The following is a 57,671-nucleotide window of genomic DNA, read 5'->3' as shown; positions in this document are numbered from 1 at the left end:
GAAAATCCTCCTGTAACTCCTGTAAAATTGCATTTGTTCCGCAATATGCACCCAAATCATTCCAGTGGTTTGCGTCATACTTTTGATTAAAAACAACCTCTCCCTCTTCTGTTTTTTCTCTAAGGGTTACGGTGTTGTCTAAGTATCTTATGCCACGCTCATCCAAAGCATCAAAAAATTCATCCAGCCATGAGCGGTCGTAATTTATTCCGCTTGGAATGTATTCTGTCAGTACGGCAGGTTTAGCAGGATTTAAAACAAAAAGGAAAGGTATATCTCTCGCTTCGCAATACTCCTGAAGATCCTCTATCATATCGGCAAAAGCCTCATGGTAAAGATAATATCCGTCCTCTACAGTGGAAAGACCCTGTCCGAATACATAACCGTCCTTGCCGTAGGTGTAATTAGGATGCACCATCTTTCCGAATAACTTATCGTTTAACACCGTATAAGCAAGTATCATTTCGTCACGAAGTCCGATTCTATCATTTACATAGCTTTCCACAGCCGCTGTAAATTCATCACTGTCTTCATAGGGACCCTGTGAAAAAGGATTTTCCGCCAACATTCTATTGTCAATAACAGAAGCCGTATTTGGTGTAAAATTAAAAGTAACGGCAGGAACAAGTATAATAAGAGAAAAAATAATTGCTGTTAAAATCTTTATTAACTTCATCGGCGTCTCCTTTACAATCAGTACTGAAAATAAATAAACGGACTATATGTGGAATTCACCATAAATAAAATCGCAACAACAAAAACAGCAAGCAATGCCATCTCCTGAATCAAATATCCGGTTTTTGTAGAAACTGCTTTATTATACCATGCAATTATTTTTGGAGAGCCCAGCAAGGTTGAGCCTAAAATTCCTATTACAGCAAAGGAAATAATCTGGGTATCGAAGTAGTACATCCAGTTATAGGAAAGGGTATCCGCCGGAACATTTCCAAACAATGCGTTAAATACCATTCCGATATCTGCAAAATCCTGGAATTTAAACAACTGCCAAAACATCAGTACAACTATCATAGTTATTATATATTTAATAGCCTTAGGCGTTTTGATATAGAATTTCTTTTTCTGAATCACTCGTTCTGTTACGGCAAATGCAGCGTTTATTCCTCCCCAAAGTATATAGTTCCAGCCTGCGCCATGCCAAATGCCGGTAAGAGCAAAAACAACTGCTAAATTGCGCAGTGTTCTCCACTGTCCTCTGCGGCTTCCTCCCATTGGAATATACACGTATTCTCTAAACCATGTACCCAAGGAAATATGCCAGCGTCTCCAAAATTCTGAAATTGAAGTGGAACGATAAGGGAAGTTAAAGTTTTCTTTAAACTCAAAACCAAAGATTTTAGCAATACCTATTGCAATATCGGAGTATCCGGAAAAATCGTAATAAATTTGAAGCATATATAAAATCAAAGTACCGAAAGCGGTAATTTGATCCATTTTATCTATAGGAATTTCGTTTAAACATGCCCCGAAAGAATCAGCTAAAATAACCTTTTTAGCAAATCCTATCATAATTCTATTTAACCCGTCTGTGCTTAAATTTAAGGACATAGCTCTGGTTTTAATTTGTCCCTGAAAATCTTTCCACAAAACAATAGGGCCGGAAATAACCTTAGGGAAAAAGGATATATACAGCAAGCAGTCAATAAGACTTCCTGATGTCGCATGTCCTCGATAAATATCGGTAAAATATGAAATCGCCGAAAATGTGATAAACGATATGCCGATAGGAGCAACCAAAGAGTTTACAAGCACATAGCTTCCGGACATCATATTCCAGCAATCCACAAGGAAAGTCATATAGTTAAAATAAACCAAATTGAATATTACAAATAAAACTGCAATTACCAAAGGAATTATACCTAAGGAAATACTTTTTCTAAGATTTACTTTTTTCGTTTTTATTGCTTGAATCAGGAATCCAAATAAATAAACAATTAAAATATACAACAGCAATCTAAACAGGTCATTAAAGGATGACCACATATAAAATCCTAAACTAAAAACAATAATAATTATATCCTTTACACGCAACTTTTCAAATATCCAACTAATACTTTTTATAGCAGAAATTCTGTCTATAATAATATAGGGCAATAAACATATCGGAAAAAATACAAATAAAAATATTTGCGTAGTAAACCCCATAATTTTGCTCCTCATCTAATAATTCCTGTAATTTTACGGTGATTACCAGTTTATCACAGAAAAATCACTTTGTAAATAACAATTGTCATAACTATTGTTTTATTTGTGTTTTAGATTTTAAGCTTAAAAAGCAATATAACATAACTATAAAATATAAATATATTCAAAAAATCAAACTTAATATTTCAAATTTTATTATCGATACTTTTAATTAGCCACTAAGAATTTTACAATATATAATTTTTTCATACATAAAATTCATCAATTCTCTGTAAAACGCTTATTTAACTGTACTTTAAATTTAATCTTTAATTTTTATATCATATTTTATTTTACTTATCTTTTATTATAATTATTCCAAATAAAAAGGATGCTATTAACATCACAGTTAATAACATCCTTTTACCTTTAAATATTAACTTTTATTTAATATTATTCCCATTCAATAGTAGCTGTTGGCTTCGGTGAGAGGTCGTAGCATACTCTGTTTACGTTCTTTACTTCCTTCAAAATTCTGTCTGTAATCTTGTGGAGAATAGGCCAGTCCAGCTCTTCTATTGTTGCGCTCATTGCGTCAACTGTGTTTACGGCTCTGATGATAACCGGATAGTCAAAGCATCTTGCGTTATCTCTTACACCTACTGACTTAAAGTCAGGAACAATTGTAAAATACTGCCATACCTTCTTGTCAAGGCCAGCCTTTTCAAATTCTTCTCTCAAAATTGCGTCTGACTCTCTAACAGCCTCAAGACGTTCTCTTGTGATAGCTCCAAGGCATCTTACGCCAAGTCCCGGGCCTGGGAATGGCTGACGATAAACCATATTGTGTGGAAGTCCAAGCTCAACGCCGCAGGCACGAACCTCGTCCTTAAAGAGCTGCTTCAATGGCTCTACAAGCTCAAACTTCAAATCCTCCGGCAAACCTCCAACATTGTGGTGGGATTTAACAGCCTTAACTGTCTTAGTTCCGCTTTCGATGATATCAGGATAGATTGTACCCTGTCCCAAGAAGTCGATATCGGAAAGCTTTCTTGCCTCTTCCTCAAAAACTCTGATGAACTCTGCACCGATAATCTTTCTCTTCTGCTCAGGGTCAGCAACGTTTTCAAGCTTTGTTAAAAATCTTTCAGTTGCATCAACATAGATGAGGTTTGCTTTCATCTGGTCTTTAAATACTGAAACAACGCTTTCAGACTCGTTCTTTCTCATAAGTCCGTGGTTTACATGAACGCAAACCAGATTATTGCCTATAGCCTTTATAAGCAAAGCGGCAACAACAGAGCTGTCAACGCCGCCGGAAAGTGCAAGCAATACCTTTTTATCGCCAACCTGACGTCTGATAAGCTCAACCTGGTCGTCGATAAAGTTTTTCATATTCCAATTCTTAGCTGCTCCGCAGATATCGAATACAAAATCCTTAAGAATTTTCTGATACTCTGCTTCGTCCTCAGGCCACTTATCAAGCTTTGAACAGTCTGCTTTGATGTGGTCAACTGCCAGGAAAGGTACATCTACTGAATAAATCTCTTTGTTTACATCAATAGCTACGCCGTCAACTACATTGTTTACACCGCCGTTGATGATAACGCCTTTAACATTTGGAAGGGCTTTAAGCTCTGCCGCTGTGATATCGTGCGGATAAATCTCGCTGTAAACACCGAGAGCACGGATATCACGTGCAAGGTTTGTGTTTTTTGTGCTGCCCAAATCCAAAATAACAATCATGTCCTGCTTCATTTTTTCCTCCTGCTGATTTTAAAATTTAAAATTTCAGCTATTTTTAGCTTCCTGCTTCTTTTTCAGCTCTCTTTCTGCCTGAGGTAATCTCAGATAAACAGGCATAAGCTCCTTTGAGCTTATTGTTTTACCCTCAAGTGCCTGAATTTCTGCGGCAAAAGCAACAGCCGAAGCATTTTGAAATCTTACATTAAATGGAGCAAGCTGTGCGCACACCGGCGTCTGCGCCATGGCCTTATTGCAAAGTTCCGCTCCGTCGCCTACAAGTATAATATTTTCATGGACGTTTTCCAGTTCCTTTATAAGGTCGTCAATGGAAATCGCCCTGTCCGGACAAAGTCTTATAACCTTGCCGTTTTCCACACGAAACAAACCATTATAAACCTGATTGCACCTTGCATCCATAACAGAGCATACAATGCCGTTGTGATAAAGGTGGCAATATGCCATAGCCTCAAGGGTTGAAACAGGCACGCATTTTTTCTCTGCGCCGTAAGCCATTCCCTTAATTGCCGCAATTCCGATTCTTATTCCTGTAAATGAGCCGGGGCCTGCGGAAACCGCCAAAACATCAACATCCTCAAGCTTGGTTTCACAGCAGTTTAAAAGTGACTCAACCATAGGCATAATGGTCTGACTGTGGGTAAGTTTTGTGTTTATAAAAAATTCGCCTATAATTTTTTGGTTTTCAACCAGCGCCGCAGATGCAGGCGACGCCGATGTATCAATTGCAAGAACTTTCAAGAAAGTCCTCCCCTTCTATGGTAAAAATTCTTGAGTTTTCCGTGCTTCCCTCTTGGATTTTTATTCTAATGCAATCCTCAGGAAGAACGGCTTCAATATTTTCGCTCCATTCAATAATAAGCACACCGTTTTCAAGATAGTCAAAAAATCCGATAGAATACAGGTCATCCCAGCCATCAATACGGTACATATCAAAGTGATAAATTTTAAATCTGCCTCTGTATTCGTTTACAATGGCGAATGTAGGGCTTGAAACACAGTCCCCGCATCCGGCGCCCTTGGCAATTCCTCTTGTCAAAGCGGTTTTTCCCATTCCCAAACCGCCGTAAAGAGCAATTACCTCAGTGCCTTTAAGCTTTTTTCCTATCTCTTCTCCGATTCGTTCAGTTTCGCATATATTTTTAGATGTGAATTTTGTCATATCAGAATAATCCTGTTATTGTACCGTCGTCGTTTAAATCTATTTTCTCTGCGGCAGGAACCTTAGGAAGTCCGGGCATAGTCATAATATCCCCTGTAAATACAACCACAAAGCCTGCGCCGTTTGAAAGTCTTACGTCTCTTACAGTGATTGTAAAGTCCTTAGGAGCGCCCAAAAGTGCAGGGTTATCTGAAAGGCTGTACTGTGTCTTTGCTACGCATATAGGAAGCTCAGAACCTCCGAGACTTTCAACCTCTTTTATCGCCTTTTCTGCGGCAGTTGTGTAAACAACCTCCTTAGCTCCGTAAATCTTCTGTGCAACAGTCAGGATTTTCTCCTTTAAGGAAATGTCAAGAGGATAGATAACAGAGAAATCTGATGGCTTCTCAACAGCTTCGCAAACCTTCTTTGCAAGCTCTACGCCGCCTTCTCCGCCTTTTTCAAATACCTCTGAAAGTGCAAAGTCTGCGCCCTTGGAAATGCAGTATTCCTCAATAAATTTAAGCTCTTCCTCACTGTCGGTGCCGAACTTGTTAATTGCAACTACAACAGGAACGCCGTATTTTCTCATGTTGTCAATATGTACGCCAAGGTTTACAATACCGGCTTTCAAAGCCTCCATGTTTTCCTCGCCTACCATTGCCTTTGGCACGCCGCCGTTGTACTTGAGAGCACGGCATGTGGCAACAACAACTATTGCAGATGGCTTAAGGCCTGCATATCTGCACTTAATATCCAGGAATTTCTCTGCGCCCAAGTCAGAACCGAAGCCTGCCTCTGTGATGCAGTAATCACCAAGCTTCATTGCAAGCTTTGTAGCTCTTACAGAGTTGCATCCGTGGGCAATATTTGCAAATGGGCCGCCGTGCATGATAGCCGGAGTTCCCTCAAGAGTCTGAACAAGGTTAGGCTTAATAGCGTCCTTCAAAAGCACGGTCATAGCTCCGTCAGCTTTCAAATCCTTTGCATAAACCGGAGTTCCGTCATATTTATAGGCAACTAAAATATTACCAAGACGCTTTTTAAGGTCTTTAATATCGTTGGCAAGACAAAGAATTGCCATAACCTCGGAAGCAACGGTAATGATAAATCCGTCCTCACGTGGGATACCGTTTACTTTTCCGCCAAGACCTACAACCACATTTCTCAAAGCACGGTCGTTCATGTCAAGGCATCTCTTTATGAGAATTCTTCTCTGGTCAATGCCCAAAGCGTTGCCCTGCTGCATGTGGTTGTCAAGCATTGCACAAAGCAGGTTGTTAGCCGCTGTGATTGCGTGCATATCGCCTGTAAAGTGCAGGTTAATGTCCTCCATAGGAAGTACCTGAGCATAACCGCCGCCGGCAGCTCCGCCCTTAATTCCGAACACAGGGCCAAGTGACGGCTCTCTCAAAGCGATAACGGCATTTTTTCCTATTTTAGCCATAGCCTGTCCAAGACCTGCTGTGGTTGTGGTTTTTCCCTCGCCAGCCGGTGTTGGATTGATAGCTGTAACAAGGATAAGTTTACCGTCCGGCTTATCCTTCAATCTCTCAAAAAGTTCATCATTGAGTTTTGCCTTAAAACGACCGTAAGGCTCAAGTTCTTCTTCTGTAATACCCAGATTTTTTGCGATTTCCGCAATCGGAACAAGTTTTGCTCTGGTTGCAATTTCAATATCTGTAAGCATCTACAATACACCTCCGAAAAAATTATACTACTTGGTATTATTTTATCATATAAGCACTGTTTTAACAAGAGTCATTTCATGCATATTCCACATTACAAATGGAAAGATTTGATAAAATCATGTATTTTTTAGAACAAATCCTTTTTTATAATTCCCAAGCTGTCGCCTAATCTGCCTCTGGAAAGCAAATATGACTTTGCGTTTCTCTGCAAAGATGTGTTTTCTGTATATTCGCATGCATTGTCCTTTATGTTTCCGAAAATTCGTTTCTCGCTCTCTCTGCTTTCGTAATTTGTTTCAATTATGCTGAAAAGGCTTTGAAATTTAAGAATATTTGAATTTTCATCCAAAACATTTTTAAGGTCGGGACATAAAAGCCATGAACAGCACAAATACGGAATATCCTTTCCGAAAACCTCTAACGCCCATTTCAAAGATTTTTCACAAGCTTCAAAACTTAGCTTTTCACCCTGTGGTATATGGACGTTTATAACCCTATCGCCTTTTTTGATATTTTCCGTTTCAATGACTTTTGGAGATTCTGCCTTTTCAAACTGAAGCCTGCCAAGGCGAAACAGAGTTAAGTCTATGTGTCGGTAAAGCCAGCGGTATTCCTGCAATCCGTACTCACCAAACTGATTAAAGCAGTTCATGCACCAGATTGAAATATCAGAAAAAGTATCCCAGTAAACCTGCTCCGGTATATTTTTCTCAATATATTTTTCAAAATCCTCCGCCGCCAGCCTGCAATAGCAGTACAAAAACAGCAGGCGGAAATTTTCTTTGCCCTCTAAAACAGAGAAAAACTTTTCCCTGGCCTCAAAATAAAGCTTTTTATAAAGGGAATATTCTTCCTCTGTAACAGACAGCTTTCTAAGCTCTTCAAAGGCGGCTTTTTCAAGGCTTATTCCCCTGCAAAAATTTTCCAAAGTCATATTTTCACTTCCCTATGATTTTTCTTTAATTATAACATCAAAGCACATAATAAGAAAAGGCGGCAAATAACAATTCTGCCGCCTTTACAAATATTAAATTAAAACAGACTGCTTTTTATTCGGTTCACAGCGCCCTTTTCAATCCTGCTGACCTGAGCCTGAGAAATTCCGATTTCCTTTGCCACCTCTGTCTGTGTTTTTCCTTTAAAGAACCGCAAACCTAAAATTCTCTTTTCCCTTTCGGAAAGATTTTTCATGGCTTCTTTCATTGATATTTCGTCAAGCCATGATGTATCGTCGTTTTTGTCACCTATTTGGTCCATAACATAAACCGTGTCCGCTCCGTCGTTAAACACCGGCTCGTAAAGGGAAACAGGCTCTACAATGGCTTCCAAAGCCAAAACCACATTTTCCTTGGGAATATTCAGTTCCTTTGCGATCTCCTCCACTGTAGGCTCCCTGTTGTTTTTAAGTGTAAGCTTTTCTTTAACCTGCATAGCGTGGTAAGCCGTGTCACGGACAGAGCGTGAAACCCTTATACAGTTGTAATCCCTGAGATGTCTTCTAAGCTCGCCTATAATCATTGGAACACCGTATGTTGAAAACCTTACGTCCAAAGTGGGGTCAAAATTATCAATAGCCTTTATAAGCCCTATAACGCCAACCTGAAATAAATCGTCGGCATTTTCCCCACGGTTTGCAAATCTCTGTATAACCGACAAAACAAGACGCAGATTTCCGTTTATCAGCTTTTCCCTTGCCGCCTTGGCCTCTTTTTTCGAGCCTGTTTTCATAATTTTCAAAAGCTCGAGCTTTTCACTTTCCTTTAAAACTTTAAGAGAAGAGGTGTTAACCCCGCAAATTTCAACCTTGTTGTACTGCAAAATTACAGCCCCTTTGCATCAATACTTTAATCTTAGTATTGACACAACGGGGCTTTTCATTCTGATTTTTTATTAAATTAAACCGACATATGCGTATCGTAAAGTTGTTAACAATCCATTGAAAAATTCGCCAGGCAAAAAGAAACACAAATATCTCCGTCGAAAAATATATAAAAATCTCCCAGCTTGTGTTCTATATGCTCCATATCTTCCCTTTTAAGATAAAATGATTTTTCAGCTTTACAGATTGAAGCTGTTATCTCCGGCAAAGCTTCAAAGGAAATATTTTTCATACCGAAGGACAATCCCTTTCCCAATGCTTTTACATAGCTTTCTTTCAGCGTCCACAGCATCCACCGGGCGGCTTTTTGTTCCTCTTCAGGCAATGAGGAAAGATACTTTATTTCCTCATCGGTGCAGATTCTTTTAATCACTCTTTTGGGAAAATCTCTTATCTCCTCAACATCCGCTCCGCATATTTTATCACTTATCATAACTGCGCAGTGTTCACCGCTGTGAGAAATATTAAAGTTATACTCCGGCTTATCAGAAAAAAATGGTTTTCCTGTTTCGGTTTTCTCAATTAAAAACTTCTCAGGCTCAGGTTCTGCATAAAACTCCCTCAAGCCCTTATAAAGCAGTTCCATACCTTTAGAATGTTGTGTTTTTCTCTTTTCACCATCAGCAATGCTGAATTTACCTATTAAAAAACAATCCACCAAATCACCCCGGCAATTTCTTTCCCTTTACTCTTTCCCAGTACTGCTTATATGCCTGCTCATTTTTGTTGTCGCCGAACTTATAGTAGACTCTATTTTTCAGCACATCGGGCAGATACTGCTGTTCCACATAGTGGTTTTCAAAGTCATGGGCGTATTTATAAAACTGTCCCTTGTTCTGATTATCCTCACCGTCGTAATGCATATTTTGAAGCTGACGTGGTATAGGCCCTATATTTCCCGCCCTTATATCCGCTATTGCTCCGTTTATTCCCATGTAAGCGGAATTTGATTTAGGCGCAGTGCTCACAAGCACAACGGCGTCAGCAAGGGGTATTCTCGCCTCCGGCAAACCCAGCTTCATAGCCATATCGGTGCAGGCATTTACAATAGGAATAATCTGAGGATAGGCAAGTCCCACATCCTCGGCGGCGCACACCATAAGTCTGCGGCAGGCACTTATAAGGTCGCCGGCCTCCAAAAGTCTTGCAAGATAATGCAAAGCGGCGTCGGGGTCGGAACCTCTCATACTCTTCTGATAAGCGGAAACTATGTCGTAATGTTCATCACCGTCACGGTCGTACTTCATTGCACTTTTCTGGGAAAGCTCTGCGGCGTCCTCGGGTTTTATATGCAGAACTCCCTCCGCAAGCTCTGCGGAAGCAAAGCAAAGCTCCACACTGTTCATGGCTTTTCGCACATCACCGCCGCAGGACCTTGAAATTATCTCCGCCGCCTCATCGGGAAAATCCACGGGATATTCGGACTCCTCCGATAAAATTTTAGCCGCACGCAAAACAGCCTTTTTTATTTCATCTTTTTCCACCGACTTAAATTCAAAAACCGTACAGCGGCTTAAAATAGCGTTATAAACATAAAAATACGGATTTTCAGTGGTAGAGGCGATAAGTGTTATACGTCCGTTTTCTATGTATTCCAGCAATGTCTGCTGTTGCTTTTTATTAAAATACTGAATTTCGTCAAGATACAGCAAAATTCCCTTTACTCCTGAGAAAGTGTCAAGCTGAGCAAAAATCTCCTTTATATCGGCTGTTGACGCAGTTGTACCGTTTAATTTTTTCAAGGTTCTGTCGGTCTTTTTGGCGATATAGGTGGCAAGGGTTGTTTTTCCCACACCTGACGGGCCGTAAAAAATCAGGTTTGGAATTTTGCCGCTTTCGATTATTTTTCTCAAAGGCTTACCAGGAGCTAAAAGATGTTTTTGTCCCACAATATCATCAAGGCTCTGAGGGCGAAGCCTGTCGGCAAGCGGAGTTGACATTTTTATCACCTCTAATTATGGATTTAATACCACAGAAAGGTATCCCGCAAAGCGAAATACCTTTCCATTTAACTTTATTAAGTTATTTCTATATTATTCGTAAAGTGGATACTTTTTGCAGATTTCCTCTACGCCTGCTCTGATCTTGTCTGCGCTGTTCTCGAAATCGTTCATTGCAAGAGCAACATACTCTGCAATCTTGTCCATATCCTCTTCCTGAAGTCCTCTTGTGGTTACTGCGGCAGTACCCATACGAACACCGCTTGTAACAAATGGGCTTCTTGGCTCGTTAGGAACTGTGTTCTTGTTTGCTGTGATGTAAACCTCATCAAGACGATGCTCAAGCTCTTTACCTGTGATATCGCTGTCGATAAGGTTAAGCAAAAGCACATGGTTGTCTGTGCCGCCGCTTACAAGCTTGCAGCCTCTCTTCAAAAGTCCGTCTGCCAAAGCCTTACAGTTGGAAACAACCTTTTTGCCGTACTCCTTAAACTCAGGCTTCAAAGCCTCGCCCAGGCATACTGCCTTTGCAGCGATAATGTGCATAAGAGGGCCGCCCTGTGTTCCAGGGAAAATAGCCTTGTCTATAGCCTTTGCATACTCCTCACGGCAGAGAATAAGGCCGCCTCTTGGGCCTCTCAATGTCTTATGAGTTGTTGTTGTAACAAAGTCAGCATATGGAACTGGGTTTGGATGAACGCCTGCTGCAACAAGACCTGCAATGTGAGCCATATCAACCATAAGATATGCGCCAACCTCGTCTGCAATCTCTCTGAACTTTGCAAAGTCAATAATTCTTGGATATGCGCTTGCGCCGCATACGATCATTTTAGGCTTGCATTCCTGTGCAATCTTTCTTACGTTGTCAAAATCTATAATATGTGTTACAGGGTCAACACCGTATGGTACAAAGTGGAAATAAGAACCTGACATATTTACAGGTGAACCGTGTGTAAGATGTCCGCCCTCTGCAAGGTTCATTCCCATTACAGTATCGCCCGGCTTAAGCATTGCGAAATATACAGCCATGTTAGCCTGTGCGCCTGAGTGTGGCTGAACATTTGCGTGTTCTGCGCCGAAGAGCTCACAAGCTCTCTTTCTTGCAATATCCTCAACAATGTCAACATACTGGCATCCGCCGTAGTAACGCTTGCCCGGATAACCTTCAGCATACTTGTTTGTAAGCAAACTTCCCATAGCTGCCATAACAGCAGGAGAAACGATGTTCTCACTGGCTATAAGCTCCAAGTTTCTCTTCTGTCTTTTTTGTTCCAAAAGCATAGCTTCGCCCACTTCAGGGTCGTACTTGTTTACAAAATCTATGCTGTGCAGAATGTCAATTGCCATGATAATTCCTCTTTTCCTTTTCACTTTTTTCATTCCCTAAAATGAAACAGCTTTTTTTAGTATTATATCACCCAAACGCCATTTATGCAACAAAAATACTGTGGTTTTTTACCTGTTGAGATAGCTGTCATACAAATCACTTAAATCAACATCCCCGTTTTTGTTTACATCTACAGACATTTGCTGCCACTGATGTATGCTTCCGCCCTTTAAAAGCAGATACGCCATTGCGTCGATATCGTCGTTATTAAACTTTCCGTCGCAGTTAAAGTCACGGTTTACAACAATCCTGTATGTATTCGTATCATTTTCTGATATAAAGCTTATAACGTCACCGTTTGATATGTATTCGTTTGTATTGTTGCTGCGCTGTAAATCATATTCAATATTTTTAATGGAAAAGTTTCCTATGAACTCTTCCTCCTTTGTGGATGGCAAAACACCGAGAACATATTTCCTTTCTTCGTCCATAGTGTATACTGATGACATCACAAAGCTTTCCGTGTCTGTGCTTTCGATTTCTGTTTCTTCCGTGTCCTCCTGGGTGGCTTCCGTAGACCTTGTTATTTCCTCTGTTACAACCTGAGTTGTGGGAGCGGTGGTTTCCTCCTGTATTTTATAGAAATCATTGACAGTGTAAACATCAAATACCCCTCCTCCGTTAAAGGTAATAATCGTATCACCTATGGCAAAAACCTTGCTGACTCCATCAACACAGTCCGCCTGCTCATATGCCTTTCCCGAAGAGTCCACACGCTGGAGCGACCCAGAATTATGTACAACATAGCCGCTCGAAGCACAGGCAGACATTCCACCGCCTCCGTAAACAATATTTAAAGAGCTGTTGTAAACACCGCCTGAGTTATCGGAAAAATATCCGTTGCCGCTTGGAAAAACATCGCTTCCTCCGCCCACATAGGAACATCCTCCGGAACTGTTTATAAGATAATTTCCGTTTGTGCAGACCGCAAGCACATTTCCGTTTCCTGCTGTTGTAAGCCTTAAAACAGAACCTCCCAGAGATATTTCAGCGCAGGGACGTCCGCTCATGGCAAAGCATTTCACCAAGCTGCCGTTATTGGAGTTGACAAAATAGATATTCCCGTAGCTGTCAGCCGCAACCATATCATTAGAGCTTACAGAGATATCAGCAACAGCAAAAGTGTCTGTAAGTCCGCTGTTAGAATCGTAAACAACTATATTGCAGTCTGTGATTTCATTTGAAACCTGAGTAAAATAGTAAAACCTGCCGCCTGCGGCACATGCGGCAAAAATCTTATAATCACAGGAAATAGTAAAGGAAGAACCGTAAGGAAACACAACGCCGCCGTAACCCGTGGTACCCGAAAAAGCGCAGGAATAAATTGCCGAATCCACAGAAATTTTTGCGTTTCCGCAATTCCAGAATCCGGAATAATCATATATTTCCGCCGCTGTAACAAAGTCAGGTCTTATGTCTATTCCTATAAATATAATGATAATAAAAATTACCGACAATGCTATTTGAAATTTTCTTTTCATTTTAGTACGCCACTTTTTATAAATAATACTAATTAACTTCTTATAATTATACATTATTTCTGTAAAAATACATATAAATGTGGATATTTTTCACCATCGGTAAAGATTTACGTATTTTATAAATAAAAATCGTCCTAAAGCAACAATCCCCCGAAGAAATTGCGTCAATAATCACAATTCTTTGGGGGATTTGCTGTTCTTTTAAGCGAACCAACAGAACAACTATTTTAGTAAGGAAAGGTTAACAAATAGGTATAATTAGAGGTATATTTAATGAAAGGTATTGTTGAATGAAAACTGCGAAAACTCAATCTATATAAACGGTTCGCAAAAGAAAAATCTATATAAATTTACTTGCTTGCTTTTTTAGATGAGGGAAGTTTGCCAAGTGAAATTGACTTTTTATTATTGCTCTTCTTTTTTGCAGCTTTCTTTTTTACTGTTTTTTTCTTTGCGTCTGTATTCTCTTTTTTAACTTCTGTTGTGCTTTCTGTTTTACCGTCTTTTGCTTCAGAACTCATATTTTCTGTTGGAGCAGCTGTTTCCACAGGAGTTTTATCGTCCTTTTTATTCTCTTTTTGAGTCTGTGTCACTGAGGTTGTCTGATTCTTTTTCAATGCGCCGCAGCCTGTAAGCGCAGTCATTGACATTACGAGAGCCAAAACAATTACAGCGGCTCCTTTAGCTGTTTTTTTACCGTTAAAAATCATATATCAATCATCCTTTTTAAGATTTTCGGAGTTTTGTTCCCTCCGATGTACATATAATACATGCCTTTTATTAAACTCCGCTTCAGACAATCTTAAGATTTATTAAGGTTTCTTTTTTATTTTATAAAGAAAAGGAGAAAAGCCTCAGCCCTTCTCCTTTTGGTTAAGTTCTATTGTAAATAAAGTTTTTATGCCTTTGGGAGGTTTCTCATGAAGAGTTATATTTCCCCCGTGAAGCTCCGTTATCTTTTTGGCTATTGACAGACCAAGACCTGTGCCGCCTCCGCCTGTTCGTGCACTGTTCTCGGTTACATAAGGACGGAAAATCTTGTCACGTAAATTTTCCGGAATACCCTTTCCGTTGTCGCCAACCTCAATTAGAACTTTATTTTCGGATTTTTTTACACTGAAATAAATGCAGGTTCCCGGTGGATTGTATCTTAAAATGTTGTTTACCAAGTTGTCGTAAACCCTTGCAAAAAGCAGTTCGTCAATTCTGCAAACAATTTTTTCTTCCGGTATATCCGGTTCCAGTTCAAATTCCTTATTGAGTATTTCCTCATATCTTTCAGCAAGATATCCCCTTGTATACTCGCATATATCCACATCCGAAAGTGATACAGAATACTGAGGATGCTCCATTCTGATATATTCAAAAAGTGATTCCATAAGCTTTACAGCGTCATTTGATTTTCTGTAAATCATTTCAGCATATTTTTCTCTTTCCTCATCGGGAATTTTTCCGTTTAGAAAAGCCTGGGCATATCCCTGTATTACTGTAATAGGAGTTTTAATGTCGTGGGAAATATCTGTCATCAGCCTTCTGATTTCTCCGTAAGCCTCTTCCTTTTCCTCTTTTTCCTGTTCCAGATTTTTATGCATTTCAAGAAATTTTGAAGCTGTATTTTTAAATTCCGACGGTATATCCTCCAAATTCAAATCCGGGTCTTTCTGTTCCCCATAAGCTGTTATGGCTTTTTCTATCGGCATAATCGAACGCATAATATCACGTCTAAACAGAAAAACCTGAATTGCAATACAAATTCCAAGCACAGGAAAAGCCGCAATCCATATCAGATTTGCCTGTGACACAGCTTCTCCATATGCCTGCTCAGTAAAAAGATTTGAAACAAATACCAAGGTTCTGTAATCACTTTGAGAGTTATAATAATCGTACTTTACAACCTCTTTTTTCTCGTTGTAATTTCCGTTTATAAACTCAAATTCTTTATATGTAAGCTTTTCGCTGTTTTCAAAAAGGTCACCGTAAATTATATTGTAATTCCCATCCAACAGAGAAAAACCCAGCAATTCCTCAGTTCCATCAGACTTATCACGAAAATTTAAGGTTACAAAATAGCCCATACTTCCATCATTCAGCTCTACCTGAGAAATCTGATAATGAGTTCCGGAATCATAGCTGTTGATAAGCCAGATATCATCACCTGTAACACTTTCTGAAAGGTCTTCATCGGTGGTAAAAAGCAGATTTCCGTCAATATCAAAAACCAAAAAACCGCAGTTTTCATATTCATTCTTCGGAATTGATGAAAAGTTATCAATTTCAAGCTCAGCCCTATATTCCAGAATATTATTTATTGAGGGAAAAGTTCGGTTAAGCTTTTGAATAACCAAGGAATTTAAGACAAGAAACAAAAGCAGTACGATAACGGAATAAAATACAAAGTTAAAAATACAAAACCTGACAATGCTTCTTTTCTTACCTTTAAACATTCTTTTCAAATTTATAACCCAACCCCCTTATCGTCTTAATATATGCCGGCTTTACCGGGTCGTCCTCAATTTTACAGCGGAGATTTGAAATATGCACCATCATTGTGTTGTCGTCACTTTCGTAGTAATCACCGTTAATCTGCTGGTAAAGCTGATTTTTCGTGTAAATTCTCTGGGGATGCTTCATCAAAATCATAAGTATTTTAAGCTCTGTGGATGTAAGATTTACAATCTCTCCATCCTTTGTCAAAATAAGCTTTTCCGTATCCAGTGACAGCCTGCCGCAGTTTATAACAGCACCGCTTTCTTTCTCTTCGCCTTTATAGGTTTGCCTTCTCAAGCTTGCTTTTACATAAGCCACAACCTCCAGCGGGTCAAAAGGCTTTGTAATATAAACATCCGCCCCAATATTTAATCCCAGTATTTTATCGTTTCCCAAATTTTTTGCCGATAAAACTATAATGGGAATCTGGCTTGTTTTTCTTATCTCACGTATCAGGTCGTATCCGTTTTTCTTTGGCATCATAATATCTGCAATAAGCAAGTCAGGACTTTCTCTGTTAAAAAGCTCATAAGCCTCTTGCCCGTCTCCGGCTGAAATAACGGAAAATCCTTCGCTTTCCAGATACAGTGACAAAAGACCTATAATCTCCTTTTCGTCCTCAGCAATCAGAATTTTTTTCAAACAATCACCTCTTTTATTGTATTTTTTATTTTAGAAACATAAACCTCATATTACAAAAAACACATGAAAGCCTTATATTGACTTTCATGTGTTTGATTATACTATACTATATCTCGTCAAAAATTACAACACAAATTATTCAAGGAGCGCTTTCCATTCTTCCACAGCCTGAATGCTTCCTTCTCCAATAACCTTTGGAAGCAGTTCATTTATGAGCTTTAAGGCATCATCCTTGGTTTCAGCAGGAGTGACAATAAGTCTATCGATTTCGTCGTTTTCGTCATAGCTGCATATGATGAGAAATTCAAGATCGGCACCTACGCAAATTTTATAGTATGATTTATTTTTGTTGATATCTTCAACGGAACCAGTAGAATAGTTAAAAATTTGAAACTCACTTCCATCTCTGGAAAGTCCCAGAGATTCTATATCTGATTTTTCTCCGTCAATAAATATTCCGCCCTTGTCCGGGTCCGTCTGATATCCAGCAAGCCATATGTTGAACTCTTTGGCATCTCCGTTTATATAGGTTTTGCCCACAAGTTTAATTTCGCAAGGCTTGCCCTCTGTCAAGGTGTCTTTATCAAAGGAAAGACCTTTGAGGTTTATCTCAACATTTTCCTCATGCATTGACGGTTCACTGGTTATCCATATACCAAAGGCAACAATGGCAATAACCACTACAATAACAACTAAAATACCGCCTTTTTTCTTCATAAATATCACCTCCAAAATACAACTTATTATTAATTGACAAATTATCCATTGTACCTCAAAAAATTACAACATAAATTATTCAAGCAGAGCTTTCCATTCCTCTACTGTCTGAATATTTAACTCTCCTATAACCTTTGGAAGCAATTCATTTATGAGCTTTAAGGCGTCATCCTTGGTTTCAGCAGGAGTGACAATAAGTCTATCGATTTCGTCGTTTTCGTCATAGCTGCATATGATGAGAAATTCAAGATCTGCGTCCGCCGCAAATTTCAGCTTACTTTCCGTTTCTTCGGCGTCATCAGTTAAAGTTGACCCGGAAACTGTAAATTCCTCGCCGTTGTTGGAAATAACCAGTGTCATTAAATCCGTTTTCTCTCCGTCAATGTACAGTCCTCCTTTGTCCGGGTTTTCCTGATATCCCGCAAGGCGAACGTCAAAATACTTTGAATTTGTGGAGTCAATGTAGGTTTTACCAATGAGCTTTACCTCACAAGGCTTTCCCTGTGAACTATCTTCAAAAGAAAGTCCATTAAGGGTTATATCTACATTTTCCTCATGCATTGACGGTTCACTGGTTATCCATATACCAAACACAACAACAGCTATTATAACAACTATAAGAACTAAAATTCCGCCTTTTTTCTTCATAAATATCACCTCTGTTTCTTTAAAAATAACTTTTTATATATTAAACGATATTATTTCTTTAATTCTATTTTAGCAAACATCTATAAAAATATCAACAGTTTTTTTAAATTCTGTGTTTTTACTAAAATACATAAATATTTATGTTTATTTCACCCAAAAATAAAAACCGCAGACCAAAATAAGCCTGCGGTTGACATTCATTATAGTTATTTCCGTGGAAATTAGGAAATTATTTTACCATGCTTGCAACTTCTGCTGCGAAGTCGTCCTGACGCTTCTCGATGCCGTCGCCCTTCTCGTAACGGATGAAGCCTGTTACCTTGATAGAGCCGCCGAGAGCCTTAGCTGTAGCGTTTGTATACTGCTGGATGTTCTGCTTGTTGTCCTTAACGAACTCCTGATCGAGGAGGCAGTTCTCTTTGTAGTACTTGCCGATTTTACCCATAACGATCTTCTCAGCGATGTTAGCTGGCTTACCCTCGTTGATAACCTGCTCTGTCATGATCTTCTTCTCATGCTCCAAAACCTCAGCTGGAACATCCTCTTTGCAGAGGTAAGCTGTGTTAAGAGCAGCAATCTGCATAGCGAGGTCTTTACCGTAAGCAACGAACTCTGGCTTTGAAGCCAAGTCTGTCTCAAATGTTACGATAACGCCGATCTTGCCGCCTGCGTGAACGTAAGCAACGCAAGGACCTTCAACTCTCTGGAATCTTCTAACTTTGATGTTTTCGCCGATAACGAGAACCTTCTCCTGGAGAAGCTCGCCGATTGTTTTATCAGAACCAACTGCTGTCTCAGCAAGAAGAGCCTCAACATCAGCAGGATTTTTCTCCATAACTGTAGCTGCACAAGTCTTAACGAATGCCTGGAACTCCTCGTTCTTAGCAACGAAGTCTGTCTCAGCATTTACTTCGATAACAACACCGATGTCGTTTGTATCGTTTGTTGCAGCATAAGCCATACCCTCAGCAGCAATTCTGCTTGCCTTCTTTGCCTGCTTTGCAAGGCCCTGCTCTCTCAAAAAGTCGATAGCTGCATCCATATCGCCGTTAGCCTGTGTCAAAGCCTTTTTGCAATCCATCATGCCGCAGCCTGTCTTCTCTCTCAATGCCTTTACGTCCTGAGCTGTAAATGCCATTTTAATCAATCCTTTCAGATAAGATGTTTATATTTATATCTCTTTTAATCAAATTAAATCAGAGAATTACTCCTCTGTTGTCTCCTCAGCTTCCTCAGCCTCAGCAGCTGCTGCGCCCATTGCGCCCTCTCTGCCTTCGATGATAGCGTTAGCCATTGCGCCTGCGATGAGCTTAACAGCACGGATAGCGTCGTCGTTGCCTGGGATTACATAATCAACATCGTCAGGATCGCAGTTTGTGTCTACGATAGCAACAACTGGGATACCGAGCTTCTTAGCCTCGGAAACAGCAATCTTCTCTTTTCTTGGGTCAACGATGAAGAGACATCCGGGAACGCCTGGCATATCCTTAATACCGCCCATGAACTTCTCAAGCTTCTCTATCTCGAGGTTGAGCTTGATAACTTCCTTCTTTGGAAGGAGATCGAATGTGCCGTCAGCTTCCATAGCACGGAGCTGCTTAAGTCTTGCAATTCTTCTCTTGATTGTTGTGAAGTTTGTGAGCATTCCGCCGAGCCATCTTGCGTTTACATAGTAAGCGCCTGCACGCTCTGCCTCTTCCTTAACTGACTCCTGAGCCTGCTTCTTTGTGCCAACGAAGAGAACTGTCTTGCCCTCTGTTGAAAGGTCACGAACAAAGTTGTAAGCCTCGTCAAGCTTCTTTACTGTCTTCTGAAGGTCGATGATGTAGATTCCGTTACGCTCTGTGAAGATGTACTCTGCCATCTTAGGGTTCCATCTTCTTGTCTGATGTCCGAAATGTACGCCTGCTTCCAAAAGCTGTTTCATTGATACTACTGCCATTTTAATTTCCTCCTTAGGTTAAACCTCCGTCACAGACCGGAATTTACCGCCCCGAAATTCTTTCAAATCACCTCAGCGGCATGCTGCGACGTGCGTTTTGCCTTAGTATTTTATCATAACTCAAGAAAAAAATCAAGTTTTTTCAGAAATCCCTTTAAAAAATCCAGAAAATAGACTGTAAAATTTTTATTGATTATATGTTATTTTTTTATGCAATATGATATAATATATTCAACAATCCTGTTACAAATCAAGAGAGGAAGTGAACATCATGTATTTATGCCCTGTTTGCGGAAAGGAAATAGAAAATACAATCTGCTCTGCCTGCGGCTTTGACAAAAGCTGTGACTTTGAGAATTACCCCACATTGTCAGAAGTGAGCAGCCAAGCTTTAGGAATATCAAATCTTAAAGAAACTTATGAAAACAAACAGAAAAAATATATCTCATGTAAAAACTGCGGCGGAAGAACTTTTTACATTGATATCGAATCAGGCGGTATTCTGTGTTCAGAATGTCTTAACCCCATAGACGGAAGATATGAAAGCAAATCTCATCCCCATAACAGCGAAGAGGCAACAACAAAACAATACACCGTTGAACAGGCTGTTCAGGAAGCGGGCAAGCTTCTTGAACTATACCCAAAGCAAAGTTATGAAGCAAAGTCCGAAACCATAATCAAACTCAAAACACTTTTTGAACAGTTTCCCTTTAACAGTAAAATCGCTAAAAAATATGCCCTGTGTTTAGCATGCTTTATCAGCACTCAAAAATCAGAGGGAAAAGAAAAAATTATCTCGGAACTGGAAAAGCTGTACAAGCAATTCACATATAACAGTGAAATAGCCGAATACTATGCCCTTGGTCTTAGCTTGCTTTCGACAACACAGGACTACTCCGATAAACAGGACACTGTAAAACATCTCAAAGCACTGTATTTACGCTTTAGAAATGAAACATTTGCACTCTTTTATGCTCAGGGGCTTAGAAATCTAAGCCGTGACCAAAACATAACCGAACGTCAAACAACTCTTTTGGAAATTAAAGGCATTTACGACATATTCAAAGACAGCGAGGAAATCGCAGTTATATATGCTATGAATCTCAGCAATATCTGCAAGCTTCAGAGAAAAACCAATCTGACCTACTCCGTTGGTACCGGATTATTCCCTAAAAAAGAAAGTATCGACGCCAAAACCATTCTAAAAAATCTCAGCAGTAAATTTCCTCAAAACAGAAGCATACGCCAATGCACCGAGGAGATAAACGAAATGTCACGATATTGATTTACACTCGGAAAGGAAGGAAAGACAATGTACACCTGTCCCATATGTGGAAAGGAAAATCCCTATTATCTCTGTAAAGGCTGCGGTTTTGACATAAGCTGCGATTATGAGCATTATCCAACCTTAACAAATTTAAACAAGGTTAAGCCGGCAATATCGAAATACCGAAAAGATTACAAAGATAAGCTTAAAAAATATTTATCCTGTAAAAACTGCGGAAGCAGAACCTTTTATGTGGACTTACAGACAAAAGACCTTATATGCGCCTGCTGTCTTACTCCCATGAAGGAGCAGGAAAAGGAAGATGCCTTTACCGGATTTTCATTGACGGACGCCATGGAATATGCGGACAATCTGATCGAGAATACAGATTATGATAACGGCGAAGATTTAAGAAACGCCGCCGAAAAGCTAAAGCTTTTATATGAGAAATTTAAGGAAAGCGAAGATATAGCCACATACTACTGCCACGTTCTTTCTGTTTTATCCCTTTTTCAGGACAGTAAGAATATGAGGGAAACAGTATCTGAAATATCCATTTTGCACAATAAATTTTCCGACAATGAAATAATCGCCGAATCCTTTGCATCAGCCGTCGCATCCTTAACTTATTATTACATCCTTGCAGTAACCCACGAAAATGCTGAAATTCTTAAAAATCTAACAGATAAATTCAGCCATGACGAGAATATAGCTATGCTGTACGCTTCTGTTCTCCCCATTATAAATCTATTCCAAAACGAGGACGAAAGCGGAAAAATCATTTCGGAGTTTAAAACTCTCACAAAAAGGTTTTGTAACAGCAGCGACATAGCTTACCAGTACGCCGCCACTCTTGCCGTTATGGCATTACACGAAGACAGCGAAGCATATGAAAATATAATGACCGAGTTTAATTTTATTATTAACAGATTTTCTGAAAACAAAGAAATAGCACTTATCTACGCAACCACTGTTGCAAATATTTCCCATGACCTTAACTATTACATTTTAAGCAATGCGGCAAATAAAATTGAAGGTCTGTTTGATAACTTTAATAACGACGAAACTATCGGTGTTCAGTACGCAAAAGTGCTTAAAAATTTATCGTATATTCAAATCGGAGAAGAAAGGACAAATACAAAATCAAAGCTTCTAAATCTTTCAGAAAAATTTCCCGGCAATGAGTATATAAAAAAATATCTATAAAGCAAACACACTCCGCAGTTCATGCTGAACCGCAGAGTGTGTTTTTTAAATTAAACTTATTTTGCCGGAACTATCTCAATCCAGTAGCCGTCCGGGTCTTTGATAAAGTAAATTCCCATTGCCGGGTTTTCGTAACAGATACATCCCATTTTCTCGTGAAGCTCATGAGATTTTTCCATATCATCTGTTTCAAAAGCCAAGTGGAACTCGCAGTCACCCAGATTATATGGTCTGTCCATATCTCTAAGCCATGTAAGCTCCAAAAGGAAATCGCTTTCATCATTTCCAAGATAGATGATTATAAAAGAACCGTCCTCAGCGGTGATTCTGCTCTTTTCCTCAAGCCCTAAAGCTTCTTTGTAAAAGGCCTTTGATTTATCCAAATCAAACACATTGTAGTTTTCATGAATCATCTTAAATTTCATAATAATACCTCTCAAATTTTATTCCTCAGGGGTAATGCCTGTAAGGTTGTAAAATTCCTCCACTGTCATAACATTTGTCTGTCTTGTGCCTGAACCATCAAAGCTCATAGATTTTATTCTGTTCTGAGCAAACTGTATTGTTCCGTCCTCTTCAAACCAAAAGTCATACCAGCGTGTTGAATATGCATCGTATCCTACGTATTCAACAACATATGTTGCCGGGTCGGTTCTCTCACCTTCAACACCCACATAGTTGTCAACAAGCTTCTGGAAAGCATCTGTAACTTCTGTGTCAGCCCAGGTAGCTGTATAGAGAACATTTTCTATTGAAGAATCGTAAATTCTCAAAGCAGTGACAGTTGCAGGGTCAACTTCTTCGGTTTCACCGGTGATTGTTACAGGCTCTGTGCTTTCCTGAGTTGTTTCAGTGGTTTCATCGGTGGAACATCCGGCAAAAGCCGCCGCCATAAAAATACACATTACCAGAGAAATTATTCTTCTCATAAATTTGCCGTATTTCATAAACCAAAACTCCTGTCAAAAAATTCATTGTTTTATATATTAACACAGAAGTCTTAAATTTACCATAATTTTTTTAATCTTTCACAAACATTTCAAATGTCGCATAAAAATAAGCCGCTCCAATTAAGGAACGGCTTGATTTTCTATTGAATTACCAGCGGTCAAAGAACTTAACATCCATGTAAGTTACAATGTGATTCTGGCTTTCATGCCATGGGCTTGAGCAAATCTTGTATGCGTAGAAGTATCTGAGCTCATGCTGAACTGCTGCGCCGCCCTGGTCAAAGATGTAGGAAACTGCATCCAAAACATCCTGGTTTGGAGCTCTGTCAAGGCTGCCGTAATAACCGCAGGATGTTCTAACCTGCTCTACTGAGCTGTAGCCGTCATAAACCATTGTATCTCTTATTGTCTGAGCAACAAGAGCGGCTCCGATGAAGCCCTGATTTCCTGACTCACCCATAACAAGTCTTTCGAGGATATATCTGTCCTCAGCAGAAAGTGAAACGCTTCTGCTTACATAGTTTGGATCAGGATTGTCAATTGAAAGAAGGTATCCTGTGCTTGTAGCATCACCGATAACTGTCTGAGAGCTGCTTGAGCTGTTAGTGCTTACAGAAGCATCTGACTGAGACTCACTGTATGCAGCAGCTGTGCTTTCTTCTGCAGCCTTTGCAGCTGCTTGTTCTGCTTCTTTCTTTTCTTTAAGTTCCTGAACAGACTGTTCAGCTTCTGTCTTAGCCTTATCGACTGCGGAAGCTCTTTCAATAGCCTGCTGTTCAGAATCTGTATAGTTGTCAACCGAAAGTGTCTGAGACAAAAGGGGCTGACTGTCAACATCTGCAATTTTTAAAGTTCCGTTTGTACCCTCCATTGCAAAAGCATTGAAATTGGAGCCTACAACCGGTACACACATTACAGCCGCAACCAAAATTCCGGCTGTCATAACTTTTAATGTAAACTTTGATTTATTCATATTATTCCTCCTTCTAAGCACATTCCCCAAAAGGGTTTTACAATTATTACATCACTGTAATTTTTGTACATGCGCTTCAAACAAGCGGTTTTTATATGTCTTCTTCAAATTTCCTCAGGTATTAAAGCACATTTCGAAAAAAAATGCAACCCCTCCCCCTTTTTTTAGGTGAAATTCGGCTGAAAAATAATTACGAAATCGTAACCAATAGTTACTTTTCGGTTACAATTTCTGTGTATATTTCCTAATATAATAAACGAATTTTCAACAATTAGGATACATTGGTTACAAATTTTAATTTTTTCAAAATTTTTTAAAAAATAAGTCAAAAAAAGACGATTTTCGGCGCTTCGGAGCGGATTTTCTGATGCACTCTTTTACCAAAATTGTATCCTCTCCAATCAAAACTATGTTCTCCCAGGAGATTACATAATCCTCGCATTTACCCCAAATTCCGAAGATTTTTCCTCTTCCGTAAATCACAATCGACAGTATTCTGGCGGAAGCAGTGTCCACCTCAACATCGTCAACGGTGCCTATTCTGCACCCCGTAACGCTGTTGATAACCTCTTTGTGCCTTAACTGTGCAACCCTGCAAGTCATAAGAATTTAACCCCTTGATAAATTACTTTTTTTCTCTGAAAACCTCAGGCAAAGCACATAAAACTTTACTTTACCTTGACATATATAATGTTATTTGTTAAAATTTATATTGAAAGTATTCCGTATTTATGACCTATTACTGATACTTTTTTTGAAAGAACAAAAGGAAAAAGAACAAACTTTTTTTACCAAAAGGAAAATGTATTAAGGAAAAAATTAAAAAGGATTCGGAGGGATTCTTAATGAGTTTTGTATTGGTAACAGACGCCGTATGTGATTTGAATGCAGATTTGGTTAATTTGCTTGGCGTTGAAGTTTTGCCAATGGAATTCACAATCGGCGATAAAGTCTATAAACATTATCCTGACTGCCGTGAAATGTCCATAAAAGATTTCTATCAAGCAATCAGAGAAGGCGCAATGCCTACAACTTCACAGATCAACATCAATTCTTTCAACAAGGCTTTTGAACCTATTTTGAAAGAGGGCAAGGATATCCTCTATCTTTGCTTTACATCCGGACTCAGCGGAACATATAACACATGTATGATTGCGGTTTCCGACCTGTTGGAAAAATATCCGGAAAGAAAAATACTTGTTCTGGACAGCGCCTGCGCAAGCCTCGGAGAGGGTAATTTGGTTTATCATGTGGCAAACAAGGTAAACAGCGGTGCAACCCTTGAAGAAGCTTACGAATATGCAAAGGAAACCAAAAACAGAGTCGCCCATTGGTTCGTTGTTGATGATTTGGAACACCTTAAAAGAGGCGGAAGAATTTCCTCCCTTTCTGCAACCTTCGGAAAAGCTTTGCAGATAAAACCTTTGCTCAGTGTTGACGACGACGGTCATCTTATTACTGTGGCAAAAATAAGAGGATATCTGAAGGTTTTCGATAATCTTGTTGACCGCCTTGTACGTGACGGCGAGGATTTGGAAAGCCAGACTGTGTTTATCGGACATGCCGATAATCTTGAGGGTGCAGAAAAACTCAGACGAATGGTTGAGCCTCTTGTAGGAAAGGTAGTTATTGTAAATATCGGTCCGGTTATCGGAGCTCACGTAGGCGCAGGAATGCTGGCATTGACATTCCTCGGAAAACGAAATTACAAATAATAAAATAAAGGTATGTGCAATCGGATGTTATAATCCCTTTTGCACATACCTTTTTTGTATTTCTAAAAGATTTCTCTATACTATATATAATATAGATTTACATTGCAGTTACCTTTCTTCCCTCACGTATCTTTAATGTTACAGCCACAAACAAAACTAACAGTTCGCTTACCGGGAAAGCAAGCCAAACTCCTGTCATTCCTAATAATGACGACATTATAAATGCACATGGTATAATAATCACAAATCCCCTCAAAACAGAGATTATAAATGATGGCGCCGGCTTGTCCCATGCGCCGAAAAATACTGCGGTTATTATATTCACCCCTGCAAAGAAAAATCCCGGGAAATATAATCTAAGTCCATCAGAAGCACATCTGCTGAGTTCTTCAAGACCCTCAGGGTTAAACGCACCTATAATTTCATCGGTAAATATAAATACAGCAGCATAAATCAGCACAGCTGACAAAGCTCCGGCAGTAATTCCATAGCGGTAAATCTTCCGGCTGACGCTGTAGTTTCCCTCTCCCTTGCTTTTGCTGACAAGGGGCTGAATACCCTGAGATATTCCTGTAAATATAGCAGTAACCACCAAGGCAATGTTGGCTACAATACCGTATGCGGCAACGCCAACATTTCCCATAAGCTCCAAAATTATAAAGTTAAAAACCAGAATAACTATTCCTGAGGAAACCTCAGTTATAAAGGAAGATACTCCAAGGGACGCCACATCGAACCACTTTCTAAACATATGCTTTGTCTTTGCAAAACCAAAGCTGTTTTTTCCTTTTAATGTTCTGAACATCATCAAAATCAAACTTATTCCAGGCGCCATAGCCGTTGCGGCGATAGCTCCGAACATTCCAAGCTTGCAGGGGAAAATAAACACATAGTCCATAATTATATTTCCAAGGCTTCCCACTATCATAGCCGCCATAGCTAAATTAGGCGCTCCGTCGTTTCTAACAAAGCAGGTCATAAGATTGTTAAACATAAAAAGAGGTGAAAACAGAAGCATAACTTTAAGATAAATCAGCGTCATAGAGTAAACCTCATCATTCGCCCCCAATAGCCTTGCAATATTTCCCGAGAAAAACAGTCCGCAGAAAATAAGGATAATGGAAATAACAGAAGCAAGACAAAAGCATGAGGTAAACACGCTGTTAGCTTTTTTATGGTCGCCTGACGCCTTTAAAATAGAAAATCTGGCGGCTCCTCCCATACCTATCATCAAACCTGCGCCGTTCATAATGTTAAAAACCGGAAGCGCAATATTCAGAGCGGTCAATCCATCAGGGCCTATTCCCTGAGATATAAAAAAAGTGTCTGCAAGTATGTAACAGGACAAACCTATCATTCCCGCAACATTCATAGATACATATTTAAAAAAATTATGTAAAACACTGTTTTTCATTCCATCACCTTACTGTCTTTCATTAAATTTTGCAAAATAATCTTCAGCACTATAAAAAAACTTCTGCGTCTGTCAGCAAATTTTAACATATCAGGAATTAATTTTCAATATTTCTTTCTGTATAAAAACGGAGGAATTAGCATTGACTTAAAATTCCAAATTTTTATTTATCTTACCTATTGATTACACATAAAAAATGTGATATTATTGTATATGAAGTTTTTAGGACTTCTTTTGTCTTTTAATTTTTAATTCTAAGTAAAGTCCAAAATGCTTTCTGCATTATATTTTAAAGAAAGGAGTGTTGGAAATGATCAAAAGAATCGCAGCTATAATTATGAGCGTTTTGATGATTTCTGCTATTGCATTTTCAGCTTCTGCAGCCTCCGGCATTAACGATGAGGAACAAAGACTTATTGACGCTTATAAAGATGCAGGTATCAACGGTTTTGTTTTCAACGAATCAACAATCAACCAAATCGAAATTTACTTTATGAGAGACGGTGTTGACATTACTGCTGAACAGACAGACGGTGTTATTTCTTATCTCAATGAAGCCGTATCATATTTTGGAAGCACAGGAGCATCTTCTCTTCACGCTCTCAGCAATGAGCAAAGACAGCACCTTTTTGAAATTGTAAAGAACGGTGCGGCAGTAGTAGACCTTACGGTTCATTACGACGCAGCAAACAAACTTTTCCAGGTTTACACAGCAGACGGAGAGCTGGTTTATTCTGACGCTTCCGTTATTAAAACAACAGGCGCAGATTATACTCCTGCCGTTGTAACATTTGCCGTTGTTCTTATGCTTGCTTGTGCAGCCGCAGTTGCAGCTAAAAAGAAAGGACTTATGCAGAGATAATGAAAATACATTTTTCATCAAATCAAAAGCATAATTTTAAAAACCTACTGGCTTACATTTGTATGCCGGTAGGTTTTTGTGTATTAGGTTATCTTTTGATTTATACAGTATTTACACCAATTATAACTCCCGTGCTGTCCGTTTCTGAAATGTTTATATCCGACGCTGATTTTAAAAACGGTGAAAATCTTACCTCCATTTTTGATAAAAACAGCGCCGCTTCCGAAAACACCGGAGATACAGTTGACATGAGTCAGGTGCAGATTCCTTCCTACGGAACTCATTATGCCAACCTTTCAATCGACTCAGTAAGCATCGACGCTCCACTTTATTTCGGAGATTCCAGCGCCGCACTGAGCCAAGGCGTCGCCCAATATAACGGAAGCTTTCTGCCGGGATTCGGAAGACCTATACTCATAAGCGGACACAACAATTCATATTTCAACAGTCTTCAGTATATATCTGTAGGTGATGAAATTACAATAACCACAAATTACGGAGTTTATAAATATAAGGTAACAGAAACAAAAATTGCAGCCTATAACGACAAAACAGCATACGACCTTGCCGCCCAGGAAGAAAACCTTATACTTTACACCTGCTATCCATTCGATACCCTTGGACTTACGCCACAGCGTTTCTTTGTTTATGCAGACAAAGTATCTGGCCCGGATGTTGTTTGAAAGGAGGATGCAGTTTGAGTAACACAGTTTTAAGAAGAGTTATCTGCTTCTTCTTTTCATTTATATTAAGCTTTTCTTTGTTTGTGCTTTCAATCGCAATCACTATGCAGTCATCCGTCCTCAGCAAAGATTTTTTGATTAACCAGCTGAGCATTTCCGGATATCACCTGAAAGCCGCCGATTACACAAAAAGCAGTATATCAGACCTTGCCTTTGCAGGAGGCGTTCCTTCCGACCTGTTTGACGAAATAGTCACACCGGAACGTGTAAAGACCGATATATACAACATCTTTGAATATGCCTACGATGGAAAACAGTACTCCATTGACAGTGAGAAATTAAACTCTGAGTTTTTGGAAGCAATAAAAAACTATGCTTCTGAAAACAATATAGAAATCACAGCAGAAACAGAAACAAATATTTCCCACCTTGCCGACCTTTGTACACAAACATATTTAGACTGTATAAATATCGCCGGCATAAACACGGTAATCGGAGCTTTAAGACAGCCTTCCAAGTTTATGGGGTTTGCAATAGGCGGAAGTATTCTGATAGCATTGATTTCTATAATAATGCTGTTTCTTATAAATAAGTACAAGCACAAATTCCTGAGATACATTGCCTATGCGCTGAGCGGCAATTTCCTTATGATGACAGTAATCCCCGGATTTTTGCTTATCACAAAGCCATATGTAAACCTCAATATTTCGCCGGATTACCTGCATTCATTTATCAACAGCTTTTTGGACGAAACATTAAAAATGATGCTTGTAGGCGCCGCTGTGACAGCTGTGCTATATATTATTGTATTTGTACTTGTAAGCCATTTCAAAAAGAGAGCAATTAAAAAAGGCTATAAAGAAAGAAACAAAAATAATCTTGTTTAAATCAAACCGCCGCAAAAAATGCGGCGGTTGTTTTTTAATCCTCGGTTATAATAAAAAGTTCGTTGGGCGTACACTCAAGCAATAGACAAAGTGTTTCAATATTTTCATAGCGTATGGATTTTGTTTCGTTATTCACCATTTTATTGAAATTCTGATAACTCATTCCCAGCTGCTTGTAAAGCCAGTACTTTGTTTTGCCATTTTTCTCCAGCAAATTCAAAACATCTAATTTAATCATAAGCCATTTCTCCATATATTATTTATTTATTGGATAATATCTTATTATTTCTCTTTACTAATAGATTAATGCATTATATAATGTAAGCATAACGTATTATTAAAGGAGAACCAAATGGATATACAAATAAATAATATTAAGATAACACCTGGAAATTTTGGAAATGATTGTCAAGGCAATACGGAAATATTTAATATGTGTGATGAATGCGATTATTTAATATGTTGCACAGATTTAAATTGGAAATATGAATGCAAATCTTGCAATGACCCCAACTGTCCAAGAAACTCAAAACAATCAAGCTGAATTTTATGTGAAAACTTAAAAATATCACACTTCTTTCATTGTCTGTAAAAACAATATGTGTTATAATTATGCTACAGTTGATTGATGATAATTACATTAGACAAGGATGATGGTTCCTTGTCACTTTTATTATAATATACGGAGTGTGAAGCAATGCGGTCTTTCCTATACAAATTCGCAATGTTTATGCAGGGCAGATACAAGATGGATCAGCTAAACTATGTACTGCTTATCGCAAGCTTATTGTTATCCTTTATCAACGTATTTCCCCGAAGCCTTATTATTTATTTTTTTGAGCTTTTATTTTTGGTTCTGTTCTTTTTCAGATTTCTTTCCAAGAACATATACAAAAGAGGAGCAGAAAACAGAAAATTCCTTTCAATCTGGGGCAAAACACGTGATTTCTTTATTCTTAACAAAAATAAAATTAAAGAGTTTAAAACCCACGTTTACGTAAAATGCCCGTATTGTAAAGCCCAGCTTCGTGTAAAAAGAATAAACGGCAAACACAAGGTACGCTGCCCACGCTGCGGCGAATCCTTTGAAAAGAAAATCCACTTCGGCGGAAAAAACAAATAATATATTAAAAATTAAAACTCCACACAGATTTAAAAGTCCGTGTGGAGTTTGATTTTTTGTGTTTACATTTTTTCAATGTGTTCAACTATCTGATTTACACAATCCTCAGGAACGGTGTTTTCATCCGCTGTTATTGTTATGTCCGCATATTTTTCATAAAGAGGTGTTCTCACTCTGAAAATATCCTCAAGTGTTTCACCCTTTTTAAAGGCAATACCACGGGTTTTCATGTTGGTAATTCTCTTTTTCAAAATTTTTAGAGGAACTTCAACATAAACAACGATACCGTCTTTTTTAAGATTTTTCATAGCTTCATCACTTAGTATCATGGAACCGCCTGTGGCTACAACTGAGTTTACGGGAGAAATCTCCTCTCCCACCTGCTGTTCAATTTCCAGAAACTTTTCCAAACCCTCTGTATCGATTATTTCCTGAAGCTTTTTGCCCTCTCTTTTGCAGATTACAAGGTCTGTGTCAACAAAATCAAAACCCAAAGATTTTGCAAGGATAACACCTATTGTACTTTTTCCCGAGCCGGGCATTCCTACCATTACAACATTTTTCATATATAAAACTCCTTTAGCTTCTCTGTGAATACATAGAGTAAAGCTTGTAATACTCTCCCTTTTTCTCCATAAGCTCCTTATGGGTTCCCACTTCGGCTATACCCTCTTCCGTAAGAACAAAAATCCTTGCAGCGTTTCTTATGGTGGTAAGTCTGTGGGCGATTATAAATGTGGTTCTGTCCTTTGCAAGTCTTTCCAAGGACTGCTGAACTAAAAGCTCGCTTTCGTTGTCGAGGGCTGATGTGGCCTCGTCAAGAATAAGCACAGGAGGATTTTTAAGAAACAGTCTTGCTATAGAAATACGCTGTTTCTGACCTCCGGAAAGCTTTACTCCCCTTTCACCCACATATGTGTCGTAGCCCTCGGACAAACCGAGGATAAACTCGTGAGCACCTGCAAGCTTTGCGGCTGTTATAATCTCCTCTTCTGTTGGATTTTCCTTGCCGTAGGCAATATTCTCCCTTACGGTTCCGTTAAAAAGGTAAACATCCTGCTGAACAACGCCGATATTTTTTCTCAAAGAGTCAAGGCTTATATCCCTTACATCAACACCGTCAAGGGTAACTTTACCGTCTGTAACATCGTAAAATCTGGGTATAAGACTGCACAATGTGGTTTTCCCTCCCCCTGAGGGGCCAACCAAAGCGATGCTCTCGCCTTTTTTCACATCAATGTTTATATTGTCGAGAACCTTTTCACCCTCTTCGGAATAGGAAAAGCTCACGTTTTCAAACTTTATTTCACCCTCTACCTTATCCATTACAACAGGGTTTTCCTTGTCCTTTATGGTTACAGGCTCATCCATTATTTCAAAAAATCTTTCTATCCCGGTTGTGCCCTTTTGGAACTGCTCGGCAAATTCCACTATTCTTCTGATAGTGGTGAGCAAGGTCTGGATATACAAAAGGTAAGCCACCAAATCGGCTCCGTTTATAAATCCATTTGCCATAAAAATACTGCCCACCAAAATAACAGCCACATACATAACGCCGTCCATAAATCTTGTAGAACCCTGAAACAGCGCCATATATCTGTAGGCAAAGCTTTTTATTTTCAGAAACTTATTGTTTTCCCTGTCAAACTTTTCCTGCTCTACAGGCTCGTTAGCAAAGGATTTAACAACCCTTATTCCTGTAAGACTGTCCTCAATCATAGCGTTAAGCTCCGCTGTCTGCACACGTGTTTCCTTAAAGCCACGCTTCATGTTTCTTCTGAAAAATATAATACCTGTAAGCATCAAAGGAAGCAAAGCAAAAATTATGAGCGTCATCCAAATATTGACCCCTGCAAGAATTACAAAGGAACCAACTATTTTAAGTCCGGCAATAAAAAATTCCTCCGGGCAATGGTGGGAAAACTCTGTAACATCAAAAAGGTCGTTGGTAATTCTGGACATGAGCTGACCAACTTTTGCATTGTCATAAAATGAAAAAGAGAGCCTTTCCAAATGGGCGAACAAATCCCTTCTCATATCCGTTTCAAGACGAACGCCCATCACATGGCCTATATACGCCATATAATAGTTGGCTACAGTGTCCACTATTCTCAAAAACAGGTAAATAACCACAAGCCTTATAGCCATGGGAAGAAAAGCGTCGGTAATTCCTGCGGCGGCAGAATTTGTTATCTGACGTACAATCATCGGAAAAACAAGCTCGCACACAGTTGAAAGTCCTGCACACAGCAGGTCAATTACCACTATTCCCAAATATGGCTTATAGTAAGGTAAAAATCTTTTAAGCAAGTATATCACTCCTAAATCGGTTAATATATTATAATCGCATATCGGCGGAAACCCAGAATGCGGCGGTAAGCTCCATACCCTCAAGCTGTAAAAGCTTATTTTTATTTTCTTCCTTTATTCTGTTGAGGTGAGGAGTCATATAAAGCAAATCTTTAAGCTCTTCATTGTTAACATAAAATTTAAAGCTGTGCTTTTGACTGTAAAGCCTTTTAAAAAGTGTTTCATCATGGTTTGAGGGCTTTTTATCCTGAGGAAAAACCTCATCGTAAATAACCTCTTTCATCTCCATAAGATGTTCTGTAGCGGCGTTTACCTCTATGGCTATTCCGCCTCTTTTTAAAATTCTGCTGTATTCTCCGTCCATAAAAAGGGAAAACATAGCCGTAACAATATCCGCACTGCCACTCTCCACCGGCAAAAGTGAAGCGGTGGCAACCGCCCATGTTATGTCCTTTCCCCTTGAGCAGGCCATTTTTACACCGTCTTTGGCTATATCTATGCCCACGGTGCGGCTGTTTTCAAAGCTATTAGCCAAAGCTCTGGTGTAATAGCCCTCGCCGCAGCCCACATCAACAATCAACGGATTTTCGCTTTTGCAAAACTCTTTTGCAGTTTCTCTCACCGCCTGGCAAATTGGAAGATATTTCCTCGTTTCCAAAAATCTTCTCCTTGCCATAAGCATTTCCTTTGTATCTCCCGGGTGCAGAGAATGTTTATTTTGAACAGGAAGCAAATTTACATACCCCTGACGTGCCATATCAAAACAATGTCTGTTAGGACAGATATAGGATTTTCCATCTTGAACAAGCTTTTCCCCGCACAGAGGACAAATAAGCATATGCTCATCCCCTTTTCTTATATGTAATCTTTTATAAATCAAAAGTCTTTAAAAAGGATATTATTTTTTATATTTAAAGTCAATAGTTTCAATATTAAAAAGCAAAAAACAACGGCAGATTAAATCCACCGTTGTTCCTTAATAATCATTGTCTGTGATAATTACTCAGCAACGAACTCGTCTTTGCCTACACCGCAAAGAGGGCACTCGAAATCGTCTGGAATATCTTCCCACTTTGTGCCTGGTGCAATACCGTTATCAGGATCGCCGAGAGCCTCGTCGTATCTATATCCACATACTTCGCAAACGTATACCATTGCAACGTCCTCCTTTATATAAATTATAAATATATCTTATCCCGCAAGGGAAATAAGCTGAATTGCTGTTATAAAGTCAATCCCGCTTTCCTTAAAGTATTATACCGCAGGATACGGGCTTTGTCTGTGACTTGGTAACATTTTATCAGATAATTCTTATATTGAGAGTGTCTGTGCCGGAAGTAGGAACTGTCTTATTTGAAGAAAGAACCAAAACAGTGTCGCCCTTCTTAACATACCCTGTTGAAAGAGCCTTAACCATAGCCTGCTTTGTGATAGCGTCTGTTGTGAGCTTCTCCTCGCCTATAACAGCGGTGATACCCCAGTTGAGGCAGAGCTTCTTGCAAACTCTCTCGGAAGTAACAACAGCGATAATCGGACAGTTTGGTCTGTAGTGAGCCATAGCTCTTGCCACCTGACCTGTTGCGCTTTCAACTATAATAGCCTTTGCATTGATGTTTTCTGCAACATCCTTTGCAGCGTGGCAGATTGTTTCTCTGAAGCTCTCTGTAATAGGATACTTTTTAATGTATTCCTGAAGAGCGATTGATTCGCCGTTGCTTTCAGCCTCACAGCAGATATCATTGAGAGCCTGTACGCTTTCTACAGGGTATTTACCTGCGGCGGACTCACCGGAGAGCATAACTGCGCTTGTTCCGTCGTAAACTGCGTTTGCAACGTCGCTTATCTCAGCTCTGGTAGGTCTTGGAGAATTTGTCATACTCTCAAGCATCTGAGTTGCTGTGATAACGTATTTACCTGCAACAACTGTTTTTCTGATAAGTGTTTTCTGAATTTCTGGAAGCTTGATAAAAGGTATTTCAACACCCATGTCACCACGGGCAACCATGATACCGTCGGCAACCTCCAAAATTCTGTCGATATCGTCAACACCGCTCTGATTTTCAATCTTTGCGATAATCTCAACATACTCAAAGCCGATACTGTCGATGTAGTCTCTAAGCTTTATAACGTCGTCTGCTGATCTTACGAAAGATGCGGCGATAACATTTGCGCCCTGCTCCAAACCGAACTCAATGTCAGCACGGTCTTTTGCACTTACATAAGGCATGTTTATATGATAGTTAGGTATATTTATACTTTTTCTGTTGGAAAGCTTGCCTCCCTTTACAACTGTGCAGACAATAGCGTCCTGGTTGGCTTCTTTAACCACAAATGAAAGCTTTCCGTCATCGAGAAGAATTTCTCTTCCCTTTATATCCTTGTCGGCGGCAAAAAGCTCAACAAGCTTTGGATATGAAAGAGGAACTCCCTTATCATTTCCCTTATCTCCCTCTTTCAAAAGGGAAAACTCCTGTCCTTCCTGAAGCTCTACAAAGCCATTTTCAAAAATACCAACTCTAACCTCAGGGCCTTTGGTATCAAGAAGGATAGCAACATTCTTGCCGCTTTCCGCAATAGCTGTTTTTACGGTGTTAAATCTTTTTTTCTGCTCCTCATAGGTTCCGTGGGACATATTAAAACGTGCTACATCCATACCTGCAGCTATCATCTTTTTCAAGGTTTCCTTGTCATCACAAGCAGGACCCATTGTGCATACAATTTTTGTTTTTCTCATAATTTTACACCTCATACACTTTTATTTAGCCATACAATATAAACATTCCCTCAAAATAAAGAGGAAATTCATTCCAATATATTCAATCAGATATTAAGTACGCTTTCAAGTGAAGTATACCATTAACCTTGAAAAAAATCAATAGAAATAGCATTGTTTATATGAATTTTACAGTTATACTTCACAAAATACTTTATAAGCAATCACAATAAATTATCCCAAAACATTTTTAATATATTTAAGAGTTCTAACGCTTTAAAATAAGCAGTTATAAAGTTTTCTAATTGCTTTCTTTTTATTTCTGATAACATCTGCCGCTCTTGATTTTAGGTTATACTGATGATAGACTATTGAATGTATAACTTTTATTATTAAGGAGGACAAAATGGAAATAAGAGAATTAAACAAAGCTGATATTGAATTTATCTATAAAAACAGAATGGAAAATGATTTTCCTCCGGAGGAAATCCGCCCCTGGGATATGTTTGAAAGAAGCTTTTCCATGGAATTATATACGGGCTACGGACTTTACGAAAATGAAAAGCTTTTGTCCTACGCCACCTTTACTTTTTCAAATAACAACGATACAATCCTGCTGGATTATTACGCCGTGGACTCTTCCCTGCGTGGTAAAGGAATAGGCGCAAATTTTCTTTCAGAGCTTTCCAAAAAGCTTCAGGACAAACTCATACTTTTGGAGGTTGAAAACCCCAAGTTTGCCAAAAACGACGATGACCTTTCCATACGCACCAGAAGAATAAATTTCTATAAAAGATGCGGCGCTCACCTTTCAAATATAACATCAAAAGTATTTGAAGCCGATTTCGCAATTATGTATATTTCAAGAAAGGGTGAAAAAAGCGACGGCGAGATTGCTTCCGCAATTAAAGAAATTTACCGCTCCATGTTTACAAAAGAAATTCTCGAAAAGTATGTAACCGTATACGAAAAATAAAACATATAATCTGACAAAAACCTGAAATTTTCCATGTTTTCTGAAATTAGCACTCTAAGGCCGAAAGTGCTATTGACTTTTCCTGACCATAGAGCTATAATTATAAACGTAAGCAAAATAACGCTGTAACTACTTAAAATCAGGTTTGGAGGAAGAAAAAATGCTTAATGAAAAAATAGCCGAACTTTTAAACCAACAGATAAACAAGGAATTTTATTCCGCTTATCTTTATCTTGATTTTTCAAATTATTTTTATGATGCGGGCTTGGACGGTTTTGGCAACTGGTACAAAATTCAGGCTCAGGAAGAAAGAGACCACGCAATGCTCATTCTCCGATATATGCAGATGAACGGCATGAAGGTAACACTTGACGCCATTGAAAAGCCATCTGTAGAGCTTACAAGCAATCTTGGCGTTTTGGAAGCCGGATACAGCCACGAGCAGTATGTAACAGGTCTTATCAACACAATCTATGCCGCCGCCCACGACGTAAACGACTTTAGAACAACACAGTTTTTGGACTGGTTCATTAAAGAACAGGGCGAAGAGGAAGAAAACGCAGACAACCTTATCAAAAAGTACAAGCTTTTCGGCGAGGACCCAAGAAGCCTCTACATGCTTGACAACGAGCTTAAAGCAAGGGTTTATGCCGCTCCCTCACTTGTAATTTAATTTTATATAATATTAAAGGAAAGAAGAAATAAACATGGAAAAAATGCAATTTAAGTCAGAGTCAAAAAGACTTCTGGACTTGATGATTAACTCAATTTACACACACAGAGAAATATTTTTAAGAGAAATTATCTCAAATGCCAGCGACGCTATAGACAAGCTTTGCTTTATCTCCCTTACAGATGATAAGGTTGGCATGAACAGAAGCGATTTTAAAATTCTTATAAAAGCCGACAAAGAAAACCGCACCCTTACAGTTTCTGATAACGGTATCGGTATGGACAAGGATGAGCTTGAAAACAACCTTGGAACAATCGCTTCCAGCGGCTCTTATAAATTCCGTCAGCAGCTTAAGGATGAGGACAAGGACAATGTAGACATCATCGGACAGTTCGGTGTAGGCTTCTACTCAGCATTTATGGTAGCAAAGGAAATCACCGTAATCACAAGAAAATACGGCAGTGATACAGGCTACAAGTGGCAGTCCGCAGGCGCAGACGGTTATACAATTGAAGAATATAACAAAGACACCGTGGGAACAGACATTATTATGGTTCTCAAGGACGACACAGACGAGGACAAGTACAGCGAATACCTTGAGCAATACAGACTTTCCTCACTTATTAAAAAGTATTCAGACTACATCAGATATCCTATCGAGATGGACATGGAGTCCACAAAGGTTAAGGAAGGCACAGAGGAAAAGCCTGAGTACGAAACAGTCGTTGAGAGAAAAACCCTCAACAGCATGGTTCCAATCTGGCAGAAAGCTAAGAAAGACGTTACGAAAGAGGAATACAACAACTTCTACAAAGAAAAATTCTTTGACTTTGAAGACCCTCTTCTCACAATCACAACATCAGTTGAAGGCGTTGTAACATACAAAGCATTGCTCTACATTCCTGCAAAAACTCCTTACAACTATTACACAAAGGAATACGAAAAGGGACTCCAGCTTTACTCCAGCGGCGTAATGATTATGGAAAACTGTCCTGATTTGCTCCCAGAGCATTTCAGATTTGTAAAGGGCGTTGTTGACTCTCAGGATCTCTCTTTGAACATTTCCAGAGAGATGCTCCAGCACAACAGACAGCTTAAACTCATTGAAGAGCACTTGGAAAAGAAAATCAAAAACGAGCTTGCTTCCATGCTGAAAAAGGACAGAGAAAACTATGAAAAGTTCTTTGCAGCATTCGGCAGACAGCTTAAATACGGTCTTGTAAGCGATTACGGCGCACACAAGGACAAGCTTTCAGACCTTATCCTCTTCTACTCCTACAACCAGAAGAAGCTCATCACCCTTGACGAGTATGTTGAAGCAATGAAAGAGGATCAGAAGTACATCTACTTTGCAACAGGCGAAAGCAAGGAGATTATCGAAACACTTCCTCAGACAGAAATCCTCAAGGACAAGGGCTTTGACTTCCTCTGCTGCACAGATGAAATCGACGAGTTCGCACTCAATTCACTGCGCACATTTAAGGAAAAAGAGTTCCGTTCTGTTCTCAATGACGACCTTGGAATTGAAAGCGAGAACAAGGAAGAAGAAAAGGAAGAGGGTCAGGACGCTCTCATCACCTTTATCAAGGAAACTTTGGGCGACAAGGTTTCACAGGTTGTTGCTTCCAAAAAGCTCAAGAGTCATCCTGTATGCCTTACAGCTCAGGGAGGAATTTCCTTTGAGATGGAAAAATATTTCAGCGTTGTACAGCCGGAAAGCGGCATGAAGGCTCAGCGTGTTCTTGAAATCAACATGAGCCATCCGGCAGTTAAGGCCTTAAAGGATAAAGTTACCACAAACATTGAAGAAGCAAAGAAATATGTTCAGCTTCTCTACAGTCAGTCATTGCTCATCGCCGGACTTCCTTTGGAAAATCCATCAGAGTACACTGACCTTGTTTGCAGCCTTATGATTTAAAGACCTTATAGAGGATTAGAAAGAAAATGTCTGCAATTACAAAACGAGCTTTGGAAGCTTCCCTAAAAAAGCTGCTTCTCACAAAGCCTCTGGACAAAATAACAATCTCCGACATAACCGATGACTGCGGAGTAAACCGCATGACCTTCTACTATCATTTTAAAGATATCTATGATTTGGTGGACTGGGTAATGCAAAACGATGCTGCCGTCGCCATAAACGGAATGAAAACCTATGAAACATGGCAAAAAGGTTTTCTAAGCATTTTCAATCACATTTCCGAAAACAAAACCTTCTTTTTAAACGTATATAAATGCGTAAGCCGTGAACAGGTGGAAAGTTACCTGTACAAGCTCACCTATGATTTGCTTATGGGCGTTATAGAGGAGCAAAGCGTCGGTATGCATGTGCGTCAGGAGGATAAAGCCTTTATGGCTGACTTTTACAAATACGGTTTTGTAGGCCTTGTGCTTTCATGGATAAAAGAAGGCATGAAAAAAGACCCCTCGGAGATAGTAAAAAAACTTAATACTCTTATACTCGGCGATTTAAAGCTTGCTTTAAAGAGATTTGAGTCGGAAGATATTTAATCATTGGACTATAAATGATGAAAAAACCGGCAATGAAACCACGGTGATAAATATATTATCATCGGAGATTCATTGTCGGTTTTAATTTTTTCAGGATGGTATATAATATAGTCACAGCAGAAAAAACAAACAAAGCGCCGCTTATATGCGGCAGATTGGAGACTTATATGTATTATGCCAGCGGAAATTACGAAGCTTTTGTAAAACCCGAAAAACCAAAGGATGTGGACAGAAAGTCCGCCTATATTGTAGGTTCAGGACTTGCAGCACTTACCGCCGCCTGTTATCTTGTTCGTGACGGACAAATGAACGGCGAAAGAATTCACATTTTAGAAAAAGACCCTATTCCCGGCGGAGCCTGCGACGGATTCAAATACGAGGACGTAGGCTACGTTATGAGAGGCGGAAGAGAGATGGACAACCACTTTGAAGTTATGTGGGACTTGTTCCGCTCTATTCCATCAATAGAAACCGAGGGTTTAAGTGTATTGGACGAATACTACTACCTCAACAAGAAAGACCCTAACTACTCACTTATGAGAGCCACCGAAAACAGAGGTCAGGACGCACACACAGACGGAAAATTCGGACTTTCAGACAAGGGCGCAATGGAAATTATGAAGCTTTTCTTCACACCTGACGAGGAGCTTTACGACAAGCGCATAACAGACTTTTTCGATGAGGAAGTTTTAAACTCAAACTTCTGGCTCTATTGGAGAACAATGTTTGCCTTTGAAAACTGGCACAGCGCCCTTGAAATGAAGCTGTACATCAAGCGTTTTATCCACCATGTAGGCGGCTTGCCCGATTTCAAAGCTCTTAGATTTACAAAGTACAATCAGTACGAGTCAATGATTCTACCGATGATTAAATATCTTGAGGAACACAATGTGGTTTTCCACTACAACGCAAAGGTTGTAAACGTGGAATTTGAAATTAACGGTGAGAAAAAACAGGCTGTAAGAATTGTGGTAGACCACAAAGGAGATATAGAAAATATCGACCTTACAGAAAACGACCTTGTTTTCATTACAAACGGCGGATGCGTTGAAAATTCCTCAATCGGTTCACAGAACAAGCCGGCCAAGTTTAACCCGGAAATCAAGCCGGGCGGCGGCTGGGATATGTGGATGAAAATTGCCGCTCAGTCACCTGATTTCGGTCACCCTGAAAAGTTCTGCTATGACCCTGAGCAGACCAACTGGATGTCCGCAACTGTAACAACACTTGACCAGAAAATTGTCCCCTACATTAAGAATATATGCAAGCGTGACCCATTCAGCGGCAGAGTCGTAACCGGCGGTATTGTAACCGTTAAAGACTCCAACTGGCTTTTGAGCTGGACTTTCAACCGTCAGCCTCAGTTCCGCAGTCAGCCTAAGGGACAGCTTGTAGGCTGGATTTACGGACTTTTCAGCAATGTTCCCGGAAACTTCGTAAAGAAGCCAATGAGAGACTGTACAGGCAAGGAAATCTGCATGGAGTGGCTCTATCATTTGGGCGTACCAACCGAGCAAATCGAGGAACTGGCAGAAAACAGCGCAAACACAGTTCCATGCATGATGCCGTATATCACAGCATTTTTCATGCCGAGAGCCGAGGGCGACAGACCTTTGGTTGTTCCAAAAGGAAGTGTAAACTTTGCTTTCCTTGGTCAGTTTGCAGAAACAAAGCGTGACACAATTTTCACCACCGAGTATTCCATGAGAACAGGTATGGAAGCCGTTTACACACTTCTTGACATAGACAGAGGCGTACCGGAAGTTTGGGGAAGCGTATACGACATACGTGACCTTCTCAAAGCTACAGTTCAGCTTCGTGACGGCAAAAAAATCACAGACATGGATTTGGGACTTATGGAAAGAATTGCCCTTAAGGAAATCCTTAAAAAAGTTAGAAATACAGACATAGAAAAGTTATTAAAAGAATATAACGTCATATAAAAAAATACACTGTAAAATAGCTATATAAACGCTCAAAATATTTTTTAAACAGCTCTATACAATTTACCTTTTTTATACACCAATATTTATACTGTTTAGCTGAGGAAGTTTAAGAAAATAACAACCGATTTTAAACAAAAATAACCTCCTCAACAATGAATGCTGGAGAAACAGACGGTACTGTTTTTGTACCGTCTGTTTCTTTTTCAATATAAATTTACATAATATAAAATAAAAATAATAATATTGTCAAAATATTGTATTGAAGGTTGTTCAAATAAATGCTATAATTTAGGTACAAGTTTAAACGGTTATTTATTTAAAAACATAAAAGGAAGTGAAAAGATGTCGATAAGAACCAAAATGGCTATGGAAGCCTCATTAAAAAAATTACTGCTTAAAAAACCTCTGGACAAAATTACAATATCCGATATTACCGACGACTGCGGAATAAGCCGCATGACTTTTTACTACCATTTCAAAGATATTTACGACCTTGTTGACTGGATTTGTCTCAACGAAGCCCATCAAGCTTTACATTGTCTGAAATCCTTCGATACTTGGCAGCAGGGATTTCTTGAAATGTTCAAAACAGTACAAAAAAGCAAATCATTTTTCATCAACGTATATTCTTGTCTGAGTCTCGAAAAGGTTGAGGGATACCTCTACAATCTTACATACAGAATGCTTTACAATGTCGTTGATGAAAAGGCAAAAGGACTTAACGTAACAGAAGCCGATAAAAAATTTGTAACCGATTATTTTAAATTTGTACTTGTAGGACTTATGCTTCAGTGGATTAAAAACGGAATGAAAGAAGCTCCCGAGGATATTGTTTACAGATTCATCACCACATCACAGGGAAATATCATGTTGTGTCTTGAAAGACTTGCCAATGCAGCGGATAAAAAAACTGCACCTCAGATACCTCTTACATCCTGATAGTTACTGTTTATATTATTATAGAAAAGCTTTGAAAAAACAACGAAATTTATTTTTTAGCTTCGGTATACAATAGTCTTTTGGTGATAATTTTTTTATCATTTCCCCTATATTGTTTATTTTATTCTAATGTCAAAAAGGGTATAATTTCGTTGTTATATAGAACTTTGTCTGAGTATATTGTGATTTCAAACTTATTTTGCCATACACATAAACCTTTTTATACATTTTCCGAAATTATTTTATACTCTCGAAGTTTGTTCTTTCAATCCTTAATAATATTTATGCAAAACAGGAAGGTTGGTCACCTTCCTGTTTTTCCTTTCTAAAAATCTAAAAAAGCAGACGCCGGCGAAATTACCGGCGTCTGCTTTTTTTATTTGAAGGTATAGGCAAATGCGTTATTATTCTTCAAACATAGTGGTTGAAAGATATCTCTCACCTGTATCAGGAAGCAATACAACAATGTTCTTACCCTTGTTCTCCTCTTTCTTTGAAAGTTCAGCTGCTGCCCACAAAGCGGCTCCTGAGGAAATACCCACAAGAATACCCTCTGTCTTTCCGAACTCTCTGCCCATGTTCATGGCGTCGTCGTTTTCAACCTTTATAATCTCGTCATAAACGGAAGTATCAAGAATTTCAGGAACAAAACCGGCGCCTATTCCCTGTATTTTGTGAGGGCCTGGATTTCCGCCGGAAAGAACCGGAGAAGAGGCAGGCTCAACCGCAACAACCTTTACATCAGGATTTTTCTCTTTAAGATACTTTCCGACACCGGTTACAGTTCCGCCTGTTCCAACGCCTGCAACAAAAATATCAACCTTTCCGTCCATGTCCTCCCAGATTTCCGGGCCTGTTGTGAGGTAGTGTGCTTCAGGATTTGACGGGTTTACAAACTGACCTGCAACAAAGCTTCCCTCAATCTCCTTTGAAAGCTCCTCAGCTTTGGCAATAGCACCTGACATGCCCTTGCTTCCCTCTGTAAGCACAAGCTTTGCGCCGTATGCCTTCATAAGCTTTCTGCGCTCAACTGACATAGTTTCCGGCATAACTATAATAATTTCATAGCCCTTTGAAGCGGCAATAGCGGCAAGTCCTATTCCTGTGTTTCCGCTTGTAGGTTCAATAATCACCGAACCCTTTTTCAAAATTCCGCTTTTCTCCGCATTTTCAATCATTGCTCTTGCAACTCTGTCCTTAACGCTTCCGGCCGGATTAAAGTATTCAAGCTTTGCAAAGATATTTGCCTTTGCGCCAACCTTTTTCTCTGTGTTAACTGCCTCTATAATTGGAGTTTTTCCTATTAACTCTGTTACTGATTTATAAATTCCCATAATAATTTTCCTTTCAAAATTCAAACTGATATCAATCGTCTTTATTTATTGTTCCCCTTTTATTTGAAAACAAATCGTTACAAACAAAATCTTTATGAGAGAGATTTCTGTCTTCTAAAAGATCTTGAAGCGTAATGCTGTCAAAATAACTATCAATAAATTCTTGAAGTTTCTGCCACATAGGAAGTGTGGGACACTTGTCAGCTCTTTCACAGGTGTTTACATCACATTCAAGACAGGAGACAGGCGCAAGACTGCCTTCTGTAAGCCTGAGAATACTTCCAACAGTGTATTCCTCCGGGCTTTTTGAGAGCTTGTAGCCGCCGCCCTTGCCACGCAAACCCTCTACATAGTTTGCCTTTACAAGTATAGAAATAATAGCCTCAAGATATTTTATGGAAATGCCCTGACTTTTTGTAAGCTCACGCAGAGGTATGTAGTCTTCAGTGTTTCTGAGAGCCAATTCCAGCATTATTCTCAGGGCGTAACGTCCTTTTGTAGATATAAACATATGAGCACCTCCTATATACCTATAATACTATAAGTTTAGTAGGATTTCAAGACTTTTTTAAATCCGCCGTGAAATATTGTTTAAATTAACATAACTCAATATTAAAACGGCGGATTTAACTTAAATTTGTATAACTTTTATCTGTTCAGAACCCATATCAAGCTGTGACATAACCGCATCCTTTACCAAAAGGGAACTATTGTCATCCATATTCTGGGAAGCTACCACAACATTGCATCCCTCATCGGAGATAAAACATACCACATCGGTAAAGCCTTTTGCTTTTAAAAGGTTTTCAATATTTGACTGGGCAAGTATAAGTTTTTCCAGCTGAGAAACCGACTCTGCTGCCTCTTCCTTTGCCTCTTCGCTGTTTTCACTGAGGCTTAATACTTCCTTTGCATCCTCCAAAACCTTTGACTGGGTCTGTTCCCTGTCTGTTCTCACAGTTGAAAAATAGCTTATCTGTTCTTCGGTAAGCTCAGCCTTTACCGCTGTGGTGTTCTCACCTTCTGTTGTCTCCTCGGCAGATTCCGTTGATTTGTCATCATCGCCAAAAATGCTGTCAAAGATACCTGCTTCCTGAGTTTCGTCGGTTATGTCGCCGTTTACATACTGAGCCTCTCCCAGCTTTTTGGATGCGTCAACGGACAGCATGTCGCTGTTTCCCGTAAACTGCCAGTTAAGATAAACCGCAGCACCCAGAGCCAGCACAAGTGAAGCCATAAGTATATGTCTTTTTTGTATTTTCATTTCTATTCCTCCTGATAATCATATAATTTTGTGACGCTCACCCTTGAGGATGATATATTAAGCGCCTTAGTCACTACATCAATAATTTTTTCTTTTGTAACGGGATTTTCACCGCCGTCACAGACCACAGCCACACCACGCACCGTAGGCTCTATGCTTTTGGTTTTGGTATCGCCGTTTGAAAGATAGACATACTCAACGGAATTTTCCATTGTCAGCAGGATTTCACATCTTCCCACCCCGCTGATTTTTGAAATTATTTCTTTCAGTTCCTTTTCCAGATTATCTCCGTAAATCTCCGCACTGACAGATGTTTGAGAACCGTCATAAGCCTCGCCGTTTTCACCTCCGTCCCACAGTGACGAAAGAAAAATCAAAACAATTCCGGCAATCCCCAAGGCTATAATTATCCTCAGTGTATTTTCCTTTATCGGAAATTTTCCGGCAAGGTCAAAAACCGTCTTTTCTTTTGTCTTTCCCATTTTAAGCCTCTTTCCCTTCATCAACAGTTATAATATTCGGAAAAACTTTAAAGTCATTCTTTATAAGACTGTTTATCTTTGTTCTGAACAACCGGTTTTGTTCCTGATTTATGTATATGTTTATTTCTTCAACATATATTCCATGGTCACTGTCGGTTTCAAGAATAATTCTTATGTCGGAAGCCTCTATGCCCTCCTGCTTCAAAATATAGTCTGTATATTCACAGAGCTTTTCTTCCGCAACAGAGATAACCTCATTTTCATAGTAATCCTCATACTCTGCGGAAAGCTCTTCTCCGTCCGGCATTATATAAAGCTCCTCAGAAAAATCAACAGAGGTCTTTGTAAATGAGGATATCACCACAGCAAGCAAAAAAATCCCCATAACTACGTTCATTATCTTCTTTGTATTTCCCAAAGGGGCGATAATTCCCACCGCTGCGCTTATTACACAGCAAAGGCAGATTATCCCGCCCACCTCGCTTATAAAGCTCACGACGCACCTCCGGCAACCAGTATAATTGTTGTGGATATTACGAAAATCGTGCAGACGGACAAAAGCAAAGCTATCAATACGCCCAGCACCGAGGAAACGCCGTTTAACAGCGTTACCGCTGTATTCTGTCCCAAAATCTCACCGACAAGCTTGCACAGATTAAGTGATAAAAGCCACAGCACACACTGAATAAGAACCGGTAAAAAAATAACGGCTATGGAGATAATAACAAAAACCCCTATTCCCGATTTTAAAAGTCCCATACCGGATTTTACCGTCCTGTAAGCCTCTGAAAGCGCTGAACCCACCACCGGCACAAAGGATGAAACTGTAAACCTTACAGCTCTTGTGGCGACAGAATCGGCAGAGCTTGTAAGCAAGGTATTAAAGGTAAGCAGAGCCGAAAAAACAGACATTGAAAAAGCAAGTATCCACTTTACCGCTCTTGAAATAGCCGAAGAAATCCCACCCAGCTTTAACTGAGGGGACATTCCCCCCATAACCGAAATTCCAAGAAACACATTCATAAAAGGCACAATCACATGGGAAGATAACAGAGAAATAACATTTCCCACACCAATCATAACCGAATAGTAAGCCGCACCGCTTACGGAATTTCCCGAGGAAATAACAATCCCTGCAAAAACCGGCAGATAGGCAAGCAAAAAGCTTGTGGAAACCATAAGTGAACCGGCGCAGTTTTCAATAAGCTTTGTAACAGGAAGAACTATTATTGAGGTCACAGCCAATACGGAAACCGTTCCCATAACCTCGCTCATGGGCGAGCTTTTAAGCCCTTCCCGAAATCCGTCCAGTATGGCAAAAATTATCATAACACCGCATACGGAAGCAAAAACACCGAAAGGCGTTTTCCCCTGGCCGGTTATAAGCTTCATAGCCTCTCCGGCAAGCCTTGAAAAATCCAAATCAAGAAGAGAGGAATAGTCAGGCCCGTAAATATCAAGGCTGTTTAAAATCTCCTTGGTATCGTCGGGAAGAGCGTTTATCAAGTCCTCTCCCTGCTGAAAATCCTCTATGTAATCCAGCGCATCATCCTTGTCCCCCTGTTCCTCTCCGCTGTTTTCGGTGGTTTCCGGTACTGCCTGATACTCCTCGCCTCTTACAAAAATTGATGACCAAAGCACCAGCAGAAACAAAACAGAAATCACGCAGAACACTTTCAAACACCTTTGTTTTCTTTTGCAGTCAAAGGAAATCATCATAATCTTTACGTCCTTTAATTTAATCAGCCTGCCGACAAAAGACCCAAAGCCAAAGAAAGCAGGTCTTGAAGCATCGGCATAGCGGCAATCAATATCATAATTTTTCCGCAGAGCAGCACATTGTTTCCCAGTGCGGAGCATCCGGCGTCATTACAGCAGTCGCTTGCAAATTCCGTAAGGAAGCATATTCCCAGAGCTTTTATAATCACCTCTATATATTCCAGATTTATTGAAAAATCCTCTGCCATCTCACGTATAGTTTCCGTAATCTGAGATACTTCCCCAATCACATAAAGGATAATTATAACGCATCCGCAGACCTGCAAGGCAAAAGCCGCTTCTCCGTTGTGCTTTTTCACCAATAGGGAAAGTATTGCACAGACTATTGCCGCTCCGCATACTCCTGCGATATTCATAGCTAAAGCCCAAAGACAGATTTTATTGTGTCAAAGAGATTGTCAATCTGTCCTATTATCATCATCAAAGCGACTATCAAGCCTGCCAAGGTTGTGAGCAATGCCTGCTCTTCTCTTCCGCTTCTCACCAAAAGCTGGTTAAGCACAGCCACAATTATTCCTATTGCGGCAATTTTGAAAATCATATCTACATCCATAACTTTTCACTCCAACGCTTTATAAAAGCAGAAGGGCAAACGCCGCTCCCGCACAGACGCCGCATATTCTGTAAAGGCGTCCTTTTGTCTTTGCCTCCTCTTTCGCCGCCTCATAACTCTGGCGGAAAAATTCTTCATACATGGAAAGATGGTCTATCTGACCTTCTGTGTCTGTAGCTCCCAGACCTCTGCCCAATCCATATAAAAGATTAAGGTCATCCGCTGTCAAACTGCACCCTGCGGCAGCTTCAGCCGACATACCGTTCCAGATTTCCGAAAAATCATCCTCTCCTGAAACCACATTAAAATCACCGAAATATTTTTTCACAAGAGGCTGGGAAGCGCTCTCCCTCACCGCCGAATAGATTTCCTCACCTGTAAATCTGATTTTAGATTTTAAAGTACCGATAAACACAGTGGCATCTCCCAGAAAATTTCTTCTGCGGAACAGATTTTTACTGCTTATCTCTCCGAAATAACAGCAGGCTGTAAAAATCAAAATAATTCCCAGCCACTTAACCATGGGGATATTCCCCCAGTTTTATTATCTCCCCTATTGTTCCCGCCTCTTTACAGCTTTTCAGAAAAACCATGTTTGCAAACGCCCCTGTTTCCAAAAGCTTTGCGCCTTGACTTCTCTTTTTAAGCTGAAGAGGATTTTTGCAGTGAACCGTTGTGACAAATGTGACTCCTGAGTTAAGCCCACGCCTTAATGACTCCACGTCATCTTCTCCCAATTCGTCACAGATGATAACCTGAGGCGAAAGACATCTCACCGCCTGTTCCACACCGTATTTAACTGTATAACCGTCCAAAACATCGCAGTAACCGGAATCCTCACGGGGTATTCCCGAGCATACAGAGCATATCTCCCCTCTTGAGTCAACAACCGTAACCCTCATTCTGCGGGTTACAGAAAGCTCGTAAGCCAAATCCCTGAGCATTGTGGTTTTTCCCGAGCAAGGCTCTCCGCAGATAAGTATTCCTCCGCTGTCGATAAGGCTTATAAGCTTCTCTGAACACCCTCTGTGTGAGGTCGCCACTCTTATGTTAATTCCGCTTATGTTTTTCACATTGGAAATCCCGTTGTTTTCCCACACGGCAGTTCCCGTAATTCCGGCACGGTGACCTCCGTTTATTGTTATGTATCCGCTTTTTATCTCCTGTCTGTGGCTGTAAACGGAATTGTTACAGAGATTTTTAAAGGTTTCGGAAATATCCTCAGGAAAAACCGTGACACACCTTTTCGGTTCAAACTCATTTGTTATATCTCCGTTTTCCATAAGAAAGCAGTTTTCACCATTTACAGTGAACATTAAAGGTCGTCCGGCTCTCAGTCTTACCTCCTGAATATTTTTCTTTTTATCCCTTTGCATAGTAAACAGACGTCTTCTAAGCCTTTGGGAAACCACACAGCAGGCGCAGTCAAAAGCTTTTTCAAAATCTATGGCAGTTTTGTCCATTTTTCTCATTCCTCCTTTGTCTTTACCAAATACTTATGAAAGGCAATAGGAAAATATGCAAAAAAATCCCCGAGGGATTAAGTAATATCACATTAATCCTTCGGGGATAGATATTAGGTTTTAAATTTTTATTTACAGGTCTTCATTTGAAGCGATAGCAAGCTGTATTTTTGTTGCGTCATATACGGTAATCTTTCCGTCCTTATTTGTATCCGCCGCTTCAAATACAAATTTATCTGCTGAAATAGCCTTTACCAGATACTGCTGTATATAAGAAGCATCGTCTATTGTCATACTTCCTGAACCGTCTGCATCGCCCAAAACGAAATCAGGCTTAACAAGCTCAAGGGAATTAACAGCGCTTTCTATGGCCTTTAATGCCTCATCAACCTGAGTCTGTGTAATCTCTTCTCCTGCCTCAGCCTTTGCAATTATTGCCTGTGCTTCGTCAATAGCTGTTTTGAGAACCTCTCTGCTCTCGGCTGTGTATTCTTCCATATCAACCATCGGGAGAGCTTCTTCCACCTTGTTTTTAAGCTCTGTTACATCAGGTTCTTCAACCAATGCGTTTACAACCTTCACTATTGTAAATGAATGAGGTTCTACAACAACTCTTGCAGTTTCGCTGTTTTCAGCTACTGTCTCAGTGGTTCTGATAACATCAACATTGTCAGGATTGTCAATAGTATTTTCCGCATAGAAGGTGTCGCCGGAGATGTACTGGATTTCCAAAGTTTTTCCGGAAAGGTCAACTCCGTCAACCTTAATATCGACAATACCCTTACCATCAACCTTTGAATTTACCAAAGCAAGATATACGTTTCCGTCGGCGTCCTTGCTTGCCATAGCGGCATACTGTTCAGTTCCGTTATCGAGAATTCTTGTGTCGCTGAATGTAGAGGAAAGAACATCAGTACCGGAAGCACTGTTGTACATTTCAAATACCCTTGCGCTCGGTGTTGAGAAGAACTTATAATCACCCTCACCGGTAATTATGTCTGCGCCCTCCTGCGGAACCGCCTGGATAACAGCCTGCTGTGTAGGTCCAAGGGAATCTCCGCCGGATGAGTACCAGTCAACAAGGCAGTGCTTCTGAATATATGGGCTGTCAAGTCTTATGTACTCCATAAGAACACGGGCTATATACAAAGCGTGTGTCTGTGAACGAACCATTGTATCATAAGACGGATAAATACCGTATTCGGAAATAGCCGGAACCTTAGTATTGTCACCTGTGATAGTTCTCATTTCATTTACAAGGTTTGAAACTCTTGAAACTGTTCCCGGAATAAGGGAAAGTGTGCTGTAATAGAACTGTTTCTTTGTTTCCTCGTTTGCGCTTCCGCCGGCAGGTGTTCCTGCGTATGGATGAATTGTCATGCCGTCATAAAGGCTGTCAGCGCCTTTCTGATGCATAATATTTATAAAGCTTGATGTTTCCCAGCTTGTGTAAATATAAAGCTCTTTTTCCTCTTCGCCTTTGCTCTTGAGGTTGTTGTTTATCTGCTCCATAGTGTCACGCATAGCCTGACTGATATCTATGAAGCCTTCTCTTTCAACTGTGTAGCTTACAAAAATCCGGCTGTCCTTTGGAGGAATAGCTCCGTTCACACCGTCACCGAAGATAATTCCGCCTGTTGCATAGTCGATTTTTGCAACCTTATCGTTAGCTCCTGCTGTTGAAAGGTCGGAAACTACTTTCCATTCTTCATTGCCCACATAAACCTTTGTGGTTTCGTCGTTACTGCTTATAGCTTTAAAGTCCGCATAATCCGCAGGGTCATAGTTATACTGCTCCATAACTCCGCTGTTGCCGCTTGTTATATCTCTAAGTCCGATATCTCCGTTGGCAATACCCAAAGCCGGATGAGGATTAGCATATCTCATATAGAAAATCTGATTAGCTGTTCCGTCTGACTTTGATTCTATTGAATTCCAGTCATCATATGCAACAGCGTACTGTTTTTCGCAGACAACAGTGCCGCCCTCAATATATGCATAATCGGAAGCCTTTCCGTTTACATAGTTTGTCCAGAAGCCCTGGCTCCAAAGTCCGTCGCCGTCCTTGCCGCCGCCCTGGTTCATTTCGTTGCCCATTTCAAAGTAACGAACATTGTAAGGTTCAGGATGACCGTTTTCAGCTCTCACTGCTGCCCAGTCAATTCCGCCGTTGGGGTTTGAACCGTCGTTTGGAGCATTAAGGTATTCAACAAGGTCTGCCGCATCGCTGGCGCTTCCTCTGCCCATTCCGTAAACATAAACAATCTCAGAACCAACATCGGAAGCAAAGTCGCCTACCTCTTTAATACCAAAGTTAGAGGCTATACCTCTCTGAGGCTGACCGTTGCTGTTTGTGTTGTAATAACCGTGAACCTGGTCAAGTCTTTCGTCCTTGCTGCCCAATGTTCCCTTCCACTGGAAGAGGTTTGAAATTGAACCGCCCGGATAACGGACAGAACCAAACCCTGCTTCCTTATACAAATCAACAAAGTCCTGTTTCATTGTCATTGTTTCGGAATCAAATGTGCCGTAACCGTTGAAACCGAAACGATGGTTAATACCGAATACGCCGTTGTCTATTATATTTGTAACATCATCTGTATTTATTGTAACAACAATAGGTGAAGCATTCTGATAATTATCATAAGCTGTGCTCAATGCTTCATATTCTGCGAGCATATCCTCGTAGATAATATTTTCCGGGATTTCTGCGCTGTGGTCAACAGCCTCTTTCAAAGCTATGTACTCCGGCATGTCCTCAGTCAAATCGCCTGAAGCCAAAGCTTCCTTCGCCTTTGTCAAAAGCTCGTTATATTGAAGTTTTAAAGCCACAAGCTTCTGCTCGTTTACAGCAGCAGAATTAAGCTGATATATTCCCTTAACTTCATTTTCAGAAAGAGCCCTTGTGTACAGACGTATTTCATCCATACTTCCTGCAAACTGGTCTGAATTTCCAAGCTGCTTGTGAGAACCTATAATCAAATCTGTAACAGCTGTGGCGTTATTTTTGCTGAGAGTATGTTCACCAAGCTTAACACCGTCAAGATACAAAGCTATTGTATAATTTCCGTCTGTTCCGTTTGATTTAACAAGAGCCAAATGCTGCCACTCATTATAGCTTGTGGCCTCTCCGAAATATTTGTTTTCCTCAGAAATATATGTGCCGTACTGACCGCTTGTTGTTCTGAAAAGCAAGCTTCTGCCTGTTGCAGTGCTCTGCTGAATAAGAACAGTGCTCATGGTAGTATCTTTCTGATCCTCAGAATTTTTAACCCACATGGTAATAGTAAATTCATTTTGTGAATTCAATCCGTTAGAAATGGTAACATTGGAGCTGTTGCCGGAAGTCTTTTTAGCAAATGAAAGCATTTTTCCCATGCTCTCAATATCGGACTCAGCTATTGTAAGATTACTTCCTGACATTGTAGCTGTCAATGTGCCGCCCTGAGCCATATTTTCAAGAGAACCGCTGTCTGCTGTCCAATATCCCACAAGACCCTTATTTAATGCGTCCTCGCCGTCAACTGCTGTATTAAAATCAGCAATCTTTTCATTAAGGTCAGAAATGGCATTCTGCTTTTCCTCTGTTGTTCCTGTCTCCAAAGCAGCCTTTGCCTTTTTCAGTGAATTGTCAAGTGAAACATATGCCTGATGTGTTGTTTCAAGCTTTCCGCTCTTCAGAAGGCTGTCAGCCTGTGATATTGCAGCTTCAAGCTGAGAATTCACAGCTTCATCTGTCTTTGCATTGTAAAGAGCCTTTACATCATCAGCTGTGAGAACTCTCTCATAGAAACGCAGGTCGTCTATGTCACCTGTAAACTGACCGTTGTCCTTGTCTGTTTTGTTCTTATGAGAACCGATTATAAGGTCTGTAACCTTGTCAATTACCTGTGAAGCGTCACACTCACCTGTATATGTCTGCTCTCCGTTAATATAGAACTTGAGAGTATATTTTCCATTGTCAAGGTTTTCCTTTGTAATGGTGATATTCTCCCATTTTCCATCGGCGGTTGCAGACGATGTTACTATGCCTGTGCCGTTCATGTAAACAGTGTACTTATCCTCAGGACTTCTGTACATGAATGTTTTTCCTGTTGCGCCGTCCTTATCGGCAAACTGCAAAATAATTGTGTTCTGATTGGTAACCTGCTGTGATGAGTTGTTTACCCACAGTGAAACTGAAAAATCTTCCTGCTTTGGATTAAACATATCTCCAATAAACATTCTGGAATTTTCCGCAGCATCGCCCTTAGACTCAAAGTGCAGAACCTTTCCGTATGTTTCGTCACCGCTGTCCTTTACGGACACCTTGTTTCCCTCAAGCACAGCTTTAATCGAAGAATCCGAACCGATATTGACAGGGTTGCCGCTTGCATCGGTTTCTTCAAAATTCCAGTGTGCCGTCAAATTGCTGTCTATATCAGCCTTTGGAGTTATTTCCGCCGATGATGAATAAACGCACATGGTGGAAATCATGCCCAAAGCCAAAATAACAGACAGTATTTTCTTAGCTCTCTTCATTTTTATCCTCCTTTTTATGTTTATACAGTCGATTGAAACCCAAAGGAATCAAACTACCAATATACAAAATCACACACCGCAAGCCTATGCAGCAATATAAACAAAATAACATATCATATAGTTATTATTATAACTAATTACAATAAGTTTTTCAATAGATTTACGAAATATTTATTTAAAAAAGTTTCATCTAGCAAATTAAATAAATTTCTAAAAACACAAAAAAGAAGAGCGGACAGATTGAGATTTTCTGTCCGCTTAATTAAGTCTTATAAAATTGGAATAAATATCAGATTTTTAATTTTTTTATCATGCTTTCCCTGTCTTTCTCGTCGGGATGAGAAAGAGCCATATCAAAGTTTTTAATAAGCATCTGAGCCTGTGCCGCTTTATCCTGGTCTGCAAGCATTTTTTCATATCTATCTCTTACAGCCATAGGCATTTTTCCCTGGCACATAAACATTTCCATAATTTCATTGTCAGCAGGAATTAAAGCCTTGACGCCATTTAAAATCTTTTCAAAATATTCATCGCTTACGCCAAAACCGGCAGTTCCGAAAAGATAAATCCTCTTTCCGTGAAGGCTTTCAAGAAAATTCTTCACCTTATCGGTACAACTGCCCTTGTCCGTCCAAAATCCAACAAAATATGTATCCGCCTCAACTGCGTTATCGATATCTCCGCAGTAAACGCAATCCTTAATTTCTTCCGCTATCCAATGAGCCAAAAGCTTTGTATTTCCTGTTTTGCTGTCAAATACCACTGCACTTCTCATAATACTTCCTCACTTTCAAACAGCATTGTTTAATTGTTAACATAATTAAATAATAAACCTGTTATATGTTGTAAAGATTACGTCCATGTGATTTATATATGATATTTAAAGCCTTATTCCAAAGCCCAAAGTTTCCATAAGATTCATGTACATAAGCTTCTGTACAAAATCGCCTGGATGAAGACCGTCGTTTTTACAGCCCTCGCCGCAGATTATATCGTCAATTTTCTTTCCGGAAGCCACAAGATAATTTTGAATATATCTGTAGTTGTCCACAAAGAGAAGATTTTTCTCATCTGCCACCATAGTGAGGATTGTTTCAATATCCTCGCTGTGATGAATACGGTTAATATAGAATTCATTGCTTTCGGTAGACGGATTAAGGGACGCAAGCACAATGATTTTTCCCTTTTTCTCCATAAGCTCTGTAAATTTAATAAGGTTATCATAAAGTTCATGAAGTCCGTCAGGTCTTTTTCTGTCGTTAGCACCTGCAAGCAAAATCACAATGTCGTCGTCTTCATCAACTATTTTATCAAAATTATTTAAAAGCTGGGTTGTGTTTGCCCCGTCACAGCCCTTGTTAATTACAGATGAGCATGGATATTTTTCGCTTATGTATTTTGCAAACAATCCACCCCAGCTGTTTGGAGCAGTTTTTCTGTAAAAAATATCTTCACCGTCTTTGAAAACAACCTCATCGGTTCTGACACAACATGAACTTCCTGTTCCTGCGGAAAGGCTGTCGCCTGTTATCTTTATTTTTGCGCCCTCTTTGATTTTCTTTATTATTTCAGACTTATATCCCATAAAATCACCGTTTCTTTTATATAAACTGAAAAAAGCACCTGCATATGCAAGTGCTTTTTTCTTGGCGGAGGACAAGGGATTTGAACCCTCGCGCCGGTTACCCGACCTACTCCCTTAGCAGGGGAGCCTCTTCACCACTTGAGTAATCCTCCAAGATGGCAAATTAAATTGCTAAAAAATAAATGGCGGAGAGGAAGGGATTCGAACCCTTGGTCCCTTGCGGGATCACTAGTTTTCAAGACTAGCTCCTTAAACCACTCGGACACCTCTCCATCGCAACTGACAGTGGATATTATATCACAGACAAACCGTCTTGTCAACATTTTTCATAAGTTTTTTTATTATTATTTTACAAAAATTTTTTAATCGGCTGTAACACTATATTCTTCCACATAAAAAGTTCCCGCTATGGAAAACATAACGGGAACTGATATTTAATTATTTAAAATCTCTGTACTTCTTAACCTTTGCATTGTTTCTGTCTGAAAGGGTTTTTACAACAATAATATAAACCAAAAGCAGGCAAACAAAAACAACAGCTATTATTATAAACCAGGGTGACAAAACCAGATTTCCGAAAGTTCCTAAGAAGAACTTCAAATCACTTCTCTGTACACTTTCAGTTGCAACAAGGTTTATTGTTGCATAGTCATCGCCTCTGTATTTGATAAGAGCAGTTCCTACAACGTCGCCTTTATTTACAGGAGCCTGTAACGGTTCTTCAAACTGAGGAACTATCTCTATATCCGTATCCTTTGTGTCGGTAGGCATCAAAGTAACGAAATTGGACTCCGGAATAAGCAATATGCTGTCTTTGCCTGAGGAATACAGAATCTTCTCATTGCAGATTGGAACATCAGTGTCTGCAACTGTTCTCATTTCAAATGTATCAAACGCCCAGTTAAATAGGTTAATTGCATCGAGAACCGTTCCTGTTATTCCGGAAAACGGATCGTCATACATTGCAACAAGTATGTAGCTGTAGCCGTCCTTTTCCGCTGTCTGTACAAGGCATTTTCCTGCCTGATCGGTAAATCCTGTTTTACCGCATACAGCATATGGATAATATTGATCCTCTCCACGGTTTTCATCAATCAGATTGTTTGTGGTATAAATCGGATAATCGTCGCCTTCACAATAATATGTAGCAGTTGAAGTTACCTCTTTAAACATATATGTGTTAAGTGCATACTCAGATATTTTCATAAGGTCTCTTGCGGTTGTATAGTGATCATCGTCATGGAGTCCGTGAGGATTTACGAAATGTGTATTCTCACATCCAAGCTCCTCAGCCTTTGCATTCATCATATCAACGAAATTTTCTATGCTGCCGCCGCCAACATAATCAGCCAAAACCAAAGCCGCATCATTTCCGGAAGGAAGCATCAAACAGTAGAGCAAATCAATTACAGAAACTGTTTCGCCTATTTTATTCTGCAGTCCTGCCATAGAGCTTTCTGTTCCGTCAAGCATGGAAATTATATCCTGCTTAATCTCAACTCTGGTATTTTCAATATCCTCAACATTTTCAACTGTGATAATATATGTCATAATCTTAGTTGTTGAAGCGGGATATCTTTTTGTATCGGCATCTTTCTCGTACAAAACCTCTCCTGTATCAAGACTTTTAAATAATACGGACGCAGAGCGGATTTCTCCTCCGTACTCCCCCTCAAAGTCGTATACA

57 protein-coding genes and 2 tRNA genes (2 of these 59 cut by a window edge) are annotated in these 57,671 nt (G+C 39.7%); 13 read left to right on the top strand and 46 right to left on the bottom strand.

Translation table 11 applies throughout. The features are described from left to right. The 19 genes from CGICJO_RS06055 to rpsB all read right to left on the bottom strand — a co-directional run. Positions 1–676 carry the 5' end (the start) of an alginate O-acetyltransferase AlgX-related protein gene (locus CGICJO_RS06055; protein WP_486498219.1) on the bottom strand. 728 nt of this gene lie to the left of the window's left edge, so only the first 676 of its 1,404 coding nucleotides appear in the window; its start codon is at positions 674–676; the stop codon falls past the left edge of the window. A gap of 17 nt (positions 677–693) precedes the next feature. Then, positions 694–2,001 carry an MBOAT family O-acyltransferase gene (locus CGICJO_RS06050; RefSeq protein ID WP_486499999.1) on the bottom strand — a complete coding sequence of 436 codons (1,308 nt, stop codon included), beginning with the start codon at positions 1,999–2,001 and terminating at the stop codon, positions 694–696. A 594-nt stretch (positions 2,002–2,595) separates the two neighbouring features. Further along, positions 2,596–3,900, bottom strand: coding sequence for a glutamine-hydrolyzing GMP synthase (guaA, locus tag CGICJO_RS06045; protein WP_087379268.1), 1,305 nt, complete (start codon positions 3,898–3,900; stop codon positions 2,596–2,598). A 33-nt stretch (positions 3,901–3,933) separates the two neighbouring features. Further along, positions 3,934–4,644, bottom strand: a complete 711-nt coding sequence (tsaB, locus tag CGICJO_RS06040) for a tRNA (adenosine(37)-N6)-threonylcarbamoyltransferase complex dimerization subunit type 1 TsaB (RefSeq protein ID WP_087379265.1) — start codon at positions 4,642–4,644, stop codon at positions 3,934–3,936. Further along, positions 4,625–5,065 (bottom strand): tRNA (adenosine(37)-N6)-threonylcarbamoyltransferase complex ATPase subunit type 1 TsaE, encoded by a 441-nt coding sequence (gene tsaE, locus CGICJO_RS06035; RefSeq protein WP_486498218.1) that lies wholly within the window; start codon positions 5,063–5,065, stop codon positions 4,625–4,627. Before tsaE ends, tsaB begins: the two co-directional genes overlap by 20 nt. A gap of 1 nt (position 5,066) precedes the next feature. Next, positions 5,067–6,734, bottom strand: coding sequence for a formate--tetrahydrofolate ligase (locus CGICJO_RS06030; RefSeq protein ID WP_486498217.1), 1,668 nt, complete (start codon positions 6,732–6,734; stop codon positions 5,067–5,069). A 128-nt stretch (positions 6,735–6,862) separates the two neighbouring features. Continuing rightward, positions 6,863–7,669, bottom strand: a complete 807-nt coding sequence (locus CGICJO_RS06025; RefSeq protein WP_486498216.1) for an acyltransferase domain-containing protein — start codon at positions 7,667–7,669, stop codon at positions 6,863–6,865. A gap of 98 nt (positions 7,670–7,767) precedes the next feature. Then, positions 7,768–8,553, bottom strand: a complete 786-nt coding sequence (gene sigG, locus CGICJO_RS06020) for an RNA polymerase sporulation sigma factor SigG (RefSeq protein ID WP_486498215.1) — start codon at positions 8,551–8,553, stop codon at positions 7,768–7,770. 107 nt (positions 8,554–8,660) lie between these two features. After that, entirely contained in the window at positions 8,661–9,272 is a 612-nt protein-coding gene (locus CGICJO_RS06015; RefSeq protein WP_486498214.1) for a 4'-phosphopantetheinyl transferase family protein, read from the bottom strand. A 4-nt stretch (positions 9,273–9,276) separates the two neighbouring features. After that, positions 9,277–10,554: a replication-associated recombination protein A gene (locus tag CGICJO_RS06010; RefSeq protein ID WP_486498213.1), complete on the bottom strand. Its 1,278-nt coding sequence runs from the start codon at positions 10,552–10,554 to the stop codon at positions 9,277–9,279. Between the two features lie 93 nt (positions 10,555–10,647). After that, positions 10,648–11,901, bottom strand: coding sequence for a serine hydroxymethyltransferase (gene glyA, locus CGICJO_RS06005; RefSeq protein ID WP_087379244.1), 1,254 nt, complete (start codon positions 11,899–11,901; stop codon positions 10,648–10,650). 108 nt (positions 11,902–12,009) lie between these two features. Next, positions 12,010–13,422 carry a hypothetical protein gene (locus CGICJO_RS06000; protein WP_486498212.1) on the bottom strand — a complete coding sequence of 471 codons (1,413 nt, stop codon included), beginning with the start codon at positions 13,420–13,422 and terminating at the stop codon, positions 12,010–12,012. 350 nt (positions 13,423–13,772) lie between these two features. Further along, complete coding sequence (locus CGICJO_RS05995; RefSeq protein ID WP_486498211.1) at positions 13,773–14,132, bottom strand: hypothetical protein; 360 nt, start codon at positions 14,130–14,132, stop codon at positions 13,773–13,775. A 144-nt stretch (positions 14,133–14,276) separates the two neighbouring features. Then, a complete protein-coding gene (locus CGICJO_RS05990) occupies positions 14,277–15,866 on the bottom strand; it encodes a sensor histidine kinase (RefSeq protein ID WP_486499998.1) in 1,590 nt (529 codons plus the stop codon). Next, the gene (locus tag CGICJO_RS05985) at positions 15,859–16,551 is read right to left on the bottom strand and encodes a response regulator transcription factor (RefSeq protein WP_486498210.1); all 693 of its coding nucleotides are present in this window, start codon (positions 16,549–16,551) and stop codon (positions 15,859–15,861) included. Before CGICJO_RS05985 ends, CGICJO_RS05990 begins: the two co-directional genes overlap by 8 nt. A 135-nt stretch (positions 16,552–16,686) precedes the next feature. Continuing rightward, positions 16,687–17,268, bottom strand: coding sequence for a hypothetical protein (locus CGICJO_RS05980; protein ID WP_486498209.1), 582 nt, complete (start codon positions 17,266–17,268; stop codon positions 16,687–16,689). 75 nt (positions 17,269–17,343) lie between these two features. Further along, on the bottom strand, positions 17,344–17,916 hold the full coding sequence (locus CGICJO_RS05975) for a hypothetical protein (RefSeq protein ID WP_486498208.1): 573 nt from the start codon (positions 17,914–17,916) through the stop codon (positions 17,344–17,346). 229 nt (positions 17,917–18,145) lie between these two features. Beyond that, on the bottom strand, positions 18,146–19,054 hold the full coding sequence (gene tsf / locus CGICJO_RS05970; protein ID WP_486498207.1) for a translation elongation factor Ts: 909 nt from the start codon (positions 19,052–19,054) through the stop codon (positions 18,146–18,148). A 66-nt stretch (positions 19,055–19,120) separates the two neighbouring features. Continuing rightward, complete coding sequence (gene rpsB / locus CGICJO_RS05965; protein WP_087379224.1) at positions 19,121–19,858, bottom strand: 30S ribosomal protein S2; 738 nt, start codon at positions 19,856–19,858, stop codon at positions 19,121–19,123. Between the two features lie 271 nt (positions 19,859–20,129). Here rpsB and CGICJO_RS05960 point away from each other — a divergent pair, with 271 nt between their 5' ends. After that, a complete protein-coding gene (locus CGICJO_RS05960) occupies positions 20,130–21,143 on the top strand; it encodes a TFIIB-type zinc ribbon-containing protein (protein ID WP_486498206.1) in 1,014 nt (337 codons plus the stop codon). Between the two features lie 27 nt (positions 21,144–21,170). Beyond that, entirely contained in the window at positions 21,171–22,331 is a 1,161-nt protein-coding gene (locus tag CGICJO_RS05955; protein ID WP_486498205.1) for a hypothetical protein, read from the top strand. A gap of 56 nt (positions 22,332–22,387) precedes the next feature. Here CGICJO_RS05955 and CGICJO_RS05950 read toward each other — a convergent pair whose 3' ends face one another. The 4 genes from CGICJO_RS05950 to CGICJO_RS05935 form a co-directional block, all read right to left on the bottom strand. Next, positions 22,388–22,756 (bottom strand): VOC family protein, encoded by a 369-nt coding sequence (locus tag CGICJO_RS05950; protein WP_486498204.1) that lies wholly within the window; start codon positions 22,754–22,756, stop codon positions 22,388–22,390. Between the two features lie 18 nt (positions 22,757–22,774). Continuing rightward, on the bottom strand, positions 22,775–23,278 hold the full coding sequence (locus CGICJO_RS05945) for a hypothetical protein (protein ID WP_087379215.1): 504 nt from the start codon (positions 23,276–23,278) through the stop codon (positions 22,775–22,777). Positions 23,279–23,429: 151 nt separating this feature from the next. Next, positions 23,430–24,254, bottom strand: coding sequence for a hypothetical protein (locus CGICJO_RS05940; RefSeq protein WP_486498203.1), 825 nt, complete (start codon positions 24,252–24,254; stop codon positions 23,430–23,432). Positions 24,255–24,557: 303 nt separating this feature from the next. Continuing rightward, positions 24,558–24,857 carry a YlmC/YmxH family sporulation protein gene (locus tag CGICJO_RS05935; protein WP_087378915.1) on the bottom strand — a complete coding sequence of 100 codons (300 nt, stop codon included), beginning with the start codon at positions 24,855–24,857 and terminating at the stop codon, positions 24,558–24,560. Between the two features lie 242 nt (positions 24,858–25,099). Between CGICJO_RS05935 and CGICJO_RS05930 the strand changes: the two genes are divergently transcribed. Next, positions 25,100–25,969 (top strand): DegV family protein, encoded by an 870-nt coding sequence (locus tag CGICJO_RS05930; protein ID WP_087378917.1) that lies wholly within the window; start codon positions 25,100–25,102, stop codon positions 25,967–25,969. 97 nt (positions 25,970–26,066) lie between these two features. Here the strand turns inward: CGICJO_RS05930 and CGICJO_RS05925 are convergent, their stop codons facing one another. Then, on the bottom strand, positions 26,067–27,383 hold the full coding sequence (locus CGICJO_RS05925) for an MATE family efflux transporter (protein WP_486498202.1): 1,317 nt from the start codon (positions 27,381–27,383) through the stop codon (positions 26,067–26,069). Positions 27,384–27,693: 310 nt separating this feature from the next. On the opposite strand from CGICJO_RS05925, the gene CGICJO_RS05920 reads away from it, so the two are divergent. From CGICJO_RS05920 to CGICJO_RS05910, 3 genes are all read left to right on the top strand, one after another. After that, the gene (locus CGICJO_RS05920; protein WP_486498201.1) at positions 27,694–28,245 is read left to right on the top strand and encodes a hypothetical protein; all 552 of its coding nucleotides are present in this window, start codon (positions 27,694–27,696) and stop codon (positions 28,243–28,245) included. A gap of 62 nt (positions 28,246–28,307) precedes the next feature. Then, the gene (locus CGICJO_RS05915) at positions 28,308–28,928 is read left to right on the top strand and encodes a class D sortase (protein WP_486498200.1); all 621 of its coding nucleotides are present in this window, start codon (positions 28,308–28,310) and stop codon (positions 28,926–28,928) included. A gap of 14 nt (positions 28,929–28,942) precedes the next feature. Then, a complete protein-coding gene (locus CGICJO_RS05910; protein ID WP_486498199.1) occupies positions 28,943–29,815 on the top strand; it encodes a hypothetical protein in 873 nt (290 codons plus the stop codon). Positions 29,816–29,849: 34 nt separating this feature from the next. Here CGICJO_RS05910 and CGICJO_RS05905 read toward each other — a convergent pair whose 3' ends face one another. After that, positions 29,850–30,053: a helix-turn-helix domain-containing protein gene (locus CGICJO_RS05905; protein ID WP_486498198.1), complete on the bottom strand. Its 204-nt coding sequence runs from the start codon at positions 30,051–30,053 to the stop codon at positions 29,850–29,852. Between the two features lie 459 nt (positions 30,054–30,512). On the opposite strand from CGICJO_RS05905, the gene CGICJO_RS05900 reads away from it, so the two are divergent. After that, entirely contained in the window at positions 30,513–30,938 is a 426-nt protein-coding gene (locus CGICJO_RS05900) for an MJ0042-type zinc finger domain-containing protein (RefSeq protein WP_087378927.1), read from the top strand. Positions 30,939–31,000: 62 nt separating this feature from the next. Here CGICJO_RS05900 and CGICJO_RS05895 read toward each other — a convergent pair whose 3' ends face one another. From CGICJO_RS05895 to pyk, 5 genes are all read right to left on the bottom strand, one after another. Then, on the bottom strand, positions 31,001–31,504 hold the full coding sequence (locus CGICJO_RS05895) for a shikimate kinase (RefSeq protein WP_087378929.1): 504 nt from the start codon (positions 31,502–31,504) through the stop codon (positions 31,001–31,003). Between the two features lie 13 nt (positions 31,505–31,517). Continuing rightward, positions 31,518–33,257 carry an ABC transporter ATP-binding protein gene (locus CGICJO_RS05890; RefSeq protein ID WP_486499980.1) on the bottom strand — a complete coding sequence of 580 codons (1,740 nt, stop codon included), beginning with the start codon at positions 33,255–33,257 and terminating at the stop codon, positions 31,518–31,520. Positions 33,258–33,276: 19 nt separating this feature from the next. Beyond that, positions 33,277–34,086 (bottom strand): putative RNA methyltransferase, encoded by an 810-nt coding sequence (locus CGICJO_RS05885; RefSeq protein WP_486499979.1) that lies wholly within the window; start codon positions 34,084–34,086, stop codon positions 33,277–33,279. 161 nt (positions 34,087–34,247) lie between these two features. Continuing rightward, complete coding sequence (locus CGICJO_RS05880) at positions 34,248–34,403, bottom strand: rubredoxin (protein ID WP_087378933.1); 156 nt, start codon at positions 34,401–34,403, stop codon at positions 34,248–34,250. Positions 34,404–34,548: 145 nt separating this feature from the next. Further along, on the bottom strand, positions 34,549–35,982 hold the full coding sequence (gene pyk, locus CGICJO_RS05875; protein ID WP_486499978.1) for a pyruvate kinase: 1,434 nt from the start codon (positions 35,980–35,982) through the stop codon (positions 34,549–34,551). A gap of 385 nt (positions 35,983–36,367) precedes the next feature. Here pyk and CGICJO_RS05870 point away from each other — a divergent pair, with 385 nt between their 5' ends. From CGICJO_RS05870 to CGICJO_RS05845, 6 genes are all read left to right on the top strand, one after another. Beyond that, complete coding sequence (locus CGICJO_RS05870) at positions 36,368–36,937, top strand: GNAT family N-acetyltransferase (RefSeq protein ID WP_486499977.1); 570 nt, start codon at positions 36,368–36,370, stop codon at positions 36,935–36,937. Positions 36,938–37,097: 160 nt separating this feature from the next. Then, the gene (locus CGICJO_RS05865) at positions 37,098–37,610 is read left to right on the top strand and encodes a ferritin (RefSeq protein WP_087378939.1); all 513 of its coding nucleotides are present in this window, start codon (positions 37,098–37,100) and stop codon (positions 37,608–37,610) included. 34 nt (positions 37,611–37,644) lie between these two features. Beyond that, positions 37,645–39,528: a molecular chaperone HtpG gene (gene htpG, locus CGICJO_RS05860; RefSeq protein WP_486499976.1), complete on the top strand. Its 1,884-nt coding sequence runs from the start codon at positions 37,645–37,647 to the stop codon at positions 39,526–39,528. 26 nt (positions 39,529–39,554) lie between these two features. Then, a complete protein-coding gene (locus CGICJO_RS05855) occupies positions 39,555–40,118 on the top strand; it encodes a TetR/AcrR family transcriptional regulator (RefSeq protein ID WP_486499975.1) in 564 nt (187 codons plus the stop codon). A 167-nt stretch (positions 40,119–40,285) separates the two neighbouring features. Next, complete coding sequence (locus CGICJO_RS05850; RefSeq protein ID WP_486499974.1) at positions 40,286–42,061, top strand: oleate hydratase; 1,776 nt, start codon at positions 40,286–40,288, stop codon at positions 42,059–42,061. A 345-nt stretch (positions 42,062–42,406) separates the two neighbouring features. Beyond that, positions 42,407–43,003, top strand: coding sequence for a TetR/AcrR family transcriptional regulator (locus CGICJO_RS05845; protein ID WP_486499973.1), 597 nt, complete (start codon positions 42,407–42,409; stop codon positions 43,001–43,003). A gap of 404 nt (positions 43,004–43,407) precedes the next feature. Here the strand turns inward: CGICJO_RS05845 and cysK are convergent, their stop codons facing one another. The 16 genes from cysK to CGICJO_RS05765 form a co-directional block, all read right to left on the bottom strand. After that, the gene (cysK, locus tag CGICJO_RS05840) at positions 43,408–44,340 is read right to left on the bottom strand and encodes a cysteine synthase A (protein WP_486499997.1); all 933 of its coding nucleotides are present in this window, start codon (positions 44,338–44,340) and stop codon (positions 43,408–43,410) included. A gap of 28 nt (positions 44,341–44,368) precedes the next feature. Next, positions 44,369–44,848: an RrF2 family transcriptional regulator gene (locus tag CGICJO_RS05835; RefSeq protein WP_486499972.1), complete on the bottom strand. Its 480-nt coding sequence runs from the start codon at positions 44,846–44,848 to the stop codon at positions 44,369–44,371. A gap of 120 nt (positions 44,849–44,968) precedes the next feature. Next, the gene (locus tag CGICJO_RS05830; RefSeq protein ID WP_486499971.1) at positions 44,969–45,601 is read right to left on the bottom strand and encodes a SpoIIIAH-like family protein; all 633 of its coding nucleotides are present in this window, start codon (positions 45,599–45,601) and stop codon (positions 44,969–44,971) included. Between the two features lie 2 nt (positions 45,602–45,603). Beyond that, positions 45,604–46,083 (bottom strand): SpoIIIAG-related protein, encoded by a 480-nt coding sequence (locus CGICJO_RS05825; protein WP_486499970.1) that lies wholly within the window; start codon positions 46,081–46,083, stop codon positions 45,604–45,606. 1 nt (position 46,084) lies between these two features. After that, positions 46,085–46,579: a stage III sporulation protein AF gene (locus CGICJO_RS05820; RefSeq protein WP_486499969.1), complete on the bottom strand. Its 495-nt coding sequence runs from the start codon at positions 46,577–46,579 to the stop codon at positions 46,085–46,087. Continuing rightward, positions 46,576–47,802: a stage III sporulation protein AE gene (locus CGICJO_RS05815; protein ID WP_486499968.1), complete on the bottom strand. Its 1,227-nt coding sequence runs from the start codon at positions 47,800–47,802 to the stop codon at positions 46,576–46,578. The genes CGICJO_RS05820 and CGICJO_RS05815 overlap by 4 nt, the downstream gene beginning before the upstream one ends. 23 nt (positions 47,803–47,825) lie before the next feature. Then, positions 47,826–48,218 carry a SpoIIIAC/SpoIIIAD family protein gene (locus CGICJO_RS05810; protein WP_486499967.1) on the bottom strand — a complete coding sequence of 131 codons (393 nt, stop codon included), beginning with the start codon at positions 48,216–48,218 and terminating at the stop codon, positions 47,826–47,828. A gap of 2 nt (positions 48,219–48,220) precedes the next feature. Beyond that, positions 48,221–48,415, bottom strand: coding sequence for a stage III sporulation protein AC (spoIIIAC, locus tag CGICJO_RS05805; RefSeq protein ID WP_087378961.1), 195 nt, complete (start codon positions 48,413–48,415; stop codon positions 48,221–48,223). A gap of 19 nt (positions 48,416–48,434) precedes the next feature. Then, positions 48,435–48,938 (bottom strand): stage III sporulation protein AB, encoded by a 504-nt coding sequence (locus CGICJO_RS05800; protein WP_486499966.1) that lies wholly within the window; start codon positions 48,936–48,938, stop codon positions 48,435–48,437. After that, positions 48,931–49,887 (bottom strand): AAA ATPase domain-containing protein, encoded by a 957-nt coding sequence (locus tag CGICJO_RS05795; protein WP_486499965.1) that lies wholly within the window; start codon positions 49,885–49,887, stop codon positions 48,931–48,933. Before CGICJO_RS05795 ends, CGICJO_RS05800 begins: the two co-directional genes overlap by 8 nt. A gap of 123 nt (positions 49,888–50,010) precedes the next feature. Further along, positions 50,011–54,399 carry a LamG-like jellyroll fold domain-containing protein gene (locus CGICJO_RS05790; RefSeq protein ID WP_486499964.1) on the bottom strand — a complete coding sequence of 1,463 codons (4,389 nt, stop codon included), beginning with the start codon at positions 54,397–54,399 and terminating at the stop codon, positions 50,011–50,013. Between the two features lie 289 nt (positions 54,400–54,688). Continuing rightward, the gene (gene bilS, locus CGICJO_RS05785; RefSeq protein ID WP_486499963.1) at positions 54,689–55,174 is read right to left on the bottom strand and encodes a flavodoxin family protein BilS; all 486 of its coding nucleotides are present in this window, start codon (positions 55,172–55,174) and stop codon (positions 54,689–54,691) included. A gap of 105 nt (positions 55,175–55,279) precedes the next feature. After that, positions 55,280–55,984, bottom strand: coding sequence for an SGNH/GDSL hydrolase family protein (locus CGICJO_RS05780; protein ID WP_486499962.1), 705 nt, complete (start codon positions 55,982–55,984; stop codon positions 55,280–55,282). 62 nt (positions 55,985–56,046) lie between these two features. After that, positions 56,047–56,136: transfer RNA gene (locus tag CGICJO_RS05775), tRNA-Ser, on the bottom strand. 31 nt (positions 56,137–56,167) lie between these two features. After that, positions 56,168–56,256 (bottom strand) — tRNA-Ser (locus tag CGICJO_RS05770). Between the two features lie 166 nt (positions 56,257–56,422). After that, positions 56,423–57,671, bottom strand: the 3' portion of a protein-coding gene (locus CGICJO_RS05765; protein ID WP_486499961.1) for a D-alanyl-D-alanine carboxypeptidase family protein. The gene runs 86 nt beyond the window's last position; only the last 1,249 of its 1,335 coding nucleotides appear in the window; its start codon lies beyond the right edge, outside the window — the gene reads right to left on this strand; the stop codon is at positions 56,423–56,425.

The sequence above is a fragment of the Candidatus Limousia pullorum genome, from assembly GCF_057405065.1.
Note: the sequence above shows the minus strand (reverse complement) of the source record. Positions and strands in the feature narration are given on the sequence as shown.

What these genes read in the sequence shown, in the direction of transcription:
- CGICJO_RS05815 (WP_486499968.1), bottom strand. Translation starts at nt 47,802, where the DNA reads ATGATGATTTCCTTTGACTGCAAAAGAAAACAAAGGTGTTTGAAAGTG.
- CGICJO_RS05865 (WP_087378939.1), top strand. Translation starts at nt 37,098, where the DNA reads ATGCTTAATGAAAAAATAGCCGAACTTTTAAACCAACAGATAAACAAG.
- CGICJO_RS05895 (WP_087378929.1), bottom strand. Translation starts at nt 31,504, where the DNA reads ATGAAAAATGTTGTAATGGTAGGAATGCCCGGCTCGGGAAAAAGTACA.
- CGICJO_RS05935 (WP_087378915.1), bottom strand. Translation starts at nt 24,857, where the DNA reads ATGACTTGCAGGGTTGCACAGTTAAGGCACAAAGAGGTTATCAACAGC.
- CGICJO_RS05980 (WP_486498209.1), bottom strand. Translation starts at nt 17,268, where the DNA reads ATGAAGAAAAAAGGCGGTATTTTAGTTGTTATTGTAGTGGTTATTGCC.
- CGICJO_RS05945 (WP_087379215.1), bottom strand. Translation starts at nt 23,278, where the DNA reads ATGAAATACGGCAAATTTATGAGAAGAATAATTTCTCTGGTAATGTGT.
- CGICJO_RS05855 (WP_486499975.1), top strand. Translation starts at nt 39,555, where the DNA reads ATGTCTGCAATTACAAAACGAGCTTTGGAAGCTTCCCTAAAAAAGCTG.
- CGICJO_RS05850 (WP_486499974.1), top strand. Translation starts at nt 40,286, where the DNA reads ATGTATTATGCCAGCGGAAATTACGAAGCTTTTGTAAAACCCGAAAAA.
- CGICJO_RS05845 (WP_486499973.1), top strand. Translation starts at nt 42,407, where the DNA reads ATGTCGATAAGAACCAAAATGGCTATGGAAGCCTCATTAAAAAAATTA.
- CGICJO_RS05930 (WP_087378917.1), top strand. Translation starts at nt 25,100, where the DNA reads ATGAGTTTTGTATTGGTAACAGACGCCGTATGTGATTTGAATGCAGAT.
- CGICJO_RS05925 (WP_486498202.1), bottom strand. Translation starts at nt 27,383, where the DNA reads ATGAAAAACAGTGTTTTACATAATTTTTTTAAATATGTATCTATGAAT.
- CGICJO_RS05940 (WP_486498203.1), bottom strand. Translation starts at nt 24,254, where the DNA reads ATGAATAAATCAAAGTTTACATTAAAAGTTATGACAGCCGGAATTTTG.
- spoIIIAC (WP_087378961.1), bottom strand. Translation starts at nt 48,415, where the DNA reads ATGGATGTAGATATGATTTTCAAAATTGCCGCAATAGGAATAATTGTG.
- CGICJO_RS05900 (WP_087378927.1), top strand. Translation starts at nt 30,513, where the DNA reads ATGCGGTCTTTCCTATACAAATTCGCAATGTTTATGCAGGGCAGATAC.
- CGICJO_RS05870 (WP_486499977.1), top strand. Translation starts at nt 36,368, where the DNA reads ATGGAAATAAGAGAATTAAACAAAGCTGATATTGAATTTATCTATAAA.
- CGICJO_RS06025 (WP_486498216.1), bottom strand. Translation starts at nt 7,669, where the DNA reads ATGACTTTGGAAAATTTTTGCAGGGGAATAAGCCTTGAAAAAGCCGCC.
- CGICJO_RS05955 (WP_486498205.1), top strand. Translation starts at nt 21,171, where the DNA reads ATGTACACCTGTCCCATATGTGGAAAGGAAAATCCCTATTATCTCTGT.
- htpG (WP_486499976.1), top strand. Translation starts at nt 37,645, where the DNA reads ATGGAAAAAATGCAATTTAAGTCAGAGTCAAAAAGACTTCTGGACTTG.
- CGICJO_RS05800 (WP_486499966.1), bottom strand. Translation starts at nt 48,938, where the DNA reads ATGGTTAAGTGGCTGGGAATTATTTTGATTTTTACAGCCTGCTGTTAT.
- rpsB (WP_087379224.1), bottom strand. Translation starts at nt 19,858, where the DNA reads ATGGCAGTAGTATCAATGAAACAGCTTTTGGAAGCAGGCGTACATTTC.
- CGICJO_RS05795 (WP_486499965.1), bottom strand. Translation starts at nt 49,887, where the DNA reads ATGAGAAAAATGGACAAAACTGCCATAGATTTTGAAAAAGCTTTTGAC.
- CGICJO_RS05830 (WP_486499971.1), bottom strand. Translation starts at nt 45,601, where the DNA reads ATGAAAATACAAAAAAGACATATACTTATGGCTTCACTTGTGCTGGCT.
- CGICJO_RS05780 (WP_486499962.1), bottom strand. Translation starts at nt 55,984, where the DNA reads ATGGGATATAAGTCTGAAATAATAAAGAAAATCAAAGAGGGCGCAAAA.
- tsf (WP_486498207.1), bottom strand. Translation starts at nt 19,054, where the DNA reads ATGGCATTTACAGCTCAGGACGTAAAGGCATTGAGAGAGAAGACAGGC.
- guaA (WP_087379268.1), bottom strand. Translation starts at nt 3,900, where the DNA reads ATGAAGCAGGACATGATTGTTATTTTGGATTTGGGCAGCACAAAAAAC.
- CGICJO_RS06010 (WP_486498213.1), bottom strand. Translation starts at nt 10,554, where the DNA reads ATGTCAACTCCGCTTGCCGACAGGCTTCGCCCTCAGAGCCTTGATGAT.
- CGICJO_RS05915 (WP_486498200.1), top strand. Translation starts at nt 28,308, where the DNA reads ATGCCGGTAGGTTTTTGTGTATTAGGTTATCTTTTGATTTATACAGTA.
- CGICJO_RS05905 (WP_486498198.1), bottom strand. Translation starts at nt 30,053, where the DNA reads ATGATTAAATTAGATGTTTTGAATTTGCTGGAGAAAAATGGCAAAACA.
- pyk (WP_486499978.1), bottom strand. Translation starts at nt 35,982, where the DNA reads ATGAGAAAAACAAAAATTGTATGCACAATGGGTCCTGCTTGTGATGAC.
- CGICJO_RS05960 (WP_486498206.1), top strand. Translation starts at nt 20,130, where the DNA reads ATGTATTTATGCCCTGTTTGCGGAAAGGAAATAGAAAATACAATCTGC.
- bilS (WP_486499963.1), bottom strand. Translation starts at nt 55,174, where the DNA reads ATGAGAAGTGCAGTGGTATTTGACAGCAAAACAGGAAATACAAAGCTT.
- CGICJO_RS06030 (WP_486498217.1), bottom strand. Translation starts at nt 6,734, where the DNA reads ATGCTTACAGATATTGAAATTGCAACCAGAGCAAAACTTGTTCCGATT.
- CGICJO_RS05880 (WP_087378933.1), bottom strand. Translation starts at nt 34,403, where the DNA reads ATGGTATACGTTTGCGAAGTATGTGGATATAGATACGACGAGGCTCTC.
- CGICJO_RS05810 (WP_486499967.1), bottom strand. Translation starts at nt 48,218, where the DNA reads ATGAATATCGCAGGAGTATGCGGAGCGGCAATAGTCTGTGCAATACTT.
- CGICJO_RS05790 (WP_486499964.1), bottom strand. Translation starts at nt 54,399, where the DNA reads ATGAAGAGAGCTAAGAAAATACTGTCTGTTATTTTGGCTTTGGGCATG.
- CGICJO_RS05950 (WP_486498204.1), bottom strand. Translation starts at nt 22,756, where the DNA reads ATGAAATTTAAGATGATTCATGAAAACTACAATGTGTTTGATTTGGAT.
- glyA (WP_087379244.1), bottom strand. Translation starts at nt 11,901, where the DNA reads ATGGCAATTGACATTCTGCACAGCATAGATTTTGTAAACAAGTACGAC.
- tsaE (WP_486498218.1), bottom strand. Translation starts at nt 5,065, where the DNA reads ATGACAAAATTCACATCTAAAAATATATGCGAAACTGAACGAATCGGA.
- CGICJO_RS06000 (WP_486498212.1), bottom strand. Translation starts at nt 13,422, where the DNA reads ATGAAAAGAAAATTTCAAATAGCATTGTCGGTAATTTTTATTATCATT.
- CGICJO_RS05825 (WP_486499970.1), bottom strand. Translation starts at nt 46,083, where the DNA reads ATGGGAAAGACAAAAGAAAAGACGGTTTTTGACCTTGCCGGAAAATTT.
- CGICJO_RS05885 (WP_486499979.1), bottom strand. Translation starts at nt 34,086, where the DNA reads ATGCTTATTTGTCCTCTGTGCGGGGAAAAGCTTGTTCAAGATGGAAAA.
- CGICJO_RS05990 (WP_486499998.1), bottom strand. Translation starts at nt 15,866, where the DNA reads ATGTTTAAAGGTAAGAAAAGAAGCATTGTCAGGTTTTGTATTTTTAAC.
- CGICJO_RS05920 (WP_486498201.1), top strand. Translation starts at nt 27,694, where the DNA reads ATGATCAAAAGAATCGCAGCTATAATTATGAGCGTTTTGATGATTTCT.
- CGICJO_RS06050 (WP_486499999.1), bottom strand. Translation starts at nt 2,001, where the DNA reads ATGTGGTCATCCTTTAATGACCTGTTTAGATTGCTGTTGTATATTTTA.
- CGICJO_RS05995 (WP_486498211.1), bottom strand. Translation starts at nt 14,132, where the DNA reads ATGATTTTTAACGGTAAAAAAACAGCTAAAGGAGCCGCTGTAATTGTT.
- CGICJO_RS05975 (WP_486498208.1), bottom strand. Translation starts at nt 17,916, where the DNA reads ATGAAGAAAAAAGGCGGAATTTTAGTTCTTATAGTTGTTATAATAGCT.
- CGICJO_RS05835 (WP_486499972.1), bottom strand. Translation starts at nt 44,848, where the DNA reads ATGTTTATATCTACAAAAGGACGTTACGCCCTGAGAATAATGCTGGAA.